The sequence below is a fragment of the Fictibacillus norfolkensis genome, from assembly GCF_014836645.1.
GTDB classification, from domain to species: Bacteria; Bacillota; Bacilli; order Bacillales; family Fictibacillaceae; genus Fictibacillus; species Fictibacillus norfolkensis.
This window is the reverse complement of the sequence record NZ_JACSQM010000002.1, coordinates 457,779-515,449: the sequence shown is the minus strand read 5'-3', so window position 1 is coordinate 515,449 and position 57,671 is coordinate 457,779. Positions and strand designations below refer to the sequence as shown.

The following is a 57,671-nucleotide window of genomic DNA, read 5'->3' as shown; positions in this document are numbered from 1 at the left end:
GCCGGGAATTTATGCTCGATGCCGGGAATTTATGCTCGATGCCGAGGATTTATGCTCGGATGCCGGGAATTTATGATCGATTCCCGAAAATTCCACCCCCAAACCCCACTAAATCAACACCCTCATCATCTACTCAAACACGGCCAAAGACGGAATCATCTGTCGTGTGGTACACTTTGTTTGGCTTATATTACCAGAAAAAGGATGAAGCATTTTTATGATTAAAGCAAATCGCTATTTTCATTTTTTATGGAGCGGACAGACGCTAGCGAACTTAGGAGATATTCTCTATATCATTTGTTTGATTACACTTGTTTACAATGAAACGGGATCTGTCCTGCACATGGCTTTAATTCCATTTGCGAAGACGATGTCCTTGCTCGTCTCAGGTTTTCTAGCCCCTCTATTTATTGAAAAGTACAAACGAACAAGTTTGCTGATCAATACGCTGCTCCTTAAAACAGGGTTATTATTCTGTTTATGTTTACTCGGTTTATATGGTATACATACGGCTACAACATTTACTCTATTATATATTTTCGTCGTAATCATTTCTCTTCTTGAAGGTCTCGGAAACCCTGCAAGAAGATCTATGGTTCCTGATCTTGTAGAAAGTGATGAGCTTGTAAAAGCAAACAGTTTCATCAGTATTGCCAATCAGACTTCTATGCTTTTATCATGGCCACTCGGCAGTGTTCTATTGGTGATGTGGGGGGAACAAAATATGCTATGGGTAACTTTTGGCTTATTTGTCGTTGCAACCATACTTACTATGCGAATAAAGGTTAACGAAAAGGAGAACGTTCAAGCGCAAGAATCGAAGTGGATAGCGATGAAAGAAGGTTGGCAACTAATCTTTCAATCAAAAAAACTGACGACTTTAACAGTGATGGATGTGCTTGAAAACTTCGGTCATGGAGTTTGGATCGCCGCAATTCTTTACGTGTATGTTGAAACAGCGATAGGAAAAGGAGAAGCGTGGTGGGGTTACATCAATGCGTCTTTCTTTGCAGGAATGATGGTAGCGGGTCTTGTAGTATATCGGTTCTCTAAAAAAATGGAAACATACCTGGGCTTTGTCATTATGGCATCAACGGTTTGTTTGATGTTGCTTAACGTGTGGTTCGGTTTAACTTCATCAGCATGGATTGCCTTATTGGTTTCATTCGTTTTTGGGTTTCCTCAGATGGCGAGAGATGTGTCACAAAATACGTTGATCCAAGAATCCTATAGAGATAAACAGCTAGCCAAAGTGTATGCATCTCACGGGACACTCGTGTATGGGACATTTGGAATAGCGATATTATTACTTGGTTGGTTTGCAGAGGAATTTGGAGTTCGAGAGACATACTTGTTAGTAAGTTTTCTGTTTCTGGTTTCCTTTTCGATCGCATTTTTAAATCGTAAAGTCCTACATTCTAACCAGAAAATAACCTCACTTGAACAAGATATTGTATAGATACCCAATCAATTCTATCTAATAAGTTGGGAAAACTGCTTGTATTTTACTAAAAAGAAAGCACATGTTCTCCTTCAATTTTCCCAATACAAAGCAAGTCGGCATCCTGTTACAATAATTATACACCCTCTTCCCTGCAAGACGGGTAGAAAAGTAACAGGAATGGGTGAATACCATTGAAAAAGAAAGTACTTGTCTATTTGTATCCACAATTTAGAGAAGTTGAAGTAATGACGACTTTATCTATTATCGGTAAAAAGTATGAAGTGCTGCCTTTCTCGCTGTTGCCAGGAACTGTTACTAGTGAATGTGGTTTACTGATGCAGCCTACGATTAAGATGAAGAATATTAGTCCTATTGATTATGAGATGCTCATTATTCCTGGAGGAAAACAAGCTTTCACACAAGGAAATCCGAGACTTCTGCATCTGTTGCAAGTGTTCAACAGAGAGAATATCAAGATTGCAGCTATTGGTAACGGAGCAGTTATTTTAGGACGAGCCGGTATATTGAATGGCAGGTCATATACTGTGTCTTTACGTGAAGATGAATTTGCTAAAACAAACAGTTGGTTGAATGGTACGTATCAATCAAAGCAGATTGTAGAGGATAAAAATATTTTAACAGCAAAAAGCCATGCTTATATTGACTTTGGTTTAACGATCGGGGACCGTTTGCAATGTTTTGACGGCCTGGAAGAATATAATTTTTATAAAGGTACAAGTTCCTTTTGACGGAACGCTGATCTTCGCTCCCCCTTATCGCTTTCTGGCTATTAGCTAGAAAGCGTTTTTTAATGGGAAAACTAACTAAAATAAGTTATGATAATAATTAAAAGTTTAGTGCTTGACAAAAGTAAGTTATGGAATTATGATGTAAAGGAATCAACTTACTAAAGAGAAGTTAATCACTAATTACAACAGATATAAAAGGAGAGAAACAAAAATGAAAGTACTTTATATTAATTCAAACCCAAAACCAATGGATCAATCGTTCGGACTTCGCTTAGGGCGTCACTTTTTAAACGAACTTTCTAACCAAAATGAAAACGTAGAAATTGAGACGGTGAACCTTTATGAAGAGAATATTCCGTTCATCGATGCAGATGTTTTAGATGCTTGGGGAAAATTAGCTGCAGGACTAGAGCTTTCTCCATCACAAGTTGAAAAAACGAGCCGTATGGGAGAAATTTTAGAACAATTCCTTTCAGCAGACATGTATGTATTCAACACACCAATGTGGAACTTGAGCTATCCTCCAATGCTTAAAGCGTATATCGATAATGTAGTAATGGCAGGTAAGACATTTAAATATACGGAGAACGGCCCAGCTGGTTTATTAGGCGGAAAGACTGCCGTGCACGTTCAATCTCGTGGTGGTGTGTATTCTGAAGGTCCTGCTCAAGCTTTTGAGTTCACGAACGGATACCTTCAAGGTGTGATGGCATTCATCGGAATTACTGATTATCATCATGTATTTACAGAAGGTATGGCAGCAGCCCCAGATCGTGCAGAAGAAATCTTAGCTGATGCAAGAGAAAGAGCTACAGAATTAGCTAAAGAATTAGTCTTAGCTAAACGCAATGCATAAGTTTTGACTTCAACTGATAACCCACTATAATTGGTGGAATAGTAACGAGGTGTCAACGAAACGTGGCACCTCTTTATTTATAGAGAATTTTAGAGAAATGCGGAATAGGGAGTGGAAGAAATGAACGAAACATTTAAAGTCATGGAAGAACGATCTTCTGTCCGTTTGTATCAGAAAGATAAAGAAATCCCGAGCGAAACGCTTCACCAGATTTTTGAGATGGCTGGGAAAGCTCCATCAGCATGGAATCTGCAGCACTGGCGTTTTATTGTAGTAACCTCTCAAGAACAAAAAGATAAACTTTTCCCGATTGCTTATAATCAAAAGCATGTGCTGGATGCATCAGCTGTAGTGGTAGTCTTAGGAGACACAGAAGCAGATAAAGTAGCTGCAGAAGTATTTGAAAAAGCGCCAGAAGAAGCAAGAAATATGTTATTGAAAAATATCAACTCTGCCTATTCACAAGGACGTGCGATTGGCGAAAGAGAAGCACTTAAAAATGCATCACTCGGTGCGATGCAGCTCATGCTTGCTGCTAAAGCAGTTGGTGTTGATTCATGCCCGATGACAGGATTCGATCATGCTGCTATTGTGCCTGCTCTTGGAATTCCAGAACGATTCATTCCTGTGATGATGATTACATTAGGATATGCTGACGGTCCTGCTAAGCCTACAGAACGTTTCGATTTTAATCGGATTGTAATGCATAATAAATTTGAAGAAAAATAGATCACGCTTTTTAAGCAGTTGTGCCTACTAGAGGTATAGCTGCTTTTTTCATAGCACTATCACGATAAGTACTAAGTTTGCTTCATGGGAAAATGTGCTATCATACAAATAAAATCAGTTTTGGTAAGGAGTCTGTATGAGCACATTAACCATTTCAATCCTAATTACCCTCGTTATCATTATCTTCGTCGTCATTATTTTTGCGGCTGCCATTACAAAAGGGTATTCCTATAAACATACGGTCGATCAGTTGGACGACAATCCATATCTAAAAAATGAAAATAAAGATAAAGGAAATGAGGAAGGTAAGGAGCGTTCATAAGAAAGGATGTATAAGTATGAAGTTTGTAATAGAGCCTAAACCACCGTTTGATTTTCAAAAGATGATGCAGCGACTCACGGTTACAGGGAAAACTCATGTCTTAAAACTCAATGAACAATTTACAGAATACGAAAAAATAATCAGGATAGAAGAAACTTCTTGCTTTGTAAAAGTAGTATGGAACGGAACTGTTACCAGCCCTGTTCTGAACTGTAAGGCAATACCTTTAAATGGTTCAATATCTGAAGATGCAGTTAAGAAAAAAATTCAACAACTGTTTTCAACTGAAGTTGATCTGTCACCTCTTTATGACCACTTTTGTGAACACGAGAAATTGGTTGGAGTGCTACAACGTTTTAAAGGATTAAAACTTCTTACAGACACTGACTTGTTTGAATCCATTGTAAAAATTATTATCGGTCAACAAGTAAATTTAACTTTTGCTGGAACCTTGACCGAACGGCTGATTGAGTTTGCTGGAGATAAGGTGGAGGTAGAAGGAAATACATATCAAGTCTTTCCAACTCCTACATCTGTCTCAAAACTTAAGTATGAAGACCTTCGCGAGCTTCAATTCAGTCAGAGAAAAGCAGAGTATATCATCGATCTGGCAAAGCTGATCTCAGACGGAACTATTGATTTTGAAAGCTTATGGAGTATGTCAGATGAAGAAGTGATGAAAACGCTGTTGCCTATAAGAGGGATAGGGAAATGGACGATTGAATGTCTTTTAATATTTGGTATGGGAAGAACTGATGTACTGCCTGCTGCAGATATTGGATTAAGAAATGCCATCCGTCAAGTTTGGAAGCTAACTGAGCAACCATCAGAAGAAGAGGTAAGGGTGCTTGCGCAGGATTGGACACCGTGGCGTACATATATCACGTATTATCTATGGGAGAGTTTAAATCAGACTCCTACAGTTGTAGATCATACCTAGTAACTTAATAAAAGGTGAGGGCATATTTGAGATGACCCTCACCTTTTTCTTATAATTCTTTACTTAAAAACTCCGCGATCGCCTGCATGCCATATATGTTTGCTTCTGCTTCAGCATCACGGTTGTAGTTCGTATTCGTGTTTACATCATACGCATATACGTTTCCACTCTTGTCCGTAATGATCTCAATACCGGCAAATGTAATGCCATTTGCATCTAAGAACGCTTCATAACTTTCTTGATTTGGAAGAACAAAGTCTTTAAGAATCTTAAACTTTGGTGTTAGATTCTCTGGCAGATCTGTAATCGGACAGAACTGATCACCGATCTGGCAAGCGTCAGCTGGACAAAGTTCGAATCCATCAGAAGTATCTACTTGAACGGCATATAAAAATTTGCCGCCAATAAATTCGCAGCGCACGATATAAGGTTCTGGTGCTTCGATATAATCTTGCAAAAGAGTGATTCCGTCGATGGATTCATCAAAATTTTCCGATTGTACATAAGCTTCTAGTGCATTCTGTGTTTGGAACAATTGAACGCCGAGACCTTTACCCGCACGGTTGTGTTTCGTGATGAAAGAGCCGTTAAATTTCGTTGCAGCGCGTAGCAGTTCATCTTTTCCGTAAGCCGCAATCGTTCGTGGAACAGGTATATGAAATGCTTTTAATGCGCTGTATTGTTTCACTTTACTGATCTCGAGCTGAAGCGCTCTTGAGTCGTTAAATACTTTACGACCATAGCTCTCAAGCCAGGTTAGTACCGCTGATGTATATTCAGGTGCATATCTGTGTCCTCTCGTATGAGACGATGCGCTCATTCGGTTATAAAATATACCTTGTGGTGGAGCCTCTGTCAGGTCAATATGTCCTTTTCTCATATGCCAATCTTCATAAGGAAGACCGAGCTCTTCAAAGCGTTGGAATAATGGGGCAGTCCATTCGCTATTCTCATGAATCACATATATTTTCTTTGTCATAATATCCTCCTTGTATGCAAGAAATCCGACTAATTATATATTATTAGTCTATATTAAATGAGGCGGTATGAACAGAAAAAAGAAGCCATCTTATTTCGGCTTCTTCAAGTGATCCAACTTCTCAAATTTTTTCAATGCACTTACATACTGTTTGTACTCCTCATCAGAAATGCTCTCTTCACCGTAACGTACTTTTTCGTAAGCAGCTAAAACAGAATCTGCATCCTTTCCCCACAGTTCAAGTCTTAGAAACCAGTTCACCGCAGATTCACCAGGCTCTCTTCCGAATCCCTTCTTATCCATTACTTTTTCGAATTGTAAAAATTTCTTCCTAGTCCTGTCTTTGGACTGAAGCCATCTTTTCTTGCCGGTCAACTGGCTGTTCGCATATGAACTATCAAGAACTGAAATGTTCCCGTTAAGCAATAAGCTGGATTGATTGTTGAATACATTCCTTTTTTTCCAAAGAAAGAATATGACGATGATGATAAGTAGCGCTATGGTCGTGTATAGAAGCATCGGAGATTCCGCAAGTGTTTCAGGACGCTGTTCTACTATATCCTCTGTCTTATTACCCAATTTCATCTTTCCGCCTTCTTCCGTTTTAAGCAATTGTTTAAGTGTTTGGATTAATGGGGGAAGAAGCGAAAATAACTTCCAAAGAGGAACCGCCAAAATATAATACAAAATGAAGAATACACCGTCTAGAATCCAATAAATTAGTTGTTTTAAAGGTCCTAATACAGCAAGGATCACCCCGCTTAACCCAACTAGCGTTAAGGGAACAGCAAAATCCTTCATTACGATCCGAATAGAATCATTCTTAATATAGTGCAGAGTCATTTTAATGAGCAACATGAGCATGAATTGTGTCCAGATAGCTCCATAGATGACGGTGTAGCCATCTTTAAAAAAGAGAGAGAGGACCAATGTTAAAACGGCACCAAGACCAAAAATTAATTCAAGATCTGTCTTGAAAGGATCATTCCAATTTTCTGCGCTTCTCCACATAAGGACGATTGAGATCAGAATGGATAATAGGAGAGAAGAAGTCATATACCAAAACAACAGCGATGATAAGATCACAACAGCAAGAAGTGTGATTTTATTTAAGTTCGGTTTGTAAAGGTATAAAGCTCCGCTTAACGCAATAATTGGAATGAGATTTGACGTGAACCATACGAATTCAAGCCAAGTTGCCCCCGCTGTAAAAATGGTCATGATTATAAAAACTAGCATCGCATCAAAGGTTACGTTCAATCCATAAAGAGAAAACTGCTGATTTTTCTTTAGCATGAAGCGACCTCCAATGAAAGGTATGGCATCAGCAAGGCATGTTCTTCGTTATGCTCGACATAAAAGGTTCTTCCACCTGATCTAGACCATTTCTTAATCAAGATCTGAGAATGCGGATCGGTAGGAATATGACCTAAAAAGATGACGAACGGACTCGTACCAACAAAATTACGATCCATCTTATTCCACATGATCTGAGGTTTCACGATGACATTGGAACGATCAATTCTTGCCAAACCTTCAAGGATACTGCTTAAGTGAACCGCTCCGCTCCCGGTTGGTATATGATACATTCCCATCGGGCCAGGGACTTTAAAGTTAATGTATACTTCAAAAGGTATTCCTTTTTCCGCCGCAAACTGACACATGTATGCCAAATGACTGATCTCGTTCTCCATATCCTCAAGAGATTTCATCTCTTTATGATCAGGGAGTATCGTATAAACAAATGTCCAGTGATAGACAACTGTTTTTTCAAAAACTTTCGTTTGAAGCGAGCCTGAGCGTGCTGTAGCTTTCCAATGTATTTTATGAAAAGAATCTCCTGGAGAATAATCTCGGTTACCTGCAGGAAGAGACACGTTCTCAAATAAAGCAAAAGGTCTTACAGCTTCACCGCTGCCTTGAGAAAACAGATGCTCAATGCGTTGAACAGGGAGTGGCCTCGGGTAAACGACAATTTCTGTTGGAAATATACCGTTATAAGCCAATGCTTGACCACTCAATGAAAGAGGATCTTGTACCTGCAGTGTCAGATTAGAAATTCTTGTTGTTCCTCTTCTTGTAGCAGTAAACGGAACTATTTGTGTAAATGATGTTTGACGATAGAGCGCAAAATGACGTTTAACTTCAATTCTTCCTTTTGCAGTGCTGTTCGACTCAACATCTCCTGTTACAGATATAGGTGCTCGATGTGTGAAGATGAGTTCGCCTCTATAAGAAGGCCATCTTCCCTTATGAAGAAGTTTTACATAGAACTGATCCGTATCACCAGGAAACAAACGATGAACTTGTTTTGTAGTATCTAAAACAATCTCCCTTGTTGCTGACCTAGATTGCAGCAATAACGTTCCATACAAAAAAATGATCGCAAGTCCTAATAAAAACAGAAATGGAATATTACGATAAAAACCTATCAGAAGTATTAATGGGCTGAAAATAACTAAGGCCCGAAAGATGGATTTAATCCATACCTCGCTGTTCCATTGCATGTTATCTACCTGCCTCAGACTCTACAGGGACAATAATAGCCTCAAGGATCTCTTTCAACACTTGGTCTTTCGTTTTTCTCATCGTCCCTTCCATCGTCAATACGAGTCGGTGAGTTAATACATAAGGTGCTACGAATTGGACATCGTCTGGAGTAACGAAAGTTCTTCCTTGTACATAAGCAGCGCCTTGAGCAGCTCTCATGAAAGCAAGGGTGCCACGAGGAGACACACCATTCTCAATAAATTCATGACTGCGGGTCGCATGAACGATGGATAGTAAATAATTCTCAACACTATCACTAACATGAATGTGCTTTACTTCTTCTTGCATGACTAATAAATCTTCTAAAGTGAAGACAGGTTCTAAAGAATCTTGTGGGTTATTTTTACGATACATGTGAAGCATTTCTTTTTCTTGATCGTAGTTTGGAAAGCCAGACGGCAGTTTCATAAAAAAACGATCAAGTTGGGCCTCAGGAAGGGGGAATGTTCCGTGAGATTCAATAGGGTTCTGTGTTGCTAAAACTAAGAAAGGAGACGGAAGGGGAAGGGTTTCACCATCAATCGTAACCTGTCTTTCTTCCATCACTTCTAATAGACTGGATTGAGCTCGAGGTGTCGCACGGTTAATTTCATCTGCTAATAAGATGTTAGTCATAACCGGACCGGGACGCAGCTCAAACTCTTGATGCTTCGGATGAAAGAACTGTATACCGGTGATATCAGCTGGAAGGATATCTGGGGTGAACTGAATTCTTTTAAATTCTCCTCCAATTAATCGAGCAAGACTTTTAGCAAGCACAGTTTTTCCTGTTCCAGGAACATCTTCTAATAATAAATGACCTTTATTGACAATCGATATCATCGTTAGTTCAACAAGTTCTTCTTTTCCTGTTAACACTTCAGCTATTGCATTTTTAATAATCATCATCTGATTCTTCATATTCATGTATGTACATCCTCTCAAAAATGTTAATTTAACTTTATCATTATTATAATATTTAGAAAATAAAAAATGTAATATTTTTGAAATTTATGTAAACATAAAAAAAACTCACAGCTTATTTTAAAGCTGTGAGCGAAGAATAGATGAGGTACTGTGTCATCATCTCATTTAGTTTAAAATTGTAATATTTACGCTTTTTCTTCCCCAATTAACGGCATCAGAATAGTTTTTCATAAATACATCGATCTCTTTACCATTGATTCCACCACCGGTATCGTCAGCCACAGCATAACCATAACCAGGAACATAAACAACAGATCCGATAGGAATAACGTTTGGATCAACAGCGATTACTTTTGCATAAGGAATTTCTTTTAGATTTGTACCATTGAAAGTTGTGCCGCTGCACCCTTCACAACTTGCCGTATAGGCAGTCGCAGCAACAGTCATACTCTTTTTTGTAACGTTATTTTGAATGCTGTTAAACGTTTGAGGTCCAGCAATACCGTCTACTGATAAGTTCTTAGCTCGTTGATAGTCTGTTACGGCTTGTTTAGTAACGGGACCATAATAGCCTGTTGTAACAGCAAAATCATAGAATCCTAGCGCTTTTAATTTTCCTTGAAGTTCATATACGTCATTGTCCCAAGTACCCGGTCGGAGAGTGTGATCCCCCATTGCTGCAAATCCACTAACGGGAGCAGAAACGAGCAATCCTAACGCTAGAGCCCCTGTAATTACCCATTTTTTTATCATGATAACTCCTCCTAATATGTATAATTGGTTAAATACGCCTCGGTTGCCAATTATACTAATTGTATGTAACAAACTCATTAGGAGAAGATAACAAACAGATTACATTACTATCTTCATATAATAATAGGTAAATATGGAATTTAATAGATATCTTTGATGGGCGATAAGATAAAGTAGAGAAGAAGATTCTTAAACGACAAATTTCCCAGGAAATAGACAAATATTATGAATTATCTCTAGGTTCACCAATAAAATCATCTAAGCGATTCAATAATTGATCTAATTCCTGACTGCAGATTACTGTTTCTTTAGCGGTTAAGCAATAGGTTTTGCCAAGGCATAACAATACTTCACGTTTTTCCTCAATTAATTGCAATAACATGTTTCATTCACAACTTTCATGAGAGATTTTGTCTTCACTTAATATGCAATAAATTTACAAAAAGAAAAAGGGTTTCGTCTAAAAAAGTGATAATGTTACAAAAAACTACATAAGGAAGGGGTTGTATGTCGAATTGAGAACCTAGGAGATGGAAGGTCTTCTGAAAATAATAAAACGACCTGGATAAAGGCCGCTTTTTATGATTTTTGTTGGATATTAGCGTACTGATTTAATAATTGATCGAGCTGTTGGCTTATTGTGACCAGTTTAGGGTGTGTTAGTTCATAGTTTAGTTGATTTGAGATTACATATAATTCTTCTCTTAATAGGAGAATTCGTTCTTGAATACTTTTTTCTATCATAAGTAGTTCTTCCTTTCGGGATGTAGCGACTAAGAAGTCTCTATGGCAATTGACTAGCATATCATTAAAGATAAACTTAACTCCAGGGAACTTCTTTTCAAATAACTTATCTTTTGTTTCATGCTTGTAAAAGCCTTTATGAGACACTTCACTTAAAATTATCGGTAAAAATTGGAATTGTTTTAGGAGTTAAATGTGTATCTTTGGTCAATTTCACCGGTTTCCTTTAAAATAGATATGATATACATGAATGAGTCTAGATGTATTTTGCTATAATTGGTAATAAAAAGAAAGGGGGGAGACGGAATGAAACCAACTGAAGAGCATAAAGATAAGGGCGAAACTCAAGTTCATTATGAAACGCCTGAGCAAAAAGTTCAAAACACACATTCTGTTCAACTATGGCGAGAGTATTTTTCAGAACGGTTTGAAACTTTCGAGAGACGTAAACTGCAAACCGTCTCCTTTCGAGATCTCGTAGACGGAAAAGATACGAGTTATACGTTTGTTCATATTTACCGAGATTATTACCCTGCGCTTTTAAATGCAGGGCAATTCTTTGATGAAGATATTGCGTTGTTATACAAATATCACGTACAGATCGAAACGCTGCTCCGATTGTTTTCTTTTGAAGCTCAATATGGTGTGGCTACATATATGCAATCGAACTTTGATGCTACCGTTGAGAAACTATGTGATCAAATGTATATTACATTAAAACAGATCGACAGCAAAAAGTTACTAAAAGAGAATAAAAAACTTGTGGAAGAAAGTTTAAGAAACTTTCAGAGTCTTTATGAGATTCCACCCAAGTGGGGACATCTTCTATTTTATCTATTCCAGATCAGCTGGTCGTTACTTTACATTGAACAAGCTTGGGTGTCTAAATATGAAAAGCAGCTGCTAGAAGAAAAAGAGAGTGGAAAAACATCTCAAATGCTTGAATTGGCTCTTGTTCATTTTGCCTTTGCGAGTGGAAATGAAGAACTTGCTTTCAAACGACTAACTCAGTGTGAGAAAAAGGTAGACATAGTTCATTATCTGGTTTGGATGAAGTTATTGGTAGACAAACAAGAATGGGATCGCCTCTTGTTATGGCTGCTCGATCTGAAGCCATATTTCTTAGAAGGTGTTGGTACGTACTATTATCATTCCAATTCTCGAGAGTTTTTCCATGAGTACTTAAGCTATTTTTGGAAGTACGCTCAACATACAGGTGACGAGGATCAGTATGAAGAAATGCTGATTGAATTTTTACCCATCACGTTCTATGAGTACGGTGAATATTTGATGGTGATCGGTGAGCATGAGAGATGGGTGGAACTGCAAGTGATCATGGGCTACTCACCAGAGTTGATTCAAAGAAAGGATCTAAAAGAGGTCGTGTCCTTTCAAAAAGAATCCGCTCTGCCGATCTATCATCAAGCGATTGATAGGCTTATTAATGAGAGGACAAGAAAATCTTATCAATCCGCCATTAAACATTTAAAAACGCTTCGCACTTTATATTTTGAACTTGGAGAAGAAGAACGTTTTTCACAGTATATCAATCAGATTGCTACAGTTTATGGGCGGCTTAGAGCCTTTCAGGAAGAGCTAAGGAAAGGAAAGTTTATTTCATGATCGATACAAGCAATCTTTTGCTACACGCGAAATGGCTTCATGGCAACATGGTTTTATGGGCCACTAAACATTCGAAAAGAGTGCATGTAAACGACTGGAAACCTCTTTTATTTACATGGCATAAGCCTTCATTTTTCGGGACGATGCTAGATGTTGATGATGATCAGAATGTTTATTTAGATGCTGGGGAAGCATTTGATCTTTTTAATCGTTATCCCGACTTTTTTCTGGCGGAAAACAATTGGGAAGAAGATTCTTGGGCTTTTGTAAGAGAGGCAAATGATGTCTTTCGTTTGATGCAAAAAGATAAGGTTACTCCTGATTACGAAGCATGGAAAACAGGTGTATGGGCATGGAGAACGGATGGAGAGAGAATTGAATCGGCGTGGTTGAATGAAGCTCTCTCTACATTGCCACATGACGGAAGTACTTACTTGCCTTCAAACTTTAACAGAGATCGTATGAAAGGGGTACCTAGACAGATCATATCCGCCTTAAATCACTTAAATGAAGAGGAATGGCTGATTAAGATCGGCTGGAGAAAAGATCCTAAGCCCTTTCATATCATTTTTCAACTCTCTGAACCTGCTAATGATGGTGAAGGTAGTGAAGATATTTGGAAATTACACGTCATTCTTCAAGAAAAAGATGATGGAATAGCTGTACCCTATCTTGGAAAGAGCACACTTCTCCCAGATGAATGGAAGCCTTTTAAAGAGATGTTAGAATCGGATATAGAGCTCGTAACAAAATTAATCTCATGGTTAAAACCAAATACGCGTAAAGAAATACGTAATGAGATAACCGAAAAAGAAGCTTGGGATTTTTTAACGCTAAAAAGCGATCTGTTAAGACAGATTGGACTTACCGTTATCCTTCCAGCATGGTGGGAGACCGTTCAGGAACTTCAACCGAAAGTAAAAGCAAAGGTAAAAACAAAATCGCAACAATCTGGGGGTGCACCTTCTTTCCTTGGATTAAATGCAATCATGCAATTTGATTGGCGAATGTCAACGGGGGACGAAGAGCTTACGGAAGAAGAGTTTCGAAAACTCGTTGATGGCAGCAGAAGACTCGTGCGAAGAAACGGTCAATGGTACAGAGTCGATCCTGAGTGGATGAAACAAGTACGTCATCTTATTAAGAACGTGGATCGTACAGGCATTCAGCTAAAAGATGTGTTAGAACAACATCTGCTCAACATGGAAACCAACCCTGCTGAAGATGGTCTTGAAGGATTAGATTTAGAAGGACCGATGCTTGACATTGAATGGGATGAACCATTGAACGCATGGATGGATCAGCTTACAGAGATCAAGACATTACCCATTGAGCCAAAAGCTGAAAACTTAATCGGAACGTTAAGGGACTATCAAAAGACAGGAAGTTCATGGATGTATTTTCTCCGGGAATTCGGTCTTGGTGGTTGTTTAGCAGACGATATGGGGCTAGGGAAAACCGTTCAGACCATTGACTATTTCTTAAAAGTGAAAGAAAAAGAAAAGCACGAAGGTACTTTTTTACTCGTATGTCCTACTTCTGTAATCGGAAACTGGCAAAAGGAGCTTCAACACTTTTCACCGACTTTGTCAGTAGGTCTTCATTACGGAGGGAACCGGAAAAAAGGAGATCAATTTACTGAGTGGTATAAAAAATTCGATGTTGTTATCACTTCATATACGACATGTCAGCTTGATTATAATGAGATGAGTGAAACGTATTGGGAAGCGATCGTACTCGATGAGGCACAGAACATTAAAAACAGTTATACAAAACAATCAAGAAGTATCCGCAGGCTGAACGGACGTCACAAGATCGCGTTAACGGGAACTCCTGTAGAAAACAGACTTCTTGAGCTATGGGCGATCTTCGACTTTTTAAACCCAGGATATTTAGGGAGCGAACCATCGTTTCAGAAAAAGTTTGTAGTGCCAGTTGAGAAAGACAATGATACGTTGCGTTTACAGCAATTAAAACAGCTTGTTCAACCATTCCTGCTGCGACGGACGAAGATGGATCCAGCTGTACAGCTTAATCTGCCTGAGAAACAAGAGATCAAAGAATATTGTCCGTTATCAAAAGAACAAGCTTCTCTATATGAGCGACTTGTTCAAGATACGTTTGAGCAGTTGGAAAAAGTAACAGGTATGCAAAGGCGTGGATTATTACTCGCGATGTTAGGCAAATTAAAGCAAATCTGCGATCATCCGGCTCTTTATACAAAGAATGATAAGCTAGGAAAACTTGAGGATCAGTCTGTTAAATTTGCAAAAACGATTGAGTTGATCGATGCCATTCTTGAAAAAGATGAAAGGTGCTTGATCTTTACACAGTTTATCTTTATGGGTGAATTAATAAAGAAGTATGTGGAGAAAAAATTCGGCCGGTCCGTACTCTTTTTGCATGGCAGTCTAAGCAAGCAAAAACGTGACCAGATGATTGAAAGTTTTCAAGACGGAGAACATCCGATCTTTATCTTATCTCTAAAAGCTGGCGGAACCGGTCTCAACTTAACCGAAGCCAATCACGTTATTCATTATGATCGATGGTGGAATCCAGCTGTTGAGAATCAAGCAACTGATCGTGCCCATCGTATCGGACAAAAAAAATTCGTGACGGTGCACAAGATGATTACGCTTGGCACATTAGAAGAGAAGATTGACATGATGCTCGAGAGCAAAAAAGAACTTTCAGAAAAAGTGATTCAGAGTGAAAATTGGATTACGGAACTATCAACAGACGAATTAAAAGACCTATTTACGCTAAGAAAAGAATGGGTCGAATCTTAAGAAAAGCACAGCGAATGAGCTGTGCTTTTCTTGTGCTTTCTGTGGACTTTCGAGAAATTTTTTTCAGTTGTTATAGAAGCGTCTTTTTCACGATTTTTTTGATAAACTTATACTATTATCCAAAAATTAGGGGGAGAACGATGCAGCTTGAATCGTATCTAGCTTGGGGTATGTCGGGTATTTTTCTTATATTATTAATTCTCATCTATATGAAAAAAGCGAATCATGAAGAATCTAACATTGGGTGGAAACTGATCGGTTACTTTTTGTTAAGTACGTTTACGTTTCGCATGAATTCATTGGTATTGCCTATAGGTATTGCGATTTTCGTACTCTTTTTTCTTCCTAAGCTTATCGTTAATAAAGATGCAAAAAAGTGGGCAGCTTCTCTTGGGGTGTTATCTTTTTTATCAAGCAGCATTGTGAACCACTCAGTAACAGCTTTCTATGAAGAAATACATCATGTTAAAGCAGCAACTAATGTGTATGAGATGAATTTTTATAATGAATATGAGAAGGTAAAGAAAGTGCTACATGCAGAGGGAGAGCTTGCTATAAACAATGTGGAAATCATCTTTAATAGCGATGGAGAAGTTCGCCATTTTAACTATGAAACTTCTTATTATCGAGATGGTCGAGATATGAATGCATGGATTTCGCTGCATGATGGGAATTATCAAATAAGTACACATATTATGGATGCAGAACTTGAAATGGTAAATCGTGAAAACTTTATTTCTTCTCCTAGCATTTATTTTAAAGCTCTCGATCTGCATGGCTTAAAAAATATGGTGCCAAAGGGTAATTCCTATTATTTGAGCTTCACAAACTTTGAACAAGTACAGTTTGATAGCGTGGACAGCTCTTTGTGGAACATAGAGAATTCAGGTATTAAAAAAATTACTGATCTAGTTGTACGTGAAGACGGTTCTGACATGGAAGAGGATATGGAAGTGCCTACCTATCAAATTAGCATTCATACGATAAATACTTATGAGACAAACCAAGAACGTTACTTTATCATTTCCCCCGAACTTTTTAACTAAATCGAGGAGGTCGTATACGTGTATTTACCGTCATTTTCACTTAAAGGAAAAACAGCACTCGTAACGGGTGCTGGAAGAGGGATCGGACAAGCGATCGCGATTGGATATGCAGAAGCCGGTGCGGATGTGATCATTGTATCTAGAACACATTCTGATCTGGAAAAGACAGCACAGTTGATTGAAAGTGCAGGAACAAAGGCGTTCCTTTTTGAAGCGGATGTTACGAACAAGGATCAGGTTAAAGGAATCTTTGAAACACTAGATTCAGAGCAGGTAGAGGTCGATATACTTGTAAACAATGCTGGAATGAATATCCGATCAAAAGCTTTAGATGTATCTGATGAAGAATGGGATACGATCATGCACACGAACCTTCGTTCAGCTTTTTGGTTCTCACAGCAAGCTGGTCAACGAATGAAGCAAGCTGGAGGAGGCAAAATCATTACAATTTCTTCTGTTGCTGGACATGTTGCTCTTCGTACCGGCGTAGTCTATGCCTCTACTAAAGCCGCGATTATACAGATGACGAAGAACTTAGCTCTTGAGTGGGGACAGTATGGAATTAATGTGAACAGCATCGGACCATGGTATTTTAAGACACCATTAACAGAGAAACTTTTAGCTAACGAGAAATATTTACAAGATATACTCGCTGTTACTCCGCAAAAAAGAGTAGGAGAACTACCTGATCTTGTGGGACCTGCGGTATTTTTAGCAAGTGAAGCAGCTGATTATGTGAACGGCCAAACACTTTTTGTAGATGGTGGAATGACCATTCAAGGATTCTAATCAAAAAACGAATTATTAAACTATATAAATATTTTTTCGGAATTTTGTATCTTTTTGTATGAAACCTATTTTTTTCGTTAATAATGTTGCTACACAAGCAGTTCATTCAATGTTTGAAGGGAGCAACACAAAATGAAAAAGATGGATTTAGTAGATGCAGTTCGAAATGCAACGAGTATGAACAAAAAAGAATCAGCGCTTGCCGTTGATGCAGTGCTAGATGCGATTACAGATGCTTTGAAAAACGGTGAAAGCGTGCAGCTTATCGGTTTCGGAACATTTGAAACAAGGAACCGTAACGCAAGAAAAGGACGTAATCCTCTTACTGGTGAAGAGATCATGATCCAGGCTAGCAACGTACCTGCTTTCAAGCCAGGTAAATCGCTAAAAGAAGCGGTAAAAGCCGTTTAATCGTCAGCAGATACGAAAGACGCTTTCCTCGAGGAAAGCGTCTTTTGTCATATTTAGGCGAAAAAGAAACGAATTTGACGTGCGAATTCCTGAAAAAAATAAAGGAAACTAGACCCTTTTATTTAATTTATAAACGTTAAGAAAGTTTTAGTAAAAAAGGGTGGATAGAATGAAAGTATTAAGTCAGGACGAATTACCTGCAGTTGCCACTTTAAAAGAAATGATCGATGTCCTGCCCGAATTTGTTTGTTTAAGGTATCCGGATGGAACTTGGGCAGAAGCGAACCGGTTCGCTCTTAATATTTATGGAATCAACCATGATGAATATAAAGGAAAAAGTCTTGAGGAACTGGAAACAAGACTTTCATACGAAGCAATTGAAAGATGCAGACTTTCCGATAAGAGAGCATGGGAAACAAGAAAACCGATAAAAACAGCTGAAAAGATTATGATGAAGAGCGGTCGTAAAGTGATGCTCGAGCTCATAAAGCAGCCTACCTTTACGAGTGATGGTAAACAGCAAGTGTTGGTTATCACAGGACGTGATATTACACCTCATAAACAGAAGGAAGAAGAGCTGAGTGTGGCTCTAGATCTATTAGAGTCAGTTTTAAAAGGAACAACAGATGCCATTCTCATTATTAACACAAGGCAAGAGGTCATCAAGGTGAACGATGCATTCATTCAGATGTTCGGCTGGGCTGAAGAGGATTTCTCGGAGGAAAATGACGACTATCCTGTTATTACACCAGCACACCTGCAAGGTGAATCGAAGGAGATCATTGATCTCTTAAAACAGGGACAATCGGTTCCGCTTCATGAAACACAGCGTATACACAAAGACGGAACCGTTTTTGACGTATCTGCATCTTTTTCAAACATATGTGACATGGACGGTAAAATTATGGGGTTCGTAATTGTATACCGTGATATTACTTCTCAGAAAAAAGTAGAGCGTGCTCTACGTGAAAGTGAGGCGAAATATCGTTTGATCGCAGAACATTCTACAGATCTTATTACTGTGATTGATCCATCTGGCATCATACAATATGTATCTCCTTCACACTTACCTGTACTTGGCTATGAAGATGGTGAGATTAAAGGGGCTATCCTTGAAATGGTTCACCCTGATGATTTACAGAGCCTTTCTGATCTTTTCATGAGAGCTCTTGTGAAAAAAGAACCGTTCCAGACAGAATTCAGGCTGGTTCATAAAAATGGTGATTGGATATTATTAGAGGCCCGTGGTGTACCAGTCATGACGAAGGACGGACATGTGGAGAGCCTAGTTACCTTTGCTAGAGATGTAACGAAAGCAAAGCAGACTGAAGAACTCATGTTAAAATCGGAGAAGCTGTCTGTTCTCGGTGAACTTGCTGCAGGGGTGGCGCATGAGATTCGGAATCCGCTAACTTCATTAAAAGGGTTTACGAAACTATTATCAGATGCAGACGATGTGATTCGATTAGAATATCTTAGAATTATGGAGTCAGAGCTGAATCGAATCAACGACATCGTTGGGGAACTCATGCTTGTTGCTAAACCTCAGGCAGTTAGCTTTGAACATACGAACATTCAAGAACTGATCTATAGTGTTGTAAGATTGCTAGAAACGCAAGCGATCATGAAAAACATACAGATCTGGGTAAATATCTCGGATAACATTCCGCTTGTATATGGTGTGGAAAATCAGCTTAAACAGCTTTTCATCAATTTATTAAAGAACGCGATCGAAAGTATGGATAAGGACGGAGAGATTCATATTAAGATTGGAACTCGCAACGATTCTGTTCTTCTGGAGCTAAAAGATCAAGGATGTGGTATTCCAGCTGAACGATTAAAAACCCTCGGAGAACCATTTTATACAACAAAGGAAAAGGGTACGGGTTTAGGCCTGATGGTTTGCTTTAAGATCATTGAAGAACATGGTGGAGCTATACAATTTTCTTCTGTTGAGAACGAAGGAACGAAGGTGGAGATCGAACTTCCGACTGCACCGTCTTCATCAAAATAAGGTTTAATGTGTGTGAAATCCGACCACACTGTTCCTAAGGGAGTGTGGGAGAGATGAATAAATATCGTATCTTTTTTGTGTATCGAGTGAAAGATTTAAATTATATTCATGTGCATGGGATGAACATGGAAAATAAGAAGTTGTTCACGGTTCTGATCTCATCTCCAAACGATGAAATGAACCTTGGCCATCATCATAGTGAGCTTCCTAATGAATTGTTGTTATTGTTGGAGGCAGAGAGTACACGGATTAATTCTGGGCTCTATGATCTTGCTCATTGGGAACCATATACGTATAGCTGATGCTCCTTTCAATTTTGTTGAAAGGAGTTTTTTTGTGTAAAATGTTCCTAAAAGGATAAAAGGATAAAAGGAGAATTTCTTATTATGACACAAGACGAAATTGTGGAGCTATTAACAGGCAAGATTAAACTTGTGCGAACAGAACTTGGATATACTCAAGACAAGATGGCCGATATATTAGGTATCTCAAAGAAAACGCTAGTTCAGATCGAAAAAGAAAGAATTAAAGCGAGCTGGACTGTAATCGTTGCTATGTGTGCATTGTTTCGAAACTCAGACATTCTTAACCATGCATTAGGGGGAAATCCACTTGATGTTATGGAGCTAGTCGTTCATGAGTATGTAGCGATACCGAAAGAAAAAACCTGGGGTGGACTTGTCTGGTGGAAAGAAGTAGATTCACGTAAAGGCTACCGGCTTCAGCAGAATGTAATCAGTCAACACTTCCGAATACTCGATCAAAAGGATTATCGAGTTTTTAGTTCGTTTGAAGAAAATGAAGCACGAAAGAGATTGAGAGAGATATAGTAAAATAACTGTTTCATAAAATATTTAATGTGCTGTTACATTAAATTTACGTTGTGCTGTTAGTTTCAAGATGCAAGTTATTTTGAAGGGAGAGTAGCACATGAATTGGAAAACGAAGCTAACAGCGCTTATTATCTCGGGTGCTTTGACGATACCTGCTGGACAAACTCATGCCTTCTTATCTGGTAATGACAAACAAGATGGTGGTATTGGAAACTCTGAAAACTATTTGGATAAAGTACCAAATATAGCACTGGATCCAAAAATAGATAATATTATCTATCCACTAATGGCGACACCGGCAATTAAGAAGAATGGTTCTGATTTAACGATTAAGGTGGATACAAAAGATAAAGAACCTGCAGGATGGGAAGTCTCATTAAATCCGACTGATGCAGCAAATGTAGATGGAACATTTACTCTTCCTGTGAAAAATGTGCAAAAAGGGTCTTCGCATTGGAATGAAAGTTCTTCTATTTATGAAGTTACGGTACAAATTCCAGATGAGGTTCCAGAAGAGTTATTTGATCTGCAAGTTACTTATACCGGTGATGGAACTCGTATCACAGATGATGAACCAAACTCGGTTAAGGTAGTAAAAGAGTTCAATAAAGAATTTAAGTTTATGCACCTAACGGATATTCATGTCGGCTCTCCACGCAACATAGCAGATCCTGCTAACATTACTGAAGCAGGATTCTGGCACCCAGATCGAACGAAACGTTGGCTATATCTCCAGAAAACGATTAAACAAGTTAATTTGTTAAAACCAGATTTTGTGGTGATGACCGGTGACTTAATGTATGGTCAAATGAATCCAAAAGAATATATCTATGAATATGAAGAAACATATCGCATGCTGAAGCAATTTGATGTTCCAGTGTATATCGTCCCAGGGAACCATGATTATTATGCACAAGATGCTACACTAACGGATGGTGCAAAGTATTGGGAACAATATTTCGGTCCCCAGTATTTCTCGTTTGATTATGGACCATATGCTCACATGATTGGATACAACTCTTTTGATTGGCACAAGTTTGACAGACAAGGTCATGGATCCGTATCCGTTCCTACTTGGGGTGGGCAGATACGTGATGAGCAGATGGAGTGGATTAAAAAAGATTTAGCAGATAATAAGGTTAGTGCACAACCTGAACAAGTAAGGGGATTATTTTCTCATCATAATCCGTTATGGCGTGATCGTGACATATGGCCGTCAACAGATCCGCATGTAAACGATTATTGGAATGAATACGATGCTAAGCATGATCCGCAGCATTTAACAACGCTCATAAAAGGTGAGGCACTCGGTATTAAATACGATCAGCAATGGCACGGTGAAGGGTCTCATGAACTGATTGATGTAATGAAGCAGAATAACGTTAATATATCCTTGCATGGACATACGCACGTCGATAATATTACAGAGCAAGACGGCATTTTGTATTCTACAACTGCATCTATTGAATTATCAGCTAAACCATGGGTAGGCTATCGTTTGTTTGAGAAGAATTCAGCTGAAAATGAGTTCAGGTCATACGTATACGAAGGGCCAGATAGATCCATGCCGGTATATCAAAATGGAAATACGTCAGCTGGTGTTGTTTCATTTGAGAATAAGTTTGAGCTGCCAAACGATGGATCTCAAGTTACCCAAACAGCTACAGTTACAAACCGCTTAAATAAAGCTCTGACTGTAAATGTTCCATTCTATATGAAACAAGGCAGCTATTCACCTTCTTCCGGCAAAGTAGTTGAAACACAATTATATGGCACGAAACAGTTTGTAGAGGTGCAAGTAACCATTCCGCCAAATACGGTAGAGAACGTGGAATTAAAAAGATAAGTAAGAAGTACGCCTGAGCAGAAAATTGCTCAGGCGTTTTTTTTGTTGGGACATAAACTCGAGAAACTCTATAAATGACTAGTAGATTTATTATCATTTTTGAGACTAAAACATTTGAATTTCTTAACCGATAAAAAGAGGGAGAACTCATGACTATTGTTTAATGAAGAAATACCTAGAAAAGGAGCAAGTGAGATGTCACTTAGCACTCAAACTTTAAAGATTGTTGTAATAACAGCTGGTGTTGAACAATATGGGCTGCCGATCGAACATGTCGCTTCGATCGAGCGCGTTCTGGACATAACACCGATGCCAGAGATGTCTTCAGACGTATTAGGAATCATTCATTTAAGAGGGAACGTTATTCCGATCATTGATTTTGGACAGCTGATCGGTAAAGGGAAGGCCGAGATCACAGATCAGACTAGAATTGTTATTTTACAGAATGAAGAAAATTTCTTAGGGCTTCTAACGGAAGCTGCAACTGATGTTATTGATATTGAAGCAGATTCCATACAATCACCAGGAAGTTTTCGTTCAAAGAAGGACTCGTTAATAAAAGGTGTCTCTAAGCAGGATGATCACCTAATCATTGTGCTAAATTGTCCAATTATTTTTAGCAACAGAAATTTATAAGAGGTGACGTATGAAACTAACGTTAAGAAAAAAGCTAGTAGGTTCTTTTTTAACAATTGCCGTTCTGTTTTCTGCAACTTGCGGTGTTTTCTTTTACTTTTTAAAAGACATGCAACATACATACAGTGAACTATTAGACAGAAGAACGGTAATCTATAACAATGCGAAGGAGATTGAACTTCAAGCGACTGTTCAAAACAATAGTGTCAGGGAATACTTGCTCGAGCAATCGACCGACAGCAAACAAAAGTTGACCGACGCGAACGAAAGGATTAATACACTCGTAAATGAAACGATGAAACTCGTTAAATTAAAGGCAGATAAAGATAGGCTGGAAAAGATTTATTATTTGAACAATGATTACAAAACGGAATCAGACCGTGTGCTGCAAAACTCAATGAGTAACATGGAAGCAGCAAATGAATATGCAAAAAGCACTCTTTTTCCGTTAGGCAGAGACATGCGAGCTGTAACAGAAGAGATGGGCAAGAGACAAGCAAACCTAATGGCTGAAGGCAGAGTCGTCGTTGCGGACGAGGAGAAGTTCGTTGTCTCTCTCATCACGATTTTAGGAATCGTTATTGTAGTGGCTGCACTTACAATCGGTTACACGATCTCGCTTATGATCTCAAGACCTGTTGTGAGAATGTCCAATATGCTTAATGACATTGCAGATGGTGATTTGACGATGGATCCGATCTTTGTAAAAAATAAAGATGAGATTGGTATGCTCGCAGATGGCATCAACCATATGGGTACAAACCTTGCAACTTTAATCAGGCAAGTCAGAGCTACCGCTGAACAGGTGGCAGCATCTTCTGAAGAGTTAACTGCTTCAGCTGAACAAACGAGTATGGCAACAGAACAGATCGCGACAACGATAGGTGAGGTGGCAGGAGGATCTCAAGAACAAGTGCGTACGGTAGATGATATCGTAGAAGCCATGAACCAGCTTTCTGCCGGAATTCAACAGATCGCAGTTAGTATGAAGAACATGTCTGAAGCATCCGCTCGTTCTATGCAGGTAGCAGAAGGCGGAAATCAGACCATACAAAAGACGATCGGCCAAATGGATGCGATTCACACTTCTATGGACAGTACCTCTCAAGTTGTGAAGGATCTTGGTGAGCAGTCTCAAGAAATTACGAATATTGTTGATGTGATTACGGATATTGCCGGTCAGACAAATCTTTTAGCACTGAATGCTGCAATCGAAGCAGCTCGTGCAGGAGAACAAGGCAGGGGCTTTGCAGTAGTTGCTGATGAAGTACGAAAGTTAGCAGAGCAATCTTCAGCATCTGCATCCCAGATCGGGCAACTGATCACTAGCATACAGGAGCTAACTGAAAAAGCCGTTTCTGCTATGAAGAACGGTGCGATAGAGGTAAATGGCGGCAGAGAACTCGTCTATCAATCAGGAGAAGCGTTCAAAAGTCTGTATGAAACAGTTGCAGAGGTTTCTGGCCAAGTGAGCGATATCTCAGCCGCAACAGAGCAGATGACAGCGAGTACTGAACATGTTGTTGGCTCGATCGACGTGATCTCATCGATGGCAGAAACAGCAGCTTCATCAACGCAAGAAGTTTCTGCTTCTGCAGAAGAACAGCTAGCAAGCATGGAGGAGATCTCATCTTCATCAAACGCACTTTCACAGCTAGCAGAAGAGATGAACGAAGCCATTAATAAATTTAAAGTGTAGAAATGAAAAGAAGCATAATGAAAGCCGCCCAGCTTGAATGGGCGGCTTATTTGTTAATTTGATACGGAATCTAGATATTAGTGTGAAAATAAAACCTTGTGACCGAGCATAAAAATCAGGGACCAATCATAAAACCTTGCAACCGCACCAAAAGAAAACAATAAACATCATAAGGCTCAAAATAAGCTTGCCTTTCAAGGAGAATTCCTCAAAAAGACAAGCTTATCTTTATTCTTTTTTATAAAACCGATCGCCAGTATCCGGATTATAATAAACGCGTTCCCTTTTTCCGGAAGTAGGATCAATTGATATTTCATCTGTCCAAATATAGCCTGAAGGCACTTTTGTTTCACTTTTTTTGTATCGCTTATCAAAATACATCCATGAGATGATAGCTAAGACGATTAAGAAAAGGATAGACAAAACTTGCCAGCCGATTAGGATGCTTATGATGTTCATTGTTTTTCAATGACGACAACCGTTCCATAAGCAACGATCTCGCTCATGTTATTGCCCATCTCTCCAGAATCAAAGCGCATCATTATGATGGCGTTGCCACCCATCTCAGTAGCATTCTTTACCATCCGGTCAACTGCTTGCTTTCGCGCATCTTCAAGCATACTCGTATATTCTTTGATCTCACCGCCCATGATTCCTCGTAATCCCGCCATGATGTCGCCGCCGATTCCACGAGCGCGTACAACGACTCCAAAAGCAGAGCCTTTTACTTCCTTCACCTCATAGCCTTTTATGTTCTCAGTTGTTACGACGATCATGAAATAACGCCTCCTTGGTTTGTTATCTCTCTAATGCGATTCATACAAGCTCTTCGTTTCATTTCTATATTATGATCTTACCAGGGTTTAAAATGTCTTTTGGATCCAATTGTTTTTTTATAGCGAACATGATGGGAAGAGTATCAGCATGTTCCTTAGCCAAATATTTTGCTTTTCCGATTCCGATACCATGCTCTCCTGTACAGGTGCCGCCTTTTTGAAGTGCATAGTCCACTATACTAGCGTTCACCGTATCGGCTTTTTCGCGCTCTTCCAAAATCGAACTATCATACATCAAAATGGCATGAAAATTTCCATCACCTACATGACCGAGGACTGCTCCCGGTACTCCTACCTCGTCCATCGTTTCTCTCGCGTGTACGATTGCTCCAGACAATTCGGAGAGTGGAAGACAAACATCGGTAAACATCATCGATTTTCCTGGATAGCCATGTTTAAATGCATAAGCTAAATGGTGTCTTGCTTCCCAAAGTTTAGCGCGAGCCTTAGAATCACGTTCCTCTGTCCATTCAAGACCACCAAAGCTCTCGAGCAATTCCTTTGTGAGTGATGCTTCATATGTAACACTAGCTGGGTTTCCTTGAAACTCTAAAAATAAGGTAGGCGCTTCTGTATAAGAAGTATCACTATTGTGGTTCACTTGGACGATCGAGCGTTCATCAACCAGCTCCATTCTTGCGATACCAGTCCCAGAGCCAAGAACTGCACTTGCAGCTTCAACTGCCGTTTGAACAGATGGAAACGTACACCTAGCTGCAAGTACTGCCTCAGGAATTCCGTATACTTTTAATGTGATCTCAGTAAATACCCCTAAAGTACCTTCTGAGCCTACAAACATGGAGGTCAAGTGATAGCCAGCTGACGATTTAGCAGCCATTCCGCCGGTTTGAATAATTTGTCCATCCGCTAATACGACTTGAAGATTTCGTACTTGGTCGCGCATGATTCCATATTTTACGCTTGTTGTTCCACTTGCATTCGTAGCTGCCATCCCACCGATCGTAGCATCAGCGCCGGGGTCGACTGGAAAGAACAATCCGAATTTTTTTAGTGCTAGGTTTAGCTGAGTGCGTGTGACGCCAGGCTGTACTCTCACTAAAAAATCATCTGGACGAATCTCCAGCACTTCATTCATTTCTTGAAAGTTTAGTGTGATGCCGCCATTTACGGGTATACAGTGGCCCTCAAGACTAGAACCGGCTCCGTAAGGCACGACAGGAATTATGTTTTCATTTGCGAATTTAAGAATAGAAGAAATTTCTTCTGACGATATCGGGTATACAACTACATCAGGAGAAACAGGGTGGTGATAAGATTCATCGTGGCTATGCTGCCAGAGAATCGTTTCATTTTGTGTGGCACGTTTTTCAGAAGTTATTTTCTGCATCTCAAGCAAAAGATCTGACTTTGTCATTTCCAAGGAAACTCACTCCCTATACGTATAAGTTTATTTCTATTTTACATGAACGAAGCTAAAAATCCTTTTTAAACATGAAATTACGTATATATGCCCAAACTAACAAGTGAGGTGAAGAATGATGAGAAAATGTTGGATCAACAGATGGCGTGTTATACTGATCATATTATGTTTTTCGATAGTCGCTACAGGCTGTGGGGACAATGACAGCCAAAACCAATCCGAAGGGAGAGAGCAACCGGTGATAGGTGATGGTAAAGAAGATAAAAAGAAACAACAAAGTCCTGGGGCAGGAAAAGAAGAACGATCTGGACAAGATGGTCAGAACGGTATCGTTGCAGGAAGTATTGAAAGTACGATCAATGTTCAAGAACAGCAGAATGCAAAAGGTATTCTATTTCGATATGAATTAAAAAATCAAACAGAAAAAGAGAAGGTTTTTCAATTTTCGTCTAGTCAAAAATTTGATTATGTGATCAAAGATAAGAATGGGAAAATTGTTTACCAATACTCGAAAAATCATATGTTCATGCAGGTTCTTTCTTCATTAAAACTGAAACAAGCGGATGTTTTTAAACAGGACATTTTAGTGAATAATCTTGATCCAGGAGCCTATACACTTGAAGTATGGTTGACGCCTACCGGAGAAACAGAAGATTACAGACAAAAAATCACTTTTAATTGGAACTGATTTGGGGAAGAGATGGGTTAAGAGCTCATCTCTTTTTGTTATTTTTAACAGTCAAACAAAATACTTGAAAGTCAAAAAAGGTCAAAGTATAATATGATTAAAGGTGAAAGGTCAAAGAAAGTCAAAGTCAAACTTTTAGCAAGTAGACCCAGATCACTTAAATCATAAAAGTTGCGAAGCGAAGGTCATACCGTTATAATCGCAAATAATTTATACAATTTTTTAAAAAAATTTATAGGGGGTTACAAGTATGCGTTGTGAACAATGTGAAGTTAATCCTGCTACGATTCAAATGAGTATCTCTATGAATAAAGAAAAGAAACAATTTGTGCTCTGCTCTAATTGTTATCATAAAGTAAAACAAGAAATGACAACTGGGGGAGGAATGAACATGAATTTTTCTTCTTTCGATGATATTTTTCAACAGATGATGAATGGTCAAGCTTTTGCAGACCAAGCGAACGATCCACATCATCAACAAACTCAAAAAGGTAAACGTGGCGGCGGAGGCTTCTTAGATAAATTTGGCCGAAACTTAACAGATGCTGCAAAAGCAGGGATCATTGATCCTGTCATCGGACGTGATCAGGAAGTACGCCGTGTGATTGAAATCTTGAATCGTCGTACAAAAAATAACCCGGTATTAATCGGTGAGCCAGGTGTAGGGAAAACTGCAATAGCTGAAGGTTTAGCTACTAAGATCGTAGAAGGCAATGTACCAGCAAAACTTCTGAATAAAGAAGTCTATTTGTTAGATGTTGCTTCACTCGTTGCAGACACTGGCGTGAGAGGTCAGTTTGAAGAAAGAATGAAACAACTGATTGCAGAACTTCAAAAACGGAAGAACGTCATTCTTTTTGTAGATGAGGTGCATCAGATCGTAGGAGCAGGGTCTGCTGAAGGTTCAATGGATGCAGGAAACATTTTAAAACCAGCACTGGCTCGTGGTGAACTTCAGATGGTTGGTGCTACAACACTTAAAGAATATCGCCAGATCGAAAAAGATGCAGCGCTTGAACGACGCTTTCAGCCTGTTATCGTTAACGAACCAACGACAGATGAAGCGTTTGAGATCCTTAAGGGACTTGCTTCGCGTTATGAAGACTATCACCAAGTTAAATTTACAGAAGAAGCTTTAAAAGCTTGTGTTACTTTATCACATCGTTATATTCAAGATCGTTTCTTGCCCGATAAAGCGATCGATCTTATGGATGAAGCAGGTTCAAAAAGCAACCTTCAACATATTACGATTGAGAAATCGTCCATTGAAGAGCGGTTAGAAGAACTCGTTAAAGAAAAAGAGAAAGCTGCTGCAGATGAAAACTACGAACTTGCAGCTAAGCTTCGACAAGAAGAACTAGTACTTGATGAGAAACTTAAAACACAAGAAGAAGATAAAAAGGCAGCGATTGTGCAAGTAGAAGATATTCAACATATCGTGGAACAGAAAACAGGAATTCCAGTTCGCAAACTGCAAAGTGATGAACAATCCAAGATGAAAGAGCTTGCTGCAAAACTTTCAGCTCAAGTAATCGGACAAGATGAAGCGGTAGAAAAGGTAGCAAAAGCGATTCGCAGAAGCCGTGCAGGATTAAAGACAAAAAAACGTCCGATCGGTTCCTTCTTATTTGTAGGACCAACGGGTGTAGGTAAAACAGAATTAACCAAAACATTAGCTAAAGAGATCTTTGGTGATGAAGAAAGCATGATTCGTCTCGACATGAGTGAATATATGGAAAAGCATGCTGTATCCAAGTTGATCGGTTCACCTCCAGGGTATGTAGGACATGAAGAGGCAGGACAACTTACAGAACAAATCCGCCGTAAGCCATATAGCATACTTCTGCTCGATGAGATCGAAAAAGCTCATCCAGACGTACAGCACATGTTCCTTCAGATCATGGAAGATGGCAGATTGACGGACAGCCAAGGGCGTACAGTAAGTTTTAAAGATACGGTGATCATCATGACAAGTAATGCAGGTTCAGCTGTAAAACAAACTAAGAAACTAGGGTTTAACACAGAAGAGGTTGAAAAAGAGACACAGATTTTAGACTCTTTAGGCGGCTATTTCAAACCAGAATTTCTTAACCGTTTTGATAGCATCGTACAATTTCAGTCGTTAAAAGAAGAACACCTTGTGAAAATTGTTGATTTGATGCTACAAGAGCTTTCAGATCAACTTCAAGAACAAAATATTTCAATCACAGTAACTTCAGCTGCAAAACAGAAGCTTGCTAAACTAGGTTATCACCCAGCATTCGGAGCAAGACCACTTCGTCGAATCATTCAAGAACATATCGAGGATAAAATTGCAGATGTTCTTTTAGATGACGAGGAAGTCGAGAAGCTAGCAGTAAATGTTGCAGAGGGACAGATTGTTGTGAAAAAGGCGTAAGATTAGCTAAGGAAGTAAGAAGTAGAGTAGATAGAAGTTAAAACTAAAAAACCTTGTTTGGAGAGTGTTTCTCCAGCAAGGTTTTTGTTTTACAATTCATAGATAGGGTATTTCTAGTTTCTAGATAATTTTATCCGAAAAAATAAGCCATGCATCTGCATGGCAGAATAAATAAGAAACAAAACTCTCTGTCTTTATGAGTCATCTTTGGAGCGGATAATGGTAAGAACAAGCATTGAAAAACCAATCATGAGTGACATCGCTTCAAATACTGTCATCCCCATCCCTCCTTACAAATTAGGAGCAAGACTCGTACAGAAACTAGAGAAGGAAAAGTATTGTATGATTACCATTTTATCCCGATTTATAAAACGAAACAAGAATCGGAAAGACTATTTATAATAACTCTATTTAGGTCAATAGGATTATTTTACCAATATTATTTTCACGCATAAATCGCATTTGTTTTTCATTTTTTTCGGGGTAGACTAAAAGGCCTATAAAAAAATCAATTCCAATACATCTAAACAACAGGTGTAGCTAGGAACATCGCGAAAAGAAATATAAATAGGCACAAAACGAAGAGTAAGCATTTTCTTTTCATTCTTTTCATCCCCCTTGTGTATATCAATGTATAAAGAAATGAGTTATTTCATGACTATTATTCAAGGAAAATTTTTAAGGAGGATTAATCGTTGGACACATCATATGTTTGGTATGTAAGCTATGGATCGAATTTAATGGAGCACCGTTTTTTGTGTTATATTCTTGGTGATCAGCCCGAAGGTTCTACTCAACGGGAAAGAGGCTGTAGAAATCCAGCCAAGCCTCTTAAAAACGGTAAAGCTGTTTTGCCATACCCTCTTTATTTTGCAAGAGAGCGGACGAAATGGGGAGAAGGTGGAGTGGCTTTTATTGGACACGAAAAAAATGAAGCATACGAGACGTATGGCAGAAAATACTTGGTCACTGCCGAGCAATTCTTAGATGTTACAGCTCAAGAAAATAGCTGTGAAGAGATAGAGGCTGACTTGGAGGAAGTTATTGAAAAAGGATATATTCACTTTGGTCAGGGCTGGTATAGCCGCATGGTGTATCTTGGTGAGGATCAAGGATATCCGATGGTTACTTTCACTTGCAACCTTGATATGCATGAACAGGATTTAAATCCACCACCAGCAACTTATCTCATAACCATTGCAAAGGGACTTAGTCAGATAGGTCTATCTTGCGGTGAAGCGATAAAATATTTTGCTCAAACTCCTGGGATTGCAGGCCGAATGAAGGATGATGAGATTGAAAGTATCATTAAAACGTATTTTTAGCATGACAAAAGCTAGATAACTTGTCCAACCACCGGTTAATTTACCGATTAAAGGGTTGAACATAGGCCAAGGGATATACGTCTAATGGAACTTACTTGATCTAAAAATTGGTGAGATAATAAAGTCCCCTATACATATAGAGGTGCTTCTTATAGAGAAGCACCTCTTTTTTTTGAACTTTTCTTAAAGGGTGTTATCGTACTACGCAGTTTAACTTCGTTTCATGGCTGCTCGCTTTCGGCAAAGCGGTGGGTGAACGCACATTCATACATTCTCTTTTTTTATTTGGTTCATCTGTCTATCTGTCTAAGTGGACAATATCGTTTACACTTATGCGTTCATTTTGATTTGTTTAATAGCGATGATTGCAGCAGAACAATTGAATTGGTCAGCGATCAGCTTTTTTACTTGTTCGTGGAGATTGGCTTTGCTGGGATAGATGTTAACAATCACGATGTTTCCTTCTGTAATTTTCTCCTCACCATGACTAAGTTGAAAATCCACTACAATTTTAGCCATCTTCTTTCTCCTTATCATTTATGTCATAAACTGCTTGATGAGGTATTCGACATTTTTACGAAAATCCTGTCTTAATTTAGAGAAATCAGGCGAAAAGTAGGAAGGTTTTTCAATACATTTACTTTTATCAATTTTTTACAGGGGAAATCCGTCACATTATAGAATGTAATTAGGAAGATTGTAGTGGCAGGGGGTCTATAGGTGGAGAGTACGCTTCAGAAAAAAAAGTCCGTTAAACGAATTACTTGGAAAAAAAGTTTAGTGATCATCGGCATCGCTATCGTTGTGATTCTAGCAGCTGCAGCAGGTACAGCCTATTTTTTGCTTCAAAAAAGCAAGCCTGTAATTAATGGGGCTGTTCCATTAATTGGACTTCAAGCACGGGTAGATGTTTACAGAGATAGCGATGGAGTTCCCCATATTGAAGCAGACTCAATGAAAGACCTATTTATGGCTCAAGGTTTTGTAACGGCGCAAGACAGGATGTTTCAGATGGACTTAAGCAGAAGACAGGCATCAGGAATGCTTAGTGAGGTAATTGGGGAGAAAACACTCACTCGTGACAAGTTCTTTAGAACATTAGGTTTAAGAAGAGCAGCAGAAGCTTCTTATGATGAGTATTCTCCAGAAATGAAACAATATCTGTCATGGTACGCAGATGGTGTGAACGCTTATATGGACCAGGCGAAGAAAGATAATACGCTACCTATAGAATTCTTGCTCGTTGGGTATGAGCCAGAGAAATGGATTCCCGTTGATTCCCTCGTAATCGGTAAATATATGGCTTTCGATCTTGGAGGCCATTGGGAAGGACAAGCATTTCGATATTATTTAACAGAAACGTTTTCAAAAGAAAAAGCTTTGGATCTATTTCCAGGATATCCGAAGGACGCGCCAACCATTTTAGAGGATCTTCAAACAGAAGGTATTGATTTTGAGAAAAGTTTCGCAGGATCGGTAATTCCAAACTATCATAATGGAAGTAATAACTGGGTAGTTGCGGGCGATAAGACGAAATCGGGTAAGCCGCTTCTTGCCAATGATCCACACCTTTCACTAGGTACACCTTCTATCTGGTATCAGGCCCATCTGAAAGCTCCTGATTATGAAGTTTCCGGTGTAATATTCGCAGGAATACCGGGTATTATTGTAGGACATAACAAGACGATCGCATGGGGGGTAACGAATGTAGGACCGGATGTTCAAGAACTATATGTTGAGAAAAGAAACCCAAAGAACTCTTATGAATTTCAATACATGGCAAACTGGGAAAAAGCTGATGTAGTAAAAGAAAGAATCAAAGTAAAGGACAAAGTGGACATAGATCACGAAGTAGTGATCACAAGACACGGACCCATTATCTCTGAGTTTGCACATCATGATAAACCAGGTACAGCTCTCTCATTGAAGTGGACAGCTCTTCAACCTTCAAAAGAGCTTGAAGCTGTCATTATGATGAACCGCTCAAAAAACTGGACTCAGTTTGAAAAAGCGCTCCAATCGTTTCATACACCTGCACAAAATTTTGTTTTCGCGAGTACAGATGGAACGATTGCCTATAAAGCAAACGGATTGATTCCAATTCGTAAACAGGGATATACGTCACTTCCTGTTCCAGGATGGACAGATCAATATGAATGGAAAGGATATATCCCGTGGGATGAACTGCCAACGAGTCTAAACCCTGAAAGAGGATATATTGCAACTGCCAACAATAAAGTTACTGCTGATTCTTATCCTTATCATATTTCGGATACATTTGCTCAACCTTATAGACAACAACGGATCGTAGAAGTACTTGAAGGAAAAGAAAAGCTTACGGCAAAAGACATGCAATCTCTGCAGTTCGATCAAAAAAACAAACAAGCAGAAGAAATGCTGCCGATTTTTATACAACAAGTAATGAAAAAACCATTGAACGATAAGGAAAAGAAAGTTATCTCACTTCTGAAAAAATGGAACCATACCGATACCAAAGATAGTGCTGCTCCATTAATTTTTCATATCTGGATGAGTCATTTTAGCGATGAGTTGTTTAAGGAAGAAATCAGCGAAGAGATGCTGAAGATGTTTGATGGCAGGGAACAAGTGGTGGATGAACTGATAAGAAAGGCGAACGCTGGAGATCCCGGCCCATGGATTAGAGAAAATGGCGGGTTAGAAAAAGTTACTCAACGCTCTTTTGAATCAATGATAACCTTTCTATCAGAAAAATTTGGGGACGATTCATCGAAATGGGAATGGGGAGACTTTCATACGCTAACATTTGAACATCCTCTTGCTGCCATCAAACCATTACATCTATTATTTAATCCAACTACACAAAGTATGGGTGGAAGTAGAGTGACAGTTGGTGTAGCTGGATGGGACCGGGAAACAGGCAGCATTACACACGGTGGAGCTTGGCGCATGGTAATCGATATGTCTGATACATCGAGATCTTATCATGTAGTAGGACCAGGTCAATCTGGCCATGTACTGAGCCCTTGGTATGAAGATCAGGTTGAAGATTGGGCAACAGGAAAGTATCACGAAACTGCTCTAGATCAGAAAGAATGGCCGAAGGAGCAGCATCTCGTTTTGAAGCCAAAAGTAGAAAAATAAAAAACGGTAGACTCTTGTCTCTGTCAAAATAACAGGTTGGACATATGGTGTAGGGAAGGCAAAAACAAGCTGGGAGGTTTACCCTTTGTCATACCAAACGTATCACCTGTGCCGTAATTATTTAGGCAGATCGGTATATATTGATTGTCATTGTGGCACAAGATATCATGGTGTTCTTAAGCATGTAGATGAGAGTAAGGCGTATATTCTACCGTATAGTTCAGAGAGTCAGGACGAGAGCAGCAACCGCTTCTTTTTTGCTCCTGCATTAATAGGACTAACACTTGGAACCATCGCAGGTCTAGCATTAGCACCACGACCGTACCCTATCTATCCTGTCTATCCGCCATACCAATATCCGCCGTATTCGTATTAAGTTTCCTAAGACTGATCCTATACTACACACATCGTGTAAGATAGATCAGTCTTTTATCTTGCTCTTTAGAGATTTTTTAGAAAGCTTCTAGAGTGAGTAAAGAGCAATCATATTGAAAGGAACCATGCATACGAAATCAGATTTTCTAAAATAGTGCTTTTTATAAAAATGAGCAGGAAATAAAGAAGAAGAGAGGGAATTTAACGAATACATAATAGTAAAAATGAATATAAATCTAGCACATGATCACGAATTTTTTACGAGGGGGTATTGGTATGAAGCTCGCGTTTTTGTTTCACCCAGTAAAAGATTTACAAGAGTCTCAGCAATATTATGAAGGTCTTGGCATGACTGAAGCCTGGCGTGAAGGTAATCAAGTACTAGGGATGTCGATGAAAGATTGTGAAGTGCAGTTGATGATTGAGGAAGATGAACATGATCTTGGACCAGGCGGCGTATTCTTAGTAGATAGTGTAGATGATTTCTATCATGAACATGAGGGAAAGCTGAACTTTGTTAAATTACCTTGCACGATCCCTCCTGGAAGATATGCTATCTACCAAGATGCAACAGGCAATCCTATCCGAATCATTGATTCTACGAATAAAGACTAGAAATGGGTAAAAACACCATCCAACTTTTTTGAATGGTGTTTTTATTTTGCTTTTTTTAGGAATGCAGCCTCTGCTGGTTACAAGAGGAGGCGAGTAATCTGGAATGAAATCACTATTCTTAAAAGTAACGATGATTACACAGTCTCTTCAAATACTACTGAATGAGGGAAGTCCTCTAGTGATAAAACTCATCGTTCTCGTCTAATGCGGGATCATGAAGATCACCAACGAAATGTAACAAACTATCACCTTCGAAATAATAAGGTTCTGTGTCTTCTAACCAGCTTCTGTATTCTTGGAAATCTTGATTAAAGTCTCCAGAAAAGAAACGGTGTGCAACCTCGTTTGTTAATGTATCGATGATTACGATACCTCTGTAACTTTGACGATCGGGTTCATCATAATCGCATGCTATGTAATAAGCCATAATGTTACTCCTTTTTCAGTCATACTCATAATGTTGCAAAATAGTTCTTTTTTCATACCATTATTTTTCGGATTCTTCATAAATTGAATGCATAAGCCATAAAACTCTAACATGGAGTTAAAACGCTCTTTACATTTCGCTAGTAAAATAAAAAATGAAGAGGACTGAAAGAGGGTCATACAATGAAAACTTACTTTATGGTACAAGAGAAGATCAGACCAACTTGGATTCATGAGATGGTCGTCAAAGCGAATGAGTTTGAACAATGCCAGATCTTTTTTGAATGCAATACGTTAAGAATCAATGCAAAAAGCCACCTTAGTATGAGTCTTTTAAATGGCATGCAAGGGGTCTGCTGCGTTTCTGCAACTGGAGAAGATAGCAGGGGAGCAGTTGATGCATTACGAAGTTTAGGAACAGGCACATTATCATAAAAATATAGAAGAACAAATAAAAGAAAGCAGCCATACGACTGCTTTCTTTTATTTGTTCTTTTTAGGTTGAACCGTTGATCGATTTTCATGAAATTTCTTTTGAATATAAACATCACCAACTACAGATCGTGCTTGTTCTGCTTCTTTGTGCTCTTCGCGCGCTTTTTGCTCAAGCATTTCGATTTCTCTTTTACTGTATTGTGTCAATTTTCTTGTCCACCTTTCTGCTGCTCCCACATTTCGTGCTATTCCCGCAAAAGAGATGAACAGGGCCCTATTCCTCTAAAAAGGAGTAATCATTAAAAAGATATGATCAGACATTCGCTTATATGTGTTTAATTTTGTGAAACATATTGCAATTCAGGTGAAGAGGTCTAATATGGAGGAGGTAATCATCAACGAAAGAGAAAGGGTTTTTGTTTTGCGGCGAATCATGTGGTTAACATTTGGAGCTTTTTTGCAAGGACTAGCTATGGCGGCATTTCTTTTTCCTCACAATATCCCTTCTGGGGGTGTAGCAGGTATTGCCATACTAAATGATTATTTTTTCGATGTATCGCTAGGTTTAACATTATGGACGATAAATTTTGGATTATTGCTGTTGGCGTTAAAGACGCTCGGCAAACAAACAGCATTATGGACGATCTATTGTGTAGCAATTACATCCATCGTTGTGGATTGGATGTCTACTCATGCGATCATTCCCTATAACGGTACACTTGTTGATGTGGTATACGGAGCGATTATCTTCGGAACAGGCGTAGGTATTCTGTTTAGATTCGGTGCATCTTCAGGTGGGATGGATATCGTTGCACTGATTCTTTCTAAATGGACTGGTAAGAAGCCAGGCACCATCCTTTTTCTTATCAACAGTTTTGTATTATTGGGAACATCGTTAACTCTAGGGATTGAGATTATTCTATTCGCATTAATGTGTCAGTGGATCAGCACAAGACTCATTGATTTCGTAAGGACGGTATCTCCCAAGAAAACAGCAAAACCGTTTATGTAAATAAAAAAAGAGGCGCGGAGTCAAATCCGCACCTCTTTTTACTGCATATAAAATTAGCAGTCTTTGCCTTTATATGCCCACGAACAGCCAACAATAATGAGAAGGACAAATAGAACTACTATGATCGCAAAACTCTTGCCATAACCTCCGCCACCACAATAACTATATCCGCCACCATATACTGGTGCGTTTGCAAGTGAAGCATTTACCGGTGAATTTGCATACATTCTAAAAACTCCTCCTTATAAGTGTACTTTCGACTTCGATACAGTATATGTAAACTCCTGAAAGCGTGTATGGACAAATGTTTAGATTTTGAGGAAATAGGCAGATGTAATATTTGAAAAGAAAATGTGATGTTACGATTGTATTAAAATGGGGTAAATGTAAGCAAGGAGGCGTTATTCATGCAAACTACCACTCAAACTCAAATGAAAACAACGAATAAGTTATTGAAAACACAATCTTGGGCCTTGATTGGTCTTGGTACAGGAGCATTAGTATGGCTCTCTTTCAAACCAAACCGTATTAAAACAAAAATGAAATTTAAGGATATGAAACGAAGAGTTCGACCTCATCACATCGATCGTACGCAACTACCTATCAATAAAGCAGGTCATCCTGATCCGATGGATGTTGATGATAACAAGATGGTAGAAGAAGGAGCTATGTACTCTGTAAACTATTACAATGATAAAAAAGGTTAAAAGGATGGGAAGTCGCCCATCCTTTTTTCTTTTATTAGAGAATTAAATCTTTAGAAAAGAGACTAAAAAAACGCTTTTTTTGTGAGTGGAAATGCTAGTGTTACTCGTGAGAAAGTAGGCGAATGCGGTTGAATGTTGGATCATATTGAAGGATATATTAGGTATTTCTTACAATATAACATGAAAAAATTGTCCACTTTTGTAACATTACTTCTTCTTTTGGTGAATCTATTTTCAAGGATAAAAAAAGCGTTCATAATAAGCAAGAGGTATATAAAAAATGACACAAGAGGAGCGAATTTTCGTGGAGAAAAAAGAATGGAACAACTCTCTTCTCATGGAATGTATAATTGAAAAAAAAGAGAAGCTGGTAGAAGTTGCAGACCGCAATGGCTTAACCAGCAATGAAACGGTTAAGTGTAGTCAAGAGTTAGATGTTTTGCTGAATGTGTATCAAAGACAATTTTCTTTTTAATTATCTTTTATTGAAGATGAGTTCATCTGTTAGTTGATCGATACGAAGTAGGATCGCTTTTTTTGTTACTAGTGGATAATTACAGTGAAACTCTGATAGAAGTTCACGTATCTCCTGAATCAGGGTAAATTCTTGTTCAGGCATAGATTTAGAGGATTCGCTTTTAGTCTTAAATTGAATCAGGTTGTCCTTCACACCAACACCCCATTTTCATAGTTTGTTGGATACTACTTCCACAGAAGGATTTAAATCCCTTCTAAAAGTCGAATTGTTTCCTTTCTACAGCAGAATGTGACAATATCTTTTTAGGGAACTAAATTTGGCTTTTATAATGGGAGGCTATTAAACAGATGACAACGATTAAATCATTGCAAGATACGACTGTCTTACACAATGGAGTTAAGATGCCATGGTTTGGACTTGGTGTATTTAAAGTTGAAGAAGGACAAGAAGTAATTGATTCTGTTAAATGGGCGATTGAAGCGGGATATAAGAGTATTGATACAGCAGCCATCTATAAAAATGAAGAAGGTGTTGGACAAGCTATAAAAGAAGCGGGTGTTCCTCGCGAAGAATTGTTCATCACGACTAAAGTATGGAATAAAGATCAAGGCTATGAGTCAACGCTCGCAGCTTTTGAAGAGAGCATGAACAAGCTTGGGCTCGAATATCTCGACTTGTATCTCGTTCACTGGCCGGTAAAGAGCAAGTATAAAGAAACGTGGCGTGCACTCGAAAAGCTTTACAAGGACGGAAAAGTAAAAGCGATTGGTGTGTCTAACTTCCAAGTGCATCACTTAGAAGATATCTTGGCAGACTGTGAGATCAAACCGATGGTGAACCAGGTAGAATACCATCCGCGTTTGGCACAAAAAGAGCTTCTTTTATTCTGTAAAGATAACAACATCCAACTCGAAGCATGGAGCCCGCTGATGCAAGGTGAATTGTTAGAAGAGCCATCATTGGTTGAATTAGCAGAGAAACACGGAAAATCTGTAGCTCAGATCATCCTGCGTTGGGATGTTCAAAATGGCGTCGTAACGATTCCAAAATCTGTTAAACAACACCGCATCGTAGAGAATGCAGATATCTTTGATTTTGAACTATCTCTAGAAGATATGGCGAAGATTGACGCATTAAATGAAGATCGTCGCATCGGTCCAGACCCAGACAACTTCGACTTTTAAGAAGGGGTCTGACCCCAAACAAATACAACAATTTAAATTTGTCCACGTGGAATCTACAGATTCCACGTGGATTTTTATTTCTGTCACAGATTGTCGGGAACCCCCTCTTGATCGTTGTTTCACAGAAGTATGAAGGGGTATAGGCTTAAGTAAACTCTTGTCAGTCCATAATGAAAACGAGTTAATGGCTTACTTACAAGCATTCATATCAACACAATATAGTTACTTGACAAAAGTAAGTGATAATCATATACTTAACTTACAAAAAATAAGTTAAACGCAACTGAAAGGATGTATTGGTTATGACGATGCACACGGATGGTATTCACCACATAACTGCAATTGTTGGCAATCCCCAAGAGAATGTAGATTTTTATGCAGGTGTTCTTGGCCTCAGACTTGTAAAGAAAACCGTAAACTTTGATGATCCAGGAACGTATCACCTTTATTTTGGAGATGAAGGAGGAAGTCCGGGAACGATCATGACGTTTTTTCCGTGGCCGGATGCTTATAGAGGAAGAGTAGGCTCAGGTCAAGTTGGAACTACATCTTTTGTTGTACCAGAAGGTTCCTTACCGTTTTGGGAAGAAAGACTTGTGAAATTCTCGGTAGAGTATAAAAAGACTGTTCGTTTTCAAGAAGAATATCTAGAATTTCTCGATCCTCATGGATTGCGTCTAGAAATTGTTGCAAGGCAAGAAGGTAAGAATAGCGAATGGTCATTTGGCGAGGTCACTCCTCAACATGCCATTAAAGGATTTGGTGGAGCTATACTTCTTTCAGCAGCTCCACAGGAGACTGAGCGAGTTCTTACAGAAGTGATGGGGTTAGAAAAAGCAGGGCAAGATGGAGATTACATCCGGTTTCATGCAAAAAGTGACATTGGAAATGTGATTGATATCAAACTATCGCCTGAAGCTAGAGGAGTGAGTGGAGTAGGAACCGTTCACCACATCGCTTGGCGAGCTTCATCTTATGAAGAACATGAACAATGGCAGCAACATGTAAAACAAAAGAAGTTTCAGGTAACAGAAATCATTGACCGACAATATTTTAATGCAATTTATTTCAGGGAAGAAGGCGGCATCCTGTTTGAGATTGCTACTGATCCACCAGGGTTTACTCGCGATGAGCCAGAAGAAGAGTTAGGTAATAAATTATTGCTTCCACCATGGCTTGAGCCTCACCGTGAACAGATTGAAAATCATCTACAACCCGTCGAAGCAAGAATTTTAAAGGAGGATAACCGATGATCCATCTATTTAATAAAGGAACAGATTTAAACAAGCCGGTACTTCTGTTATTACACGGTACAGGAGGAAATGAGAAGGACTTACTTTCATTAGCAGAAATGATCTCACCAGAATCTTCTGTATTAAGTGTTAGAGGAAATGTTTCTGAAAACGGCATGCCGAGATTTTTCCGCCGTTTATCAGAGGGTGTATTTGATGAAGAAGATTTAATCTTTCGAACAAAAGAACTTTACGAGTTTATTGAAGAAGCAGCAAATAAGTATGATTTTAACCGCGATCAAGTAGTAGCAGTAGGCTATTCGAACGGTGCTAACATTGCAGGAAGTTTAATTTTACACTATGAAAATTCATTAAAAGGAGCAATCCTTCACCACCCGATGGTTCCTAGACGAGGAATTGAACTTCCAAAGCTAGATGGACTACCTGTTTTTATCGGTGCAGGGAAAAACGATCCGATCTGCCCGCCTCAAGAAACGGAAGAGTTGCAGCAATTGTTGAACAACGCAGGCGCAAAAGTACATCTGAAATGGGATGACATGGGGCATCAGTTATCAAGAGCTGAAGCAGAAGAAGCAGCTGAGTGGTTCAGCAAACACTTGCTATAAGTCATCTTTGTTAAAAATAAGTCAAAATATAAGACAATTAGACCATAGAGAAAGCCTATTGTCACAAATGAATCATTATCTTCTATTGAAAGAGTTACAAGAGAAACGAAACCAGTTTAAAAAAATAGTAAAGCGGGTGAAAATTAATGAAGTCTATCGATCCTCAAGAATTATCCGTAAAAGAGAACTATAAGTTTCTAACCGGGAGTATTATTCCTAGACCGATTGCGTTCGTTACCACTCTATCATCAGGTGGTGTCCTAAACGCTGCACCGTTCAGCTATTTTAATGCGTTAACTTCCGATCCTCCTCTGATCGCCATATCCGTTGGGAGGAAGGATGGTATTCAAAAAGATACGTCACGAAATGCAGAAGAGATAGGTGAATTCGTAGTTCATATTCCAGACGAAACGTATATTAATGCTGTGAATCAAACCGCTGCCAACCTTGAGCCGGATGAGAGCGAAGTTGAACTTACAAACTTAACGAAAGCTCAATCGGTCAAAGTAGGAGTTCCAGGTATCGCTGAATCCAAGATACGTATGGAATGTGTGGTTGAACAGATTATTCCACTTGGTGGTACACCCGACAAGCCCTCTACTGATCTATTAATCGGAAGAGTTGTTCATTATCATATCTCAGAGGAACTCTACCAGAATGGTAGGATCGATGCTGATAAGCTAAAGCCTGTTGGCAGATTAGCAGGAACGAACTATGTAAAGCTTGGAGAAACTTTTTCGTTAGAACGGCCAGAATAGTCATTGCCTTCCTCGATTAGAGGAAGGTTTTTTTTGACTACAAAATTCTTTACGTGAGAACCCTTGTCAAAAAACGACATTTTCAAAGAGATTGAAATGAAAATATTGTTACAAATCATAATATTTCAAGTTACAGTTTACAATTTTAATAGGAAAAAATACCATTTTTTCCTACATAAGACCTGCATCTAAGAAAGGAACAATGCCTCACTATTGAATCGGCGAATCTTCTTATATCATGGCAATTGTAAAAAACAAAGAAAATATTGGAATTAATCTAGTTTATTTTTAACACCGATAGAGGGACTGAGTCCTCATTTTTCACTTACTTTATTTTATATTACAAAAATAAGTAGTTATGTACCGTGTCAGAAGTTTTGCAAACCAGGAAAAATAAACAGAAACAAAAAAATGACTAATCAAAAGTCACGGATTAGTAGATTAGCTGTCATACAAAGGGTTTATTTTCCAATTACTAGTACTTTCTGCGACAAAATATTACATAATCTTACAGGGTACTTCCGTTAACCTTTATATAACAACAAAGAATTACTATATTTTCATAAAAAGATACAGGAGGTGTGACAGAATTCTTGCTAGGTTAGATCAACCAAAAAACAATAGACCAGGGAGGGAAAAGTTACATGAGTAAAAAACGAAGAAAAGTACGCTGGCTTTCCGTATTTTTAGCTTTTTTAATGATTGTTCCAATGATGTTCCCATCTCAAGCGAATGCTGCTACTACAAAAGGTAAAGCTTCTACTTCAGCGAAAGAGGCAGCATTAGACGGTAAGACGAGTAAGGTTGCAAAGAAACTGAACGAGCAATTCAGCAAGAAGGATAAAGTTACATTCCTCATTAAGTTCAAAGAACAAGTAGATACGGCTGCTGTGGCGAAAAAAGCTGCTAAAGAAGCTAAATCTCAAAAACTCTCTTCTAATCAAACCAAACTTATGAAACGTTCAACGATCGTTTCAACACTTCGCGCAAACGCGCTAGAAACTCAACAGCACACGAAAAAATACTTAGAAAAACAAGAAAAAGCAGGTAAAGCTGAAAAAATCCAATCTTTTTATGTTGTTAACGGAATGGCCGTAACGGCGACAAAAGAAGTAATGGAAGAAATCGCAGCTTTCCCGGAAGTTGAAAAAGTGCTTCCAAACGAAACAAGACAGCTTATTCAACCCGTAAGTTCTGTGAAGCTTCCAGAGAAGCAACTTCCAAAATCATCACTACAGGTTCAACCGAAAAACGATACTTCTTCTATTGAATGGAATATCGAACGTGTAGGTGCTCCTGAAGTTTGGGGAATGGGTATCGATGGAGCTGGTACAGTTGTTGCCAATATCGATACAGGTGTTCAATGGAATCACCCTGCACTAAAAGAAAAATATCGCGGATTTGATCCTCAGAACCCGGATGCAGCTGATCATCAATTTAGCTGGTTTGATCCTGTCGGTGGACAAACAGCTCCATATGATGATGATGGGCATGGTACACATACGATGGGAACTATGGTAGGTGCTGAACCGAACGGAGGCAATCAGATCGGTGTTGCACCGGGAGCAAAATGGATCGCTGTAAAAGCGTTCTCCGCTTCAGGTGGAACGGATGTCGATCTTCTTGAAGCCGGTGAGTGGATCTTAGCACCAAAAGATGCAGAAGGTAATCCACATCCTGAAAAAGCGCCTGACGTTGTAAACAACTCATGGGGTGGCGGAGCAGGACTTGATGAATGGTATAGAGAGATGGTACAGGCTTGGCGTTCAGCTGAGATTTTCCCAGAATTCTCTGCAGGTAACACAACGATCTTTAATCCAGGTGGTCCTGGATCAGTTGCAACTCCTGCAAACTATCCAGAATCCTTTGCAACTGGTGCAACGGATATCAATAACACTTTAGCTAGCTTCTCACTGCAAGGACCTTCTCCATATGACGAAACAAAACCTGAGATCTCAGCACCAGGAGTTAATATCCGTTCAGCGGTTCCTGGAAGTGCATATGAAGGTGGTTGGAATGGTACATCAATGGCAGGACCACACGTTTCAGCAGTAGTTGCTTTATTGAAACAAGCTGATTCGAGTCTGACTGTTGAAGAACTTGAAGAGATTTTATTAAATTCGGCAACTCCTCTTACAGATGCAACTTTCCCTGAATCTCCGAACAATGGATATGGACATGGACTTGTGAATGCATTTACAGCCGTATCCTCAGTAGTAACTGGATTAGGAAGAATTGAGGGAACTGTAACGAAAGAAGGAGAAGACAGTGAAGCTCCTTCCATCACACATGAGGGACCAACTGAATCTTACAAAGAGATGCCGTTAAATCTTGAAGCGGAAGTGTCAGATAACATTAGTGTCACTTCTGTTGCATTAAGCTATCAGAACGAAGACGGAAGCTGGACAGATGTGGCTGCTGAACGTACAGGTGGAGATTATCAATCAGGTACGTACAGCGCTTCTATTCCAGGATCAGCATTAACGGGTGATTCCATTGTCTACAAATGGACAGCCATTGATTTTGGAGGAAGTTCCGTTTCAACAGATAACTTTACAGTAGCACTGCTACCTGGAATCTCTTCAGGATACAGTGAGGATTTTGAAGGAAATCCTACGGGATGGACATCTTTTGGAGCAAATAACAGCTGGGAGCATGGTGTACCAACAAGCGGACCTGGTGCAGCATTCTCTGGTGAAAAGGTATATGCTTCAAGTCTTGGTGGAAACTATGCGAACAGTGCTAACATGACACTTGTTATGCCTCCAGTTGACCTTCCTGAAGGCAACACTTACCTTCAGTTCAAACAGTGGCACGACCTAGAGCGTAACTATGATTATGGACATGTATTCGTTTCAACAGATATGGAAAACTGGACACAAAAGCTTCGTGTAAACTCTACTTCCGGTGGTTGGATTGACGGTGAAGTAGATTTAAGTGAATATGCAGGTCAACGCATTTACGTTGCGTTCAATGTAACTTCTGACGGTTCAGTCCCTAAAGCAGGCTGGTACCTAGATGATGTGAAGTTGCATGACCAACCAATCACACCAACGAAAAAAGCAAAACTTGGCGGTGCGCCAGCAGTTGAAAAAGCACCTATGTCACAAGCAAAACCAAAAGTGGATCCATCTAAAATCAAGCCTGCAAAACCTTCTTCTGAAAAAGAACCTTCAAAAGATGGTAAGGGGGCTCCACTAGCACTTCCGATGCGTGCAGAAGTTAGTGTTCTTGAAACAGGACGTTCTGTTTACACGAATCCTCAAGATGGTTCGTATAGCTTAACGCATGCTGCAGGAACATATACTGTACAAGCAGAGGCGTATGGTTTCCGTTCGCAAACGCAATCAATCACTCTTGAAGCTGACGGAACAGCACGTGCGAACTTTACACTTGAAGAAATCCCAAGAGGAACCGTGTCAGGTACGGTTACGAATGAGGTGACAGGAGAACCGATCGCAGGAGCTATTGTGATGCTCATGGAAGATGCTGCAATTGCACCTGTACAAACGAATGAAGATGGTACGTATGAAATTTCTGCCTATGAAGGCGAATACACGCTAAAAGTACTTGCTCCTTCTTATTATGGAGAAGAAGTTTCCGTTACCGTAACAGGTGGCGAAACAACGGACCAAGACATCGCGTTAAAACCTTTCATCGGTTACCCAGGTGAGATTGGGTATGACGATGGTACAGCTGAGAATGCTCGTGCATGGAATGCTGCAGGTAACGCTTGGGCAGTAAAGATGTCACTTGCAGATGGAAATGAAAAAGCGGCTGTAACTGGAGGACTTTTCCGATTCTGGGATACTGAATGGCCAGTACCAGGTGGGACTGCATTCCAAGTAGCCGTATACGATGCGAGTGGACCAGATGGAACTCCTGGTAAAAAACTAGCTGGGCCGTTTGATGCTACAGCATTACGTAATGGTGAGTGGACGCATGTTGACTTAAGTCAACACGGCATCATGGTAGAAGGAGACTTCTATATGGTGTACATCCAAAACTTTGCAAATCCTAACACACCTGGGCTTGCAACGGATGAAGATGGAGAGTGGTCAGGACGAAGCTTCCAAAGCTTGAGTGGGGCATGGTCACAATCTCCAGAAGAAGAAGGTAACTATATGATCAGAGCGACTGTAAACTATGAAGTAACTGCGCCATCCATTACTTCTCCAGTCGATGGATCGTTTACAAATGAAGAAAAAGTAACAGTAACAGGTAATGCAGCTCCAACCACTACGGTGGAAATCTACAGAGACGGAGAAGAAGTAGCTACTGCTGAAACGACAGACGAAGGTACGTTCTCTGCTGAAGTTACGCTAGAAGAGGGTGCAAACACCTTAACGGCTAAAGCTTTCACTGAGAGCGGTTCAACAGATGCATCAGCTCCGGTAACTGTGACGCTGGATCAAACAAAGCCAAAAGTGAGTATCACATCACCGGCTGATGGTATGAAGACAAACCGTGAATCTGTAACCGTAAAAGGAACAATTGATGAAACCAATCTTGATTGGGTAAAAGTTAACGGACAAAAAGCGCAAGTTGACGAAGACGGCAACTACAGTCACCGCATGCTTCTAAATGAAGGAGAAAATGTGATCAAAGTGGTTGCGCTTGATAAAGCTGGAGATCGCCACTCGAAAACAGTAACCATTTATGCGCAATTTGAAGCTCCAGTAGTTGAAAACTTGAAACCAGACACAAACAAAGAGCTGAAGAGCGGAGAGTCTGTGAAGATCGAATTCGATAGTACGCCAGGATTGGATGCAGTATTCGTTATCCATATGCCGCTAACAAACGCTGGCGGGGTGGCGAACGCAACTGAACTTCCAATGCGTGAAACGTCTGAGGGTCATTACGAAGGCTACTACACAGCAACTACAAATGTTAAAGCACCAGGTGCAGTAGTTGAAGTAATCGCTTCAGATGATTATGGCAACAAAACGAGCGAAAGAGCATCAGGCAAACTTTACATCAACGCAAAAAAATAAAAAATTACATTTTATTTTCCGGCCATCTCCCTTGTGAGAGGCCGGTTTTTACGTGGTTTTAGTACCAAGTCATATAATAAGTTCACAATTCGACAAATATAGGTGGGTGCTAAATTCAAAATATGTGATAAGATAGGGATGATGTGAAGTTAAAGGAGACTGATTTAATGAGCGAACATTCGAAGTACGACATTCGTGAATGGAAGAAAAAATTAGCACCATTTGAGCGCCCGCGTATATCAGCAAGTGTATGGCAGTTAGTTAATTCAGTAGGACCATTCTTAATTCTATGGGTATTGGCTTATTTGAGTTTAAATATATCATTTTGGTTGACACTGCTCTGTGCAGTGCCAGCAGCAGGCTTTTTAGTCCGAACATTTATCATCTTTCATGATTGCACACACTATTCATTTTTCAAAAGCAGAAAAGCTAATCAGATCGTGGGGATATTTACAGGTCTGTTTACGTTTTGTTCGTATGAACAGTGGAAGAATAGCCATGCAACACACCATGCAACGAACGGAAACCTTGAGAAACGTGGGGTAGGTGATGTATGGACGATGACGCTTCAAGAGTACGCAGAAGCTTCTTGGTTTAAACGTTTACAATACAGAACATATCGAAACCCGATCGTGCTCTTTTTGATTGGACCACTATATATTTTCTTGATCGATTATCGATTTAATGCAAAAAATGCTTCAAAGAAAGAAAAAATGCATGTTTGGTTAACGAATATCGCATTAGTGACGATCGTATTGGCTGTTGGATTTACGATCGGATGGAAAGCTTTCTTATTAGTTGAACTTCCAATCTTCTATATTGCAACTTTTTCAGGAGTTTGGTTATTTTATGTTCAGCATCAGTTTGAAGATGGGTATTTCGAACATAACGAAAAATGGAACTATGTTGAAGCTGCTCTTAAAGGAAGCTCGTTTTATAAACTGCCAAAAGTATTACAATGGTTTACAGGGAACATTGGTTTTCACCATGTGCATCACTTGAACTCTCGTGTGCCGAACTATCACTTGGAAAAAGCACATAAAAGTGATCCGCGACTTCAAGATGTACCTACGCTTACGCTTCTTACTAGCTTAAAATCGTTAACGTTTAAGCTATGGTGTGAGCAGTCTAAGAAGTTTATTGGAAATCGCGATATTCGTAATTTCATCCGAAAAAATAGAGCTGCATAAAAACATTTTATAGTCACTCCTCGTTACGTTAACTAAAAAAACGTGCAGGGAGTGGCTTTTTTAATTATGGCTTAAAGTTGTTTCATCTTGTAGCTGCATCTGTCAGGGGAAACAACAACCTGGAGCAAAAATCTACCACTTTCAAAACCAACCTAGACGATTATCCATAGGCACCTTTTACACACTTACTGTCATAGAATACTTACACGATGTTCCACAAGAAAGAGGAGATATGGCATGAAGTTAAATGTTCAATATATTCATCTATCTAAAATTAAGCCGGATTATTCGGTGAAATTAACGGATCACGTGAAGATCCTAAAAAATAGAATGTGGGATTCTATGCATATGCTTGTAGTAAAGAGAGATAAGAAAACGGGGTTCAGTATTATTAGCGGTAATGATCGTTATGAATATTTAACTAAACACACAAAAAGTAAGTATGCATTATGTATGATCGATGAACATTCTAGAACAACAGACATAAAGAATTGGTTACAGAGCTTAAGAATTCTAAAAAAGGAGGAAGTTAAACGTTTCAATAAAGTGAGTCCAACTGCGCTTTCAATCATTAAGTGTTTCGTTAAAGAGAATCCACGTTATTATGAACTGTCTCTAAGTAAACGACTAATTGTGCTGTTACTTGCTGTTCAATACAAAAAAACAGTGGTGAGTTCTATGCGTTCAAAAGTAGATGATTTATTGCATAAAGATTAACATAAAAAAACAAGCACCTCATTTTAGTCTGAGGTGCTTGTATTAGTTCATATCCCATAAATCACTAAGTTTAGTAGTAGGATCAACCTTTTTTACCGCATATAATATCTTCCGTAAACATATCATTCTTGGATTTTTATTTGGATTGTAGGCGAGCTCTTCTATCGTTTGTCTTTCGATACCAGACGTTCGGGTCAACCAATCAGTATCTTTATTATGCTGTTCGAGCCACATACCTAATTTGCTGCGTTTCTGCTCCACTCTGTACATATTCAATGATACCCCCAAACATTTAATTGACAAATTTTATCTCTATAACTATGGGGTACCCCTATAGAATAATAACTAAACCTTATTTCTTGTAAATGACTAAGTCTTTTATACTAAAAGCGCTCTCGAATCTACAGAATACGTCAAAAAAAGAGGATATCCCTTGAAGATTTATAGGTAAAAAAACCTATTTTAACTTGTGTACAACAACACCCTCTTATCGAATCGCACTCAGCCACATCCACACCGCGGCGCATCGTTTATGTTAGTAAGCCTTTATTTTTTTAAAAATATTTTAATTATTCGGCGTATACCTTATAGTGGAAACAAGGTGGTGCTTAATTGTGGAGGATGTCAGAGATCTGCTGCAGAATTTAAGTAGAAGATATGAAACGTTGCAAAAGAACAGTTGTCGTTTGGTAGAAGAAGATTTGACTTTAGCACTTAGTCATATCCTTTATGAGATCAGTAAACACTCAAAGCCTTCTATGCAACACATTGCAGATAACGTTGGGGTGGACATAACGACCTTCAGCAGGCAAGTGAAATCATTAATAAGAATGGGTCTTGTTGAAAAAAGCGTGAATCCAAGTGATAGAAGAATTTCTTTTCTTCTATTAAGTGAAAAAGGAATTCATACGTTATCTCATTTAAATACGATCTTGAGTACACGTCTTAATAAAAATATCGAAGGACTCTCTGAATTTGAAAGAAACACGATCATGCAAGCTCTGAAAATATTAACGAAAGCATTAAACACCCATAAATAAGAAAGAGTATCTGCTGAAAATCAGATACTCTTGTTTAATAAAAGAATTATATGATGGCGATATCTTTATCTTTTTTAATGTTTATCTTTCCTTGCTGAAAGAAGAAAATGTACAAGCAGCTGTTGAAGATGCTGATCTTGTATGTTTTTCTTTGTGAAATGACGTTTCACAAGATGACGGATGATCACTTCACTCATTTTCTTTTCCTCCCTTCTTGGTTTTCTCCATAATTCTCTCTCAATCGATAAATATCCTCTTAATAGTCGAAACAATAGTACAGCTTTCCTAGGAATAGATCATACAAAGAGAAAACAGGACATTTGAAGGGGAATGCTCATAGATTTTGAAAATGTTATTTCTTTTTTGCTAAGAATAATGCAACTGCATGTGTTTTTGTAATCACACCTGAATTTTGCGCTAGGATCGCATTTCTTATTTCTTCATAGAGCGATGCTTTTTGTTCAGGAGGTAATAGTTGGTGACCAGAATGTGTATCTAATAATCCTACATATTCTTCAGCTGTATAAGTTTGGTTCCATGTGTATGTAAGTGTATGTAAATCTTGAAATGCTCCTGATGCAAGCGTTTGTTTGTTTTGTTTCTCAATAAATTCAGCAAGGGTGGGAGCATGGCTATCTTCTAAGTGAGGAGCAAAGGATGCATACGCTTTACGTATAGAAACGTATACGGGTTCATAAGAAGGAATATGAACAAACCAGAAGAGCGCTAATACCCCATCATCTTTCAAAAGAGAGGCGGCTTTTCGATACCCTGTCTCATGAGGAATAAAATGAAAAGCTGTTCCAGAAAAAACAAGATTGTATTTGACCTTTTCTGGATGATTCCAATCTTCAAAACTTGAATGGATTACTTGAAGGTCTGGATACGATGAAAACTTTTTCTGAGTGAGCTGAGCTAAGTTTTCGCCATATTCAATACAAGTGATGGTTGAGATGCCTTCTTTAACAAAACCTTCTGTAGCTTTACCAGTCCCACTTCCTACCTCTAAAAGAGTATAATCCTCATCAAGGTTTGCATAACGAATAATGTCTTCAAAAAGCTCTTGTGGATAAGTTGGCCGGTACTTTTCATACGAATCAGCCACAAAGTTAAACGATTGTTTAAGCAAAGTCATAATGATCAGCTCCTCATGTTTTAAGGAAAATGATACCAAATGGGGAGCTGATTGAATAGAGGGAATGAATGAAAAGGTGCGCATTCGGTAACACCTTATAGTTGTTCTAAAGTAAAGGCAGTGGTTGTGAAAAGCAGTTCGATCATGTCATCATTCTTTAACAGAATCACTTTTAAGATTATGACTTTGTTCTAATCATTTTGTCCCTTCACATAACATGGGGTATCACGTGAAACAGGGGGGGATGAGATGAGAAATTATTTGAGGTGGTCTAAAATACCTTATCTGGGTGAAAGTTATCCCCCGACACCCGTAACGCCAGAAGCAGGTAATTGGCCGATGTTTTTTATAGCAAGAGAAGGCAATACATTCTTGGATCCGTTTCGAAATCAAATCACGTGGAGAATAAAGAATCCTAATACGATCAATTGGGAAAATGAACTACAAATTGTACAACAGGTCATGCAGCAGATCACACCTGAGCAGATACGTATTGCTCAAATGTGGGCTGCAGGAGAGGTGAATAAACAGATCATTCCAATCGTTCTTCAGATGATGGAAACGTATGGACTTGCTTCAACAAAGGCTGCTAGATTTTTAGCGTTTTATCAAGCAGCTATCAATGATGCTTTCGTCATCACCTGGCATTTTAAATATCTTTGGGATGTTGCTCGACCTTGTCAATACGACCGAAACTTAAAGACAGTGTTGATGACGCCCAGTTTTCCTGGTTATCCCTCGGCACATGCTGTTATGGCCGGCTGTACGGAACCTATTCTAAGCTATTATTTTCCTCAAGAAAGAAATCGCATTCATCTGCTCATGGAAGAGTGTGCGATGTCTAGGTTATATGCTGGTGTTCATTTTAAAGTAGATAATGATGAAGGGCTGTCACTTGGAAGACAGCTCGGCGAAATCATCGTGAGTTTAATACGATCGCAAAATATATAAGCAAAAAGAAAAACCGGACGTAAGGTGTCCGGTTCCTTTAATATCCTCGATACACATATTCTTCTTTTGGTTTCTCGATTTCTTTCCAGTCCTTCACTTTTACATAAGGAATGTCGGCTTTAAACGGTTGATAATATTGGGTTTCTATACTGCCTTCGATCTCGATCCATTTGTCATTAGGAAATGATGTGCCTTTTGGGAATTCGACCATCATGCCAAAAACGCCAGAATCGGCAATACAGTGAATGATACCAAAACGTAGAAGAAAGAGTTCGTTCGATTTTGAGGTTTGATCTTCTGCGTTGTACGTGAACCCTTTAAACTGGATCTCTTTTCCGAGAAAAATACCAGGTTTATAATAGATGCTCTCCATGCCTTTTAGATAGTTCTTATCGTTAAGCACAACCTGATTTCCTTTTGTAAAGGGCTTTAGTTCTTGATCCATGATAGAATTGTAGCTTTCTTTTCCATAATAAACACTTGTATCCGGCTTTAAAAACTGGTGCTCACCAAAATCGCCTTCGTTCTCAAGACCTTTAAAGTGGAACCCTTTCGTTTTTACGGTTTCAGAATCAAGAGAGGCGATAGGGAAGAATAACCCAGAAATGATCGGGAAAATGAGTATGCTGTTTACAGTTACATTTTTTAGTCGAGAAGGTTTCTTATGATGATCGTGTCCACAATCAGCTGTGCATGAATCATCATGTTCATGTTCACCATCATCACTCTTTCCATAAATATAGAACTGAACGAGCGTAAGAAAGCCAAGAATAAATATGGCAGAGAACGAGATATATGAATATTTCATGTTAATATATTTGCTAATATCACCTGTAGCATGCAGATGCATGAACAAAAAGGTAAATCCGATTAAGATCAGGATTCGAATCATAGATATGCACCCCCTTTAAAGAAATAGAGATCCGACTAGAACAAGGATCGTGATATATACAACAAGACTAACAACGAGCTTTTTCTTAAAAGCAGCTAGCATCATAAGGACGTTCTTCACATCTAACATCGGACCATAGACAAGGAACGCAACGATCGAACCGATTGTAAATGTACTTTGAAATGAAGAAGCGATAAAAGCATCAGCTTCTGAACAAAGAGAGAGTATAAAGGCTAATCCCATCATCACGAGTGAAGATGATACTTCACCTTGTCCAATTTCTAGAAGTGTTGATGTCTTTACGTACGTCTGCATACTCGCAGCAATCAAAGCACCGATCACTAAGTATTTTCCGACAGAGAAAAATTCTTCTACAGCATGCACAAACGTACCTTTCAGTTTGTTATAAAAAGAAATCTTTGGCGTTGAAACGGTTGCTGCTGTCTCGTTGTTAAACGGTGAGCGGGAAACAGCATCTAATTCATTCTTAAGTACTTTTACATTTTTAAATTGAACGGCAAGAATAAAACCTAATAAGACGGCAACAATCATGGCAAGAGAGCCACGATAGATCATAACTTCCCATCTGTTTCCGAACGCAACATACGTTGAGAATAAAACGACAGGGTTGATGATCGGACCTGTAAGCATGAAAGGTATGGCTGCAAAAACAGGAACACCTTTTTCGATCAGCTTTCTTGTGATCGGTACGATTCCGCACTCACACGCCGGAAAGATTGCGCCTAGAACAGCCCCAAATAAAACAGCACCTATCTTATTCTTAGGCATGATACGTGCCACCATCTCCTCAGTGACAAACATCTGTATGACACCAGCGATGAGCACCCCGATCAGAACGAACGGAAGTGCCTCGATGAGGATGCTTATAAATACGGTATTCATCTGTAAAAACGATTTGTCGAGCATCCGATAATTCCTCCAACTCTATAAACTACCTATCATCATAAAATATAAACTTTATGAAGTGAATTTTTATTATGCAATATCCTCACTATAACGCAAGATCCACAGGAAAATAAATGGCAAATGAAGAATTAGAATATTATGGGAAATGGGGTCTGACCCCAAACAATTTATTTCCCATAAAGAAATTGAGCAAAAGGAGTAAACAAATGAACCATTTTGACCTGCGTCCGAAAGGGCGTTCGGCATTACGAATCTCGTTAGGAAAAATGTATTATATGCTTAGAAGGTATATAGAGTGGTTTACAGATGAAAAGACGTACGCTAAATCAAGGAAGAATGAACAACTTCCCTTTGTTCATTTTTCACATCAGACGATTCTTCTTCGAAAATTAAAAGATGTAGAGATGTGGTATCAGCATAATAAAGTGAAAAACCTCTCGATTGCTATCAAACAATTAAACGGTATCGTGATCCAGCCTGGGGAAACATTTTCGTATTGGAAAAGCATTGGGACGACAACACGCTCAAAAGGGTATGTTGATGGTATGGTCTTGTTTTACGGGAAATTTAAGAAGGGAACGGGTGGTGGCCTGTGTCAGCTCTCGAACTTGATCTATTGGATGACACTGCAAACTCCGCTCTCTGTAACAGAGCGTCACCGACACAGTTATGATGTGTTTCCGGACTCGAAGCGTACACAGCCGTTTGGAAGCGGAGCGACTTGTGCTTACAACTACCTAGACTTGCAGATTAAGAACACGACGAATCAGCCTTACCAGCTTCACTTATATTTAACGGATACTCACCTTGTGGGAGAATGGCGGACAGATCAAGAACCACTGCAATCGTATGAAGTGTATGAAAAGGAACATTGGATCACGCCTGCTTATTGGGGTGGATATTTAAGGCATAACTTGATTCATCGCAAAGTATTTAACCGTCAAAGAAAACAGATCGATGATGAATATATTACGGAGAATCATGCCATCATGATGTACGAGCCACTGCTTGAAGCTAGTCAAAAGAACGCATAGCAAAAACCCTTGGCCTTTGAGGCTAAGGGTTTTAAGTATCTTTAAAATACGTATAAGATTCTGCAATAAACGAATAAGTATTATTAATGCTGGACAGGGTTAAGGTCAAAAATAGTTTCTGTTTCGTTTGAATAAGGATTCCAACCACCACCAATATGGAGTTCTTTATCATTTTTTTGAAATCGCAACATAAATCCTCCCCAATCTTCTATGAAAGCTTGCTTATAAACGGGCTTCCAACCATGATGCGGAAGTGTATCTCTATAAAATTTATAGATCTCATACCAATGATTTCCTTTAATTAAATAATGATGGTCTTGAAATTCTAATCCCTCGTAAAGTGGGAGGTCGCTGCGATGCTCGGGAACTATGGAAACAGATGAGTAACGGTTCTTCTCGAGAACGAATTTATAAATGACAGCACTTGAAAACATCAATAATATAAAAGCAAAAGATAGTAATAGTACCATTCTTTTGTTCAATACGAACAATCCCCCCATACCTTACTTCACTATATTTTAACAGATTAAGGAAATTAGAAAGCTGTTTATTGATCATTAATAGATCGTAGTTTTTTTATTGTCAAAATAAAAAGCATCGATTATTGTAGATAAATGCTGTATTTTTAAACAAATGTTTCAAACTATTGAAAAAAGTTAAAGAAATTAGGGAAATGATAATAAGTGAAAGAAGGTGTAATCATGGTCCGTACAATCGCTATCATCGATCATAAAGTAATCATCAATCCACCGTTTCGGCAAATCAATGAAATGAAGCCCGATTGGTTCTGGGTTGACTTTGACTGTCCGACATCTGGTGAAACCAATTTACTGCGCACTTTTTTTGACTTCCATCCTCTTGCTGTTGAGGACTGTGTGAATGCCTTGCAACGTCCAAAGGTTGAATTTTATGAAGATCACCTGTTTTATGTGGTGCACGCTCTAGACAATAAGACACTTGAAGCAACTGAGGTTGATATCTTCACAACAAAAAACTGTGTGGTTACGTATCATAAAACAAACGTTCCAGAGATTGATTTTGTATGGAAGTATTTAAGTGGACTCGAAACGATTCCGCCTGAACTCGGTAAAAATGAACTTCTTCATAAGCTGATGGATAAACTGGTAGATATGTATTTTCCCATTATGCATGAATTAGAAGAACGGGTAATTTCCATCGAAAGCAACGAAGATGATGAAGCACCTAAAATCATTAACCTGATCTTTGATATCAGAGGAGATCTCTTAACATTAAGAAAAACGGTCGTGCCTATGCGCGAGCTTCTGTATCGTATGCTCGAATCAAAACGAGTGGGTTTAGATGCGGATGAAAGGTCCTATTTTCATGATATATATGATCATCTCCTAAGGTTAACCGATATGATGACTTCAGCGAGAGAGATGACATCGGACATTCGTGATAATTACATCTCTCTTAACTCTTACCGTATGAACAATATCATGAAAACATTAACCGTAATTACAACGATCTTCATGCCGTTAACATTCATTGCAGGTCTGTATGGAATGAACTTTGTAAACATGCCAGAGCTTCAAACAAAGAATGGTTACTTCTATGTACTTGGTTTTATGGTCTTTTTAGGAGCAGTCATGTCCATTTGGTTCAAGAAAAAAGGTTGGTTTGAACAAGATTGAGTACTGTTTAAAAAATGCTTAACAGGGGAACCTACTTGTAAAGAACCGTTTGGAGGGAAACCAAATGAAAAAAGATATTATCGGTACATATACGAAAGAAGAAGAAGCGGTTGGCGCAATCAAAGCATTGGTCGAAAAAGGATATCATCCATCTGATATTTCGATCGTTGCGAAAGATGATGAGATGGTTGATCATGTTGCAGACGAGACCCATGTAAACGAAAGAAAGATTACAGAAGATGATGCAGACAGTGCGACATATGGCACAATCGCAGGTTTTCTAACAGGCATCGGCGGAGGGATTGCGGTTCCTGGCCTTGGAGTACCAGGGGTCGGACCACTTTTGGCAGCTGGACCTTTTGCTGCGATGTTTGATCATGATGAAGCGGATATGAAAGAAATTCTTCAAAACATGGACGTTTCGGAAAGTGATGCAGAAAGATACATGCAGGATTTACAAGATGGCAAGATCTTAGTGATGGTTGAACGAAAATAAAGGTAGATTCGAAGGCACCTTGTAAAAGGTGTCTTTTTACTTTTTTGAAACTTTTTCCATTGTTTATTCGTATTAATGTATATAAGATATGCGGGGTGTTTAAACATGGAACTCTTCTTAAATGTGTTTTTTGGAATCTTAATCGTAATAGGAATCATCGCAGCCGTTTATTACCTTTTGAAAAATGTGAAAGACAAAAAAAGAGCAATTCCTGTCTATGGACTTTCTTATAGTGGAGAATATACACAAAAGAATTTTTGGACACATGAGATTATGATTGTGGTCATTATCACACAAGGTTTTGGTTTGTTGAAACTTTCAATGCCAGTCAATGTTTTAATGATATGTTTATTGGTGTTTCTCACACTGCTTTATTTTACACA

At 39.0% G+C, this 57,671-nt stretch carries 62 protein-coding genes (1 of these 62 only partly in view); 40 read left to right on the top strand and 22 right to left on the bottom strand.

Features of this window, described 5'->3' with window-relative positions:
* Positions 1-217 precede the first annotated feature (217 nt).
* From H9648_RS07015 to H9648_RS06990, 6 genes are all read left to right on the top strand, one after another.
* Positions 218-1,459: an MFS transporter gene (locus tag H9648_RS07015; protein ID WP_191753157.1), complete on the top strand. Its 1,242-nt coding sequence runs from the start codon at positions 218-220 to the stop codon at positions 1,457-1,459.
* A gap of 176 nt (positions 1,460-1,635) precedes the next feature.
* Positions 1,636-2,193 carry a DJ-1/PfpI family protein gene (locus H9648_RS07010; RefSeq protein WP_191753156.1) on the top strand — a complete coding sequence of 186 codons (558 nt, stop codon included), beginning with the start codon at positions 1,636-1,638 and terminating at the stop codon, positions 2,191-2,193.
* 211 nt (positions 2,194-2,404) lie between these two features.
* On the top strand, positions 2,405-3,049 hold the full coding sequence (locus H9648_RS07005; RefSeq protein ID WP_191753155.1) for an FMN-dependent NADH-azoreductase: 645 nt from the start codon (positions 2,405-2,407) through the stop codon (positions 3,047-3,049).
* Positions 3,050-3,169: 120 nt separating this feature from the next.
* Positions 3,170-3,778 carry a nitroreductase family protein gene (locus tag H9648_RS07000; RefSeq protein ID WP_191753154.1) on the top strand — a complete coding sequence of 203 codons (609 nt, stop codon included), beginning with the start codon at positions 3,170-3,172 and terminating at the stop codon, positions 3,776-3,778.
* A 136-nt stretch (positions 3,779-3,914) separates the two neighbouring features.
* Positions 3,915-4,100 (top strand): YtzI protein, encoded by a 186-nt coding sequence (gene ytzI / locus H9648_RS06995; RefSeq protein ID WP_191753153.1) that lies wholly within the window; start codon positions 3,915-3,917, stop codon positions 4,098-4,100.
* 16 nt (positions 4,101-4,116) lie between these two features.
* Positions 4,117-5,040: a DNA-3-methyladenine glycosylase family protein gene (locus tag H9648_RS06990; protein ID WP_191753152.1), complete on the top strand. Its 924-nt coding sequence runs from the start codon at positions 4,117-4,119 to the stop codon at positions 5,038-5,040.
* 49 nt (positions 5,041-5,089) lie between these two features.
* On the opposite strand, the gene H9648_RS06985 is transcribed toward H9648_RS06990, so the two are convergent.
* The 7 genes from H9648_RS06985 to H9648_RS06955 form a co-directional block, all read right to left on the bottom strand.
* A complete protein-coding gene (locus tag H9648_RS06985; RefSeq protein WP_191753151.1) occupies positions 5,090-6,019 on the bottom strand; it encodes an ATP-grasp domain-containing protein in 930 nt (309 codons plus the stop codon).
* A gap of 90 nt (positions 6,020-6,109) precedes the next feature.
* The gene (locus tag H9648_RS06980; RefSeq protein WP_191753150.1) at positions 6,110-7,315 is read right to left on the bottom strand and encodes a DUF4129 domain-containing protein; all 1,206 of its coding nucleotides are present in this window, start codon (positions 7,313-7,315) and stop codon (positions 6,110-6,112) included.
* A complete protein-coding gene (locus H9648_RS06975; protein WP_191753149.1) occupies positions 7,309-8,526 on the bottom strand; it encodes a DUF58 domain-containing protein in 1,218 nt (405 codons plus the stop codon). The genes H9648_RS06980 and H9648_RS06975 overlap by 7 nt, the downstream gene beginning before the upstream one ends.
* 1 nt (position 8,527) lies before the next feature.
* Positions 8,528-9,475, bottom strand: a complete 948-nt coding sequence (locus H9648_RS06970; RefSeq protein ID WP_191753148.1) for an AAA family ATPase — start codon at positions 9,473-9,475, stop codon at positions 8,528-8,530.
* A 165-nt stretch (positions 9,476-9,640) separates the two neighbouring features.
* Complete coding sequence (locus H9648_RS21075; protein WP_191753147.1) at positions 9,641-10,228, bottom strand: 3D domain-containing protein; 588 nt, start codon at positions 10,226-10,228, stop codon at positions 9,641-9,643.
* Between the two features lie 223 nt (positions 10,229-10,451).
* Positions 10,452-10,610 (bottom strand): aspartyl-phosphate phosphatase Spo0E family protein, encoded by a 159-nt coding sequence (locus H9648_RS06960; protein WP_191753146.1) that lies wholly within the window; start codon positions 10,608-10,610, stop codon positions 10,452-10,454.
* Positions 10,611-10,807: 197 nt separating this feature from the next.
* A complete protein-coding gene (locus H9648_RS06955; protein WP_191753145.1) occupies positions 10,808-10,972 on the bottom strand; it encodes an aspartyl-phosphate phosphatase Spo0E family protein in 165 nt (54 codons plus the stop codon).
* 306 nt (positions 10,973-11,278) lie between these two features.
* Between H9648_RS06955 and H9648_RS06950 the strand changes: the two genes are divergently transcribed.
* The 11 genes from H9648_RS06950 (at position 11,279) to H9648_RS06900 (ending at position 24,658) form a co-directional block, all read left to right on the top strand.
* Complete coding sequence (locus tag H9648_RS06950) at positions 11,279-12,595, top strand: hypothetical protein (protein WP_191753144.1); 1,317 nt, start codon at positions 11,279-11,281, stop codon at positions 12,593-12,595.
* Positions 12,592-15,384 (top strand): DEAD/DEAH box helicase, encoded by a 2,793-nt coding sequence (locus tag H9648_RS06945; RefSeq protein WP_191753143.1) that lies wholly within the window; start codon positions 12,592-12,594, stop codon positions 15,382-15,384. Before H9648_RS06950 ends, H9648_RS06945 begins: the two co-directional genes overlap by 4 nt.
* 140 nt (positions 15,385-15,524) lie before the next feature.
* Positions 15,525-16,430: a hypothetical protein gene (locus H9648_RS06940; protein WP_191753142.1), complete on the top strand. Its 906-nt coding sequence runs from the start codon at positions 15,525-15,527 to the stop codon at positions 16,428-16,430.
* A gap of 18 nt (positions 16,431-16,448) precedes the next feature.
* Complete coding sequence (locus H9648_RS06935; RefSeq protein ID WP_191753141.1) at positions 16,449-17,219, top strand: SDR family NAD(P)-dependent oxidoreductase; 771 nt, start codon at positions 16,449-16,451, stop codon at positions 17,217-17,219.
* 132 nt (positions 17,220-17,351) lie between these two features.
* Positions 17,352-17,630 (top strand): HU family DNA-binding protein, encoded by a 279-nt coding sequence (locus H9648_RS06930; protein WP_066236049.1) that lies wholly within the window; start codon positions 17,352-17,354, stop codon positions 17,628-17,630.
* Positions 17,631-17,799: 169 nt separating this feature from the next.
* On the top strand, positions 17,800-19,644 hold the full coding sequence (locus H9648_RS06925) for a PAS domain-containing sensor histidine kinase (protein ID WP_191753140.1): 1,845 nt from the start codon (positions 17,800-17,802) through the stop codon (positions 19,642-19,644).
* A 53-nt stretch (positions 19,645-19,697) separates the two neighbouring features.
* Positions 19,698-19,946 carry a hypothetical protein gene (locus H9648_RS06920; protein WP_191753139.1) on the top strand — a complete coding sequence of 83 codons (249 nt, stop codon included), beginning with the start codon at positions 19,698-19,700 and terminating at the stop codon, positions 19,944-19,946.
* 84 nt (positions 19,947-20,030) lie between these two features.
* On the top strand, positions 20,031-20,474 hold the full coding sequence (locus H9648_RS06915) for a helix-turn-helix transcriptional regulator (RefSeq protein WP_191753138.1): 444 nt from the start codon (positions 20,031-20,033) through the stop codon (positions 20,472-20,474).
* 100 nt (positions 20,475-20,574) lie between these two features.
* Positions 20,575-22,323, top strand: coding sequence for a metallophosphoesterase family protein (locus tag H9648_RS06910; RefSeq protein WP_191753137.1), 1,749 nt, complete (start codon positions 20,575-20,577; stop codon positions 22,321-22,323).
* 195 nt (positions 22,324-22,518) lie between these two features.
* The gene (locus H9648_RS06905) at positions 22,519-22,959 is read left to right on the top strand and encodes a chemotaxis protein CheW (RefSeq protein WP_191753136.1); all 441 of its coding nucleotides are present in this window, start codon (positions 22,519-22,521) and stop codon (positions 22,957-22,959) included.
* Positions 22,960-22,969: 10 nt separating this feature from the next.
* A complete protein-coding gene (locus H9648_RS06900) occupies positions 22,970-24,658 on the top strand; it encodes a methyl-accepting chemotaxis protein (protein ID WP_191753135.1) in 1,689 nt (562 codons plus the stop codon).
* 228 nt (positions 24,659-24,886) lie between these two features.
* Here the strand turns inward: H9648_RS06900 and H9648_RS06895 are convergent, their stop codons facing one another.
* The 3 genes from H9648_RS06895 to H9648_RS06885 all read right to left on the bottom strand — a co-directional run bounded on the left by H9648_RS06895 (position 24,887) and on the right by H9648_RS06885 (position 26,869).
* Positions 24,887-25,117: a hypothetical protein gene (locus H9648_RS06895; RefSeq protein ID WP_191753134.1), complete on the bottom strand. Its 231-nt coding sequence runs from the start codon at positions 25,115-25,117 to the stop codon at positions 24,887-24,889.
* Entirely contained in the window at positions 25,114-25,434 is a 321-nt protein-coding gene (locus H9648_RS06890; protein ID WP_137790415.1) for a YbjQ family protein, read from the bottom strand. The genes H9648_RS06895 and H9648_RS06890 overlap by 4 nt, the downstream gene beginning before the upstream one ends.
* Before the next feature lie 64 nt (positions 25,435-25,498).
* On the bottom strand, positions 25,499-26,869 hold the full coding sequence (locus tag H9648_RS06885; RefSeq protein WP_191753253.1) for an FAD-binding oxidoreductase: 1,371 nt from the start codon (positions 26,867-26,869) through the stop codon (positions 25,499-25,501).
* Positions 26,870-26,990: 121 nt separating this feature from the next.
* Between H9648_RS06885 and H9648_RS06880 the strand changes: the two genes are divergently transcribed.
* Positions 26,991-27,563 (top strand): BsuPI-related putative proteinase inhibitor, encoded by a 573-nt coding sequence (locus H9648_RS06880; RefSeq protein WP_191753133.1) that lies wholly within the window; start codon positions 26,991-26,993, stop codon positions 27,561-27,563.
* 250 nt (positions 27,564-27,813) lie between these two features.
* A complete protein-coding gene (locus H9648_RS06875) occupies positions 27,814-29,961 on the top strand; it encodes an ATP-dependent Clp protease ATP-binding subunit (RefSeq protein ID WP_191753132.1) in 2,148 nt (715 codons plus the stop codon).
* Positions 29,962-30,155: 194 nt separating this feature from the next.
* Here H9648_RS06875 and H9648_RS20650 read toward each other — a convergent pair whose 3' ends face one another.
* Positions 30,156-30,245 carry a putative holin-like toxin gene (locus tag H9648_RS20650; RefSeq protein WP_222122228.1) on the bottom strand — a complete coding sequence of 30 codons (90 nt, stop codon included), beginning with the start codon at positions 30,243-30,245 and terminating at the stop codon, positions 30,156-30,158.
* A gap of 411 nt (positions 30,246-30,656) precedes the next feature.
* Here H9648_RS20650 and H9648_RS06870 point away from each other — a divergent pair, with 411 nt between their 5' ends.
* Positions 30,657-31,286 carry a hypothetical protein gene (locus H9648_RS06870; RefSeq protein ID WP_225218761.1) on the top strand — a complete coding sequence of 210 codons (630 nt, stop codon included), beginning with the start codon at positions 30,657-30,659 and terminating at the stop codon, positions 31,284-31,286.
* Between the two features lie 330 nt (positions 31,287-31,616).
* Here the strand turns inward: H9648_RS06870 and H9648_RS06865 are convergent, their stop codons facing one another.
* Positions 31,617-31,805, bottom strand: coding sequence for a hypothetical protein (locus tag H9648_RS06865; RefSeq protein ID WP_191753131.1), 189 nt, complete (start codon positions 31,803-31,805; stop codon positions 31,617-31,619).
* Positions 31,806-32,006: 201 nt separating this feature from the next.
* Between H9648_RS06865 and H9648_RS06860 the strand changes: the two genes are divergently transcribed.
* The 3 genes from H9648_RS06860 to H9648_RS06850 all read left to right on the top strand — a co-directional run bounded on the left by H9648_RS06860 (position 32,007) and on the right by H9648_RS06850 (position 35,399).
* On the top strand, positions 32,007-34,409 hold the full coding sequence (locus H9648_RS06860; protein WP_191753130.1) for a penicillin acylase family protein: 2,403 nt from the start codon (positions 32,007-32,009) through the stop codon (positions 34,407-34,409).
* Positions 34,410-34,494: 85 nt separating this feature from the next.
* Positions 34,495-34,785 (top strand): hypothetical protein, encoded by a 291-nt coding sequence (locus H9648_RS06855; protein WP_191753259.1) that lies wholly within the window; start codon positions 34,495-34,497, stop codon positions 34,783-34,785.
* A 275-nt stretch (positions 34,786-35,060) separates the two neighbouring features.
* A complete protein-coding gene (locus H9648_RS06850) occupies positions 35,061-35,399 on the top strand; it encodes a VOC family protein (protein WP_137790409.1) in 339 nt (112 codons plus the stop codon).
* Positions 35,400-35,574: 175 nt separating this feature from the next.
* On the opposite strand, the gene H9648_RS06845 is transcribed toward H9648_RS06850, so the two are convergent.
* Positions 35,575-35,826, bottom strand: coding sequence for a hypothetical protein (locus H9648_RS06845; RefSeq protein ID WP_191753129.1), 252 nt, complete (start codon positions 35,824-35,826; stop codon positions 35,575-35,577).
* 182 nt (positions 35,827-36,008) lie between these two features.
* On the opposite strand from H9648_RS06845, the gene H9648_RS06840 reads away from it, so the two are divergent.
* Positions 36,009-36,260 (top strand): HPr family phosphocarrier protein, encoded by a 252-nt coding sequence (locus tag H9648_RS06840; RefSeq protein WP_144702543.1) that lies wholly within the window; start codon positions 36,009-36,011, stop codon positions 36,258-36,260.
* Positions 36,261-36,308: 48 nt separating this feature from the next.
* Here H9648_RS06840 and H9648_RS06835 read toward each other — a convergent pair whose 3' ends face one another.
* A complete protein-coding gene (locus H9648_RS06835; RefSeq protein ID WP_191753128.1) occupies positions 36,309-36,467 on the bottom strand; it encodes a hypothetical protein in 159 nt (52 codons plus the stop codon).
* Positions 36,468-36,639: 172 nt separating this feature from the next.
* On the opposite strand from H9648_RS06835, the gene H9648_RS06830 reads away from it, so the two are divergent.
* A complete protein-coding gene (locus tag H9648_RS06830; protein WP_225218760.1) occupies positions 36,640-37,272 on the top strand; it encodes a YitT family protein in 633 nt (210 codons plus the stop codon).
* Positions 37,273-37,325: 53 nt separating this feature from the next.
* On the opposite strand, the gene H9648_RS06825 is transcribed toward H9648_RS06830, so the two are convergent.
* Positions 37,326-37,499 (bottom strand): YjcZ family sporulation protein, encoded by a 174-nt coding sequence (locus H9648_RS06825; protein ID WP_191753127.1) that lies wholly within the window; start codon positions 37,497-37,499, stop codon positions 37,326-37,328.
* Between the two features lie 180 nt (positions 37,500-37,679).
* On the opposite strand from H9648_RS06825, the gene H9648_RS06820 reads away from it, so the two are divergent.
* On the top strand, positions 37,680-37,979 hold the full coding sequence (locus H9648_RS06820; protein WP_191753126.1) for a hypothetical protein: 300 nt from the start codon (positions 37,680-37,682) through the stop codon (positions 37,977-37,979).
* A gap of 304 nt (positions 37,980-38,283) precedes the next feature.
* Positions 38,284-38,454 (top strand): Spo0E family sporulation regulatory protein-aspartic acid phosphatase, encoded by a 171-nt coding sequence (locus H9648_RS06815; RefSeq protein WP_404825658.1) that lies wholly within the window; start codon positions 38,284-38,286, stop codon positions 38,452-38,454.
* On the opposite strand, the gene H9648_RS06810 is transcribed toward H9648_RS06815, so the two are convergent.
* Positions 38,455-38,649: a hypothetical protein gene (locus tag H9648_RS06810; protein ID WP_137790405.1), complete on the bottom strand. Its 195-nt coding sequence runs from the start codon at positions 38,647-38,649 to the stop codon at positions 38,455-38,457.
* Positions 38,650-38,804: 155 nt separating this feature from the next.
* On the opposite strand from H9648_RS06810, the gene H9648_RS06805 reads away from it, so the two are divergent.
* The 7 genes from H9648_RS06805 (at position 38,805) to H9648_RS06775 (ending at position 49,158) form a co-directional block, all read left to right on the top strand.
* Positions 38,805-39,641: an aldo/keto reductase gene (locus H9648_RS06805; RefSeq protein ID WP_144702534.1), complete on the top strand. Its 837-nt coding sequence runs from the start codon at positions 38,805-38,807 to the stop codon at positions 39,639-39,641.
* A gap of 302 nt (positions 39,642-39,943) precedes the next feature.
* Positions 39,944-40,894 (top strand): ring-cleaving dioxygenase, encoded by a 951-nt coding sequence (locus H9648_RS06800; RefSeq protein WP_191753124.1) that lies wholly within the window; start codon positions 39,944-39,946, stop codon positions 40,892-40,894.
* A complete protein-coding gene (locus H9648_RS06795; RefSeq protein ID WP_191753123.1) occupies positions 40,891-41,499 on the top strand; it encodes an alpha/beta hydrolase in 609 nt (202 codons plus the stop codon). The genes H9648_RS06800 and H9648_RS06795 overlap by 4 nt, the downstream gene beginning before the upstream one ends.
* A gap of 146 nt (positions 41,500-41,645) precedes the next feature.
* A complete protein-coding gene (locus tag H9648_RS06790; protein WP_191753122.1) occupies positions 41,646-42,257 on the top strand; it encodes a flavin reductase family protein in 612 nt (203 codons plus the stop codon).
* A 644-nt stretch (positions 42,258-42,901) separates the two neighbouring features.
* Positions 42,902-47,251 carry a S8 family peptidase gene (locus H9648_RS06785; RefSeq protein WP_191753121.1) on the top strand — a complete coding sequence of 1,450 codons (4,350 nt, stop codon included), beginning with the start codon at positions 42,902-42,904 and terminating at the stop codon, positions 47,249-47,251.
* Positions 47,252-47,418: 167 nt separating this feature from the next.
* Positions 47,419-48,441 (top strand): Delta(5) desaturase DesA, encoded by a 1,023-nt coding sequence (gene desA / locus H9648_RS06780; protein ID WP_153239169.1) that lies wholly within the window; start codon positions 47,419-47,421, stop codon positions 48,439-48,441.
* A gap of 237 nt (positions 48,442-48,678) precedes the next feature.
* Positions 48,679-49,158, top strand: a complete 480-nt coding sequence (locus H9648_RS06775; protein WP_191753120.1) for a hypothetical protein — start codon at positions 48,679-48,681, stop codon at positions 49,156-49,158.
* A gap of 42 nt (positions 49,159-49,200) precedes the next feature.
* On the opposite strand, the gene H9648_RS06770 is transcribed toward H9648_RS06775, so the two are convergent.
* Entirely contained in the window at positions 49,201-49,434 is a 234-nt protein-coding gene (locus tag H9648_RS06770) for an XRE family transcriptional regulator (protein ID WP_144702513.1), read from the bottom strand.
* Positions 49,435-49,772: 338 nt separating this feature from the next.
* Here H9648_RS06770 and H9648_RS06765 point away from each other — a divergent pair, with 338 nt between their 5' ends.
* The gene (locus H9648_RS06765; protein WP_191753119.1) at positions 49,773-50,198 is read left to right on the top strand and encodes a MarR family winged helix-turn-helix transcriptional regulator; all 426 of its coding nucleotides are present in this window, start codon (positions 49,773-49,775) and stop codon (positions 50,196-50,198) included.
* A 74-nt stretch (positions 50,199-50,272) separates the two neighbouring features.
* On the opposite strand, the gene H9648_RS20850 is transcribed toward H9648_RS06765, so the two are convergent.
* Positions 50,273-50,395, bottom strand: a complete 123-nt coding sequence (locus tag H9648_RS20850; RefSeq protein WP_255520062.1) for a hypothetical protein — start codon at positions 50,393-50,395, stop codon at positions 50,273-50,275.
* Between the two features lie 155 nt (positions 50,396-50,550).
* A complete protein-coding gene (locus H9648_RS06760; protein ID WP_191753118.1) occupies positions 50,551-51,333 on the bottom strand; it encodes a class I SAM-dependent methyltransferase in 783 nt (260 codons plus the stop codon).
* Between the two features lie 249 nt (positions 51,334-51,582).
* Between H9648_RS06760 and H9648_RS06755 the strand changes: the two genes are divergently transcribed.
* Positions 51,583-52,284, top strand: coding sequence for a vanadium-dependent haloperoxidase (locus H9648_RS06755; protein ID WP_191753117.1), 702 nt, complete (start codon positions 51,583-51,585; stop codon positions 52,282-52,284).
* Between the two features lie 37 nt (positions 52,285-52,321).
* Here H9648_RS06755 and H9648_RS06750 read toward each other — a convergent pair whose 3' ends face one another.
* Together H9648_RS06750 and H9648_RS06745 are read right to left on the bottom strand one after the other, a co-directional pair.
* Positions 52,322-53,176: a TIGR03943 family putative permease subunit gene (locus H9648_RS06750; protein ID WP_191753116.1), complete on the bottom strand. Its 855-nt coding sequence runs from the start codon at positions 53,174-53,176 to the stop codon at positions 52,322-52,324.
* A 15-nt stretch (positions 53,177-53,191) separates the two neighbouring features.
* Complete coding sequence (locus H9648_RS06745; protein WP_191753115.1) at positions 53,192-54,103, bottom strand: permease; 912 nt, start codon at positions 54,101-54,103, stop codon at positions 53,192-53,194.
* Positions 54,104-54,309: 206 nt separating this feature from the next.
* On the opposite strand from H9648_RS06745, the gene H9648_RS06740 reads away from it, so the two are divergent.
* Positions 54,310-55,137: a VanW family protein gene (locus H9648_RS06740; RefSeq protein WP_191753114.1), complete on the top strand. Its 828-nt coding sequence runs from the start codon at positions 54,310-54,312 to the stop codon at positions 55,135-55,137.
* 83 nt (positions 55,138-55,220) lie between these two features.
* On the opposite strand, the gene H9648_RS06735 is transcribed toward H9648_RS06740, so the two are convergent.
* On the bottom strand, positions 55,221-55,619 hold the full coding sequence (locus tag H9648_RS06735; RefSeq protein ID WP_191753113.1) for a hypothetical protein: 399 nt from the start codon (positions 55,617-55,619) through the stop codon (positions 55,221-55,223).
* Positions 55,620-55,838: 219 nt separating this feature from the next.
* On the opposite strand from H9648_RS06735, the gene corA reads away from it, so the two are divergent.
* From corA to H9648_RS06720, 3 genes are all read left to right on the top strand, one after another.
* The gene (gene corA, locus H9648_RS06730; RefSeq protein ID WP_191753112.1) at positions 55,839-56,792 is read left to right on the top strand and encodes a magnesium/cobalt transporter CorA; all 954 of its coding nucleotides are present in this window, start codon (positions 55,839-55,841) and stop codon (positions 56,790-56,792) included.
* A gap of 64 nt (positions 56,793-56,856) precedes the next feature.
* Positions 56,857-57,288: a YflT domain-containing protein gene (locus H9648_RS06725; protein ID WP_191753111.1), complete on the top strand. Its 432-nt coding sequence runs from the start codon at positions 56,857-56,859 to the stop codon at positions 57,286-57,288.
* 105 nt (positions 57,289-57,393) lie between these two features.
* Positions 57,394-57,671 carry the 5' portion of a hypothetical protein gene (locus tag H9648_RS06720; RefSeq protein ID WP_191753110.1) on the top strand. It continues 244 nt past the right edge of the window, so only the first 278 of its 522 coding nucleotides appear in the window; it begins with the start codon at positions 57,394-57,396; its stop codon lies off the right edge, out of view.

Bases quoted from the DNA above. Each gene is read 5' to 3' on its own strand.
- H9648_RS06755 (WP_191753117.1), top strand. From the start codon at position 51,583: ATGAGAAATTATTTGAGGTGGTCTAAAATACCTTATCTGGGTGAAAGT.
- H9648_RS06945 (WP_191753143.1), top strand. From the start codon at position 12,592: ATGATCGATACAAGCAATCTTTTGCTACACGCGAAATGGCTTCATGGC.
- H9648_RS06880 (WP_191753133.1), top strand. From the start codon at position 26,991: ATGATGAGAAAATGTTGGATCAACAGATGGCGTGTTATACTGATCATA.
- H9648_RS06985 (WP_191753151.1), bottom strand. From the start codon at position 6,019: ATGACAAAGAAAATATATGTGATTCATGAGAATAGCGAATGGACTGCC.
- H9648_RS06930 (WP_066236049.1), top strand. From the start codon at position 17,352: ATGAAAAAGATGGATTTAGTAGATGCAGTTCGAAATGCAACGAGTATG.
- H9648_RS07000 (WP_191753154.1), top strand. From the start codon at position 3,170: ATGAACGAAACATTTAAAGTCATGGAAGAACGATCTTCTGTCCGTTTG.
- H9648_RS06875 (WP_191753132.1), top strand. From the start codon at position 27,814: ATGCGTTGTGAACAATGTGAAGTTAATCCTGCTACGATTCAAATGAGT.
- H9648_RS21075 (WP_191753147.1), bottom strand. From the start codon at position 10,228: ATGATAAAAAAATGGGTAATTACAGGGGCTCTAGCGTTAGGATTGCTC.
- H9648_RS06850 (WP_137790409.1), top strand. From the start codon at position 35,061: ATGAAGCTCGCGTTTTTGTTTCACCCAGTAAAAGATTTACAAGAGTCT.
- H9648_RS06885 (WP_191753253.1), bottom strand. From the start codon at position 26,869: ATGACAAAGTCAGATCTTTTGCTTGAGATGCAGAAAATAACTTCTGAA.
- H9648_RS06825 (WP_191753127.1), bottom strand. From the start codon at position 37,499: ATGTATGCAAATTCACCGGTAAATGCTTCACTTGCAAACGCACCAGTA.
- H9648_RS06840 (WP_144702543.1), top strand. From the start codon at position 36,009: ATGAAAACTTACTTTATGGTACAAGAGAAGATCAGACCAACTTGGATT.
- H9648_RS06750 (WP_191753116.1), bottom strand. From the start codon at position 53,176: ATGATTCGAATCCTGATCTTAATCGGATTTACCTTTTTGTTCATGCAT.
- H9648_RS06785 (WP_191753121.1), top strand. From the start codon at position 42,902: ATGAGTAAAAAACGAAGAAAAGTACGCTGGCTTTCCGTATTTTTAGCT.
- H9648_RS06980 (WP_191753150.1), bottom strand. From the start codon at position 7,315: ATGCTAAAGAAAAATCAGCAGTTTTCTCTTTATGGATTGAACGTAACC.
- H9648_RS20850 (WP_255520062.1), bottom strand. From the start codon at position 50,395: ATGAGTGAAGTGATCATCCGTCATCTTGTGAAACGTCATTTCACAAAG.
- H9648_RS06800 (WP_191753124.1), top strand. From the start codon at position 39,944: ATGACGATGCACACGGATGGTATTCACCACATAACTGCAATTGTTGGC.
- H9648_RS06745 (WP_191753115.1), bottom strand. From the start codon at position 54,103: ATGCTCGACAAATCGTTTTTACAGATGAATACCGTATTTATAAGCATC.
- H9648_RS06920 (WP_191753139.1), top strand. From the start codon at position 19,698: ATGAATAAATATCGTATCTTTTTTGTGTATCGAGTGAAAGATTTAAAT.
- H9648_RS06805 (WP_144702534.1), top strand. From the start codon at position 38,805: ATGACAACGATTAAATCATTGCAAGATACGACTGTCTTACACAATGGA.
- H9648_RS06790 (WP_191753122.1), top strand. From the start codon at position 41,646: ATGAAGTCTATCGATCCTCAAGAATTATCCGTAAAAGAGAACTATAAG.
- H9648_RS06890 (WP_137790415.1), bottom strand. From the start codon at position 25,434: ATGATCGTCGTAACAACTGAGAACATAAAAGGCTATGAGGTGAAGGAA.
- corA (WP_191753112.1), top strand. From the start codon at position 55,839: ATGGTCCGTACAATCGCTATCATCGATCATAAAGTAATCATCAATCCA.
- H9648_RS06905 (WP_191753136.1), top strand. From the start codon at position 22,519: ATGTCACTTAGCACTCAAACTTTAAAGATTGTTGTAATAACAGCTGGT.
- H9648_RS06820 (WP_191753126.1), top strand. From the start codon at position 37,680: ATGCAAACTACCACTCAAACTCAAATGAAAACAACGAATAAGTTATTG.
- H9648_RS06970 (WP_191753148.1), bottom strand. From the start codon at position 9,475: ATGAATATGAAGAATCAGATGATGATTATTAAAAATGCAATAGCTGAA.
- H9648_RS06940 (WP_191753142.1), top strand. From the start codon at position 15,525: ATGCAGCTTGAATCGTATCTAGCTTGGGGTATGTCGGGTATTTTTCTT.
- H9648_RS06760 (WP_191753118.1), bottom strand. From the start codon at position 51,333: ATGACTTTGCTTAAACAATCGTTTAACTTTGTGGCTGATTCGTATGAA.
- H9648_RS06795 (WP_191753123.1), top strand. From the start codon at position 40,891: ATGATCCATCTATTTAATAAAGGAACAGATTTAAACAAGCCGGTACTT.
- H9648_RS07005 (WP_191753155.1), top strand. From the start codon at position 2,405: ATGAAAGTACTTTATATTAATTCAAACCCAAAACCAATGGATCAATCG.
- ytzI (WP_191753153.1), top strand. From the start codon at position 3,915: ATGAGCACATTAACCATTTCAATCCTAATTACCCTCGTTATCATTATC.
- H9648_RS06925 (WP_191753140.1), top strand. From the start codon at position 17,800: ATGAAAGTATTAAGTCAGGACGAATTACCTGCAGTTGCCACTTTAAAA.
- H9648_RS06960 (WP_191753146.1), bottom strand. From the start codon at position 10,610: ATGTTATTGCAATTAATTGAGGAAAAACGTGAAGTATTGTTATGCCTT.
- H9648_RS06900 (WP_191753135.1), top strand. From the start codon at position 22,970: ATGAAACTAACGTTAAGAAAAAAGCTAGTAGGTTCTTTTTTAACAATT.
- H9648_RS20650 (WP_222122228.1), bottom strand. From the start codon at position 30,245: ATGGGGATGACAGTATTTGAAGCGATGTCACTCATGATTGGTTTTTCA.
- H9648_RS06740 (WP_191753114.1), top strand. From the start codon at position 54,310: ATGAACCATTTTGACCTGCGTCCGAAAGGGCGTTCGGCATTACGAATC.
- H9648_RS06955 (WP_191753145.1), bottom strand. From the start codon at position 10,972: ATGATAGAAAAAAGTATTCAAGAACGAATTCTCCTATTAAGAGAAGAA.
- H9648_RS06990 (WP_191753152.1), top strand. From the start codon at position 4,117: ATGAAGTTTGTAATAGAGCCTAAACCACCGTTTGATTTTCAAAAGATG.
- H9648_RS07015 (WP_191753157.1), top strand. From the start codon at position 218: ATGATTAAAGCAAATCGCTATTTTCATTTTTTATGGAGCGGACAGACG.
- H9648_RS06910 (WP_191753137.1), top strand. From the start codon at position 20,575: ATGAATTGGAAAACGAAGCTAACAGCGCTTATTATCTCGGGTGCTTTG.
- H9648_RS06725 (WP_191753111.1), top strand. From the start codon at position 56,857: ATGAAAAAAGATATTATCGGTACATATACGAAAGAAGAAGAAGCGGTT.
- H9648_RS06845 (WP_191753129.1), bottom strand. From the start codon at position 35,826: ATGGCTTATTACATAGCATGCGATTATGATGAACCCGATCGTCAAAGT.
- desA (WP_153239169.1), top strand. From the start codon at position 47,419: ATGAGCGAACATTCGAAGTACGACATTCGTGAATGGAAGAAAAAATTA.
- H9648_RS06775 (WP_191753120.1), top strand. From the start codon at position 48,679: ATGAAGTTAAATGTTCAATATATTCATCTATCTAAAATTAAGCCGGAT.
- H9648_RS06865 (WP_191753131.1), bottom strand. From the start codon at position 31,805: ATGGCTAAAATTGTAGTGGATTTTCAACTTAGTCATGGTGAGGAGAAA.
- H9648_RS06975 (WP_191753149.1), bottom strand. From the start codon at position 8,526: ATGCAATGGAACAGCGAGGTATGGATTAAATCCATCTTTCGGGCCTTA.
- H9648_RS06830 (WP_225218760.1), top strand. From the start codon at position 36,640: ATGGAGGAGGTAATCATCAACGAAAGAGAAAGGGTTTTTGTTTTGCGG.
- H9648_RS06950 (WP_191753144.1), top strand. From the start codon at position 11,279: ATGAAACCAACTGAAGAGCATAAAGATAAGGGCGAAACTCAAGTTCAT.
- H9648_RS06895 (WP_191753134.1), bottom strand. From the start codon at position 25,117: ATGAACATCATAAGCATCCTAATCGGCTGGCAAGTTTTGTCTATCCTT.
- H9648_RS06915 (WP_191753138.1), top strand. From the start codon at position 20,031: ATGACACAAGACGAAATTGTGGAGCTATTAACAGGCAAGATTAAACTT.